61 protein-coding genes (1 of these 61 only partly in view) are annotated in these 55,433 nt (G+C 56.0%); 46 read left to right on the top strand and 15 right to left on the bottom strand.

All coding sequences use genetic code 11. The features are described from left to right. Positions 1-499, bottom strand: the 5' portion of a protein-coding gene (gene rne / locus FEZ62_RS04745) for a ribonuclease E (RefSeq protein ID WP_172926970.1). It extends 2,603 nt beyond the left edge of the window; 499 of the gene's 3,102 nt are visible here — the first part of the coding sequence; it begins with the start codon at positions 497-499; the stop codon falls past the left edge of the window. A 717-nt stretch (positions 500-1,216) separates the two neighbouring features. On the opposite strand from rne, the gene rluC reads away from it, so the two are divergent. The 3 genes from rluC to sppA are packed head-to-tail and all read left to right on the top strand — an operon-like array spanning position 1,217 to position 3,852. Continuing rightward, on the top strand, positions 1,217-2,170 hold the full coding sequence (rluC, locus tag FEZ62_RS04750; RefSeq protein WP_090511109.1) for a 23S rRNA pseudouridine(955/2504/2580) synthase RluC: 954 nt from the start codon (positions 1,217-1,219) through the stop codon (positions 2,168-2,170). Then, the gene (locus tag FEZ62_RS04755; protein ID WP_069902167.1) at positions 2,163-2,819 is read left to right on the top strand and encodes an HAD-IA family hydrolase; all 657 of its coding nucleotides are present in this window, start codon (positions 2,163-2,165) and stop codon (positions 2,817-2,819) included. The genes rluC and FEZ62_RS04755 overlap by 8 nt, the downstream gene beginning before the upstream one ends. Positions 2,820-2,868: 49 nt before the next feature. Continuing rightward, a complete protein-coding gene (gene sppA, locus FEZ62_RS04760; protein ID WP_172926971.1) occupies positions 2,869-3,852 on the top strand; it encodes a signal peptide peptidase SppA in 984 nt (327 codons plus the stop codon). Positions 3,853-3,909: 57 nt separating this feature from the next. Here sppA and FEZ62_RS04765 read toward each other — a convergent pair whose 3' ends face one another. Continuing rightward, on the bottom strand, positions 3,910-4,488 hold the full coding sequence (locus tag FEZ62_RS04765; protein WP_172926973.1) for a nucleoside triphosphate pyrophosphatase: 579 nt from the start codon (positions 4,486-4,488) through the stop codon (positions 3,910-3,912). Between the two features lie 115 nt (positions 4,489-4,603). On the opposite strand from FEZ62_RS04765, the gene FEZ62_RS04770 reads away from it, so the two are divergent. The 13 genes from FEZ62_RS04770 to FEZ62_RS04830 all read left to right on the top strand — a co-directional run bounded on the left by FEZ62_RS04770 (position 4,604) and on the right by FEZ62_RS04830 (position 14,769). Beyond that, positions 4,604-5,131, top strand: coding sequence for a YceD family protein (locus FEZ62_RS04770; RefSeq protein ID WP_069902170.1), 528 nt, complete (start codon positions 4,604-4,606; stop codon positions 5,129-5,131). Between the two features lie 12 nt (positions 5,132-5,143). After that, complete coding sequence (gene rpmF, locus FEZ62_RS04775) at positions 5,144-5,326, top strand: 50S ribosomal protein L32 (protein WP_069902171.1); 183 nt, start codon at positions 5,144-5,146, stop codon at positions 5,324-5,326. A 4-nt stretch (positions 5,327-5,330) separates the two neighbouring features. Continuing rightward, positions 5,331-6,341, top strand: a complete 1,011-nt coding sequence (gene plsX / locus FEZ62_RS04780; protein ID WP_172926974.1) for a phosphate acyltransferase PlsX — start codon at positions 5,331-5,333, stop codon at positions 6,339-6,341. Between the two features lie 105 nt (positions 6,342-6,446). After that, on the top strand, positions 6,447-7,385 hold the full coding sequence (gene fabD, locus FEZ62_RS04785) for an ACP S-malonyltransferase (protein ID WP_069902173.1): 939 nt from the start codon (positions 6,447-6,449) through the stop codon (positions 7,383-7,385). A gap of 14 nt (positions 7,386-7,399) precedes the next feature. Further along, positions 7,400-8,143 (top strand): 3-oxoacyl-ACP reductase FabG, encoded by a 744-nt coding sequence (gene fabG / locus FEZ62_RS04790; protein ID WP_069902174.1) that lies wholly within the window; start codon positions 7,400-7,402, stop codon positions 8,141-8,143. A gap of 202 nt (positions 8,144-8,345) precedes the next feature. Beyond that, a complete protein-coding gene (gene acpP / locus FEZ62_RS04795; protein ID WP_069902175.1) occupies positions 8,346-8,582 on the top strand; it encodes an acyl carrier protein in 237 nt (78 codons plus the stop codon). Between the two features lie 178 nt (positions 8,583-8,760). Next, a complete protein-coding gene (gene fabF / locus FEZ62_RS04800; protein WP_069902176.1) occupies positions 8,761-10,005 on the top strand; it encodes a beta-ketoacyl-ACP synthase II in 1,245 nt (414 codons plus the stop codon). After that, the gene (gene pabC / locus FEZ62_RS04805) at positions 10,005-10,820 is read left to right on the top strand and encodes an aminodeoxychorismate lyase (protein WP_172926976.1); all 816 of its coding nucleotides are present in this window, start codon (positions 10,005-10,007) and stop codon (positions 10,818-10,820) included. Before fabF ends, pabC begins: the two co-directional genes overlap by 1 nt. Positions 10,821-10,823: 3 nt before the next feature. Next, positions 10,824-11,888, top strand: coding sequence for an endolytic transglycosylase MltG (mltG, locus tag FEZ62_RS04810; protein ID WP_172926977.1), 1,065 nt, complete (start codon positions 10,824-10,826; stop codon positions 11,886-11,888). After that, positions 11,885-12,517, top strand: a complete 633-nt coding sequence (gene tmk / locus FEZ62_RS04815; protein WP_172926979.1) for a dTMP kinase — start codon at positions 11,885-11,887, stop codon at positions 12,515-12,517. Before mltG ends, tmk begins: the two co-directional genes overlap by 4 nt. Further along, entirely contained in the window at positions 12,510-13,496 is a 987-nt protein-coding gene (locus FEZ62_RS04820; protein ID WP_069902180.1) for a DNA polymerase III subunit delta', read from the top strand. Before tmk ends, FEZ62_RS04820 begins: the two co-directional genes overlap by 8 nt. Positions 13,497-13,533: 37 nt before the next feature. After that, positions 13,534-13,890, top strand: a complete 357-nt coding sequence (locus FEZ62_RS04825) for a PilZ domain-containing protein (protein WP_069902181.1) — start codon at positions 13,534-13,536, stop codon at positions 13,888-13,890. Positions 13,891-13,977: 87 nt separating this feature from the next. After that, complete coding sequence (locus FEZ62_RS04830) at positions 13,978-14,769, top strand: TatD family hydrolase (RefSeq protein WP_172926980.1); 792 nt, start codon at positions 13,978-13,980, stop codon at positions 14,767-14,769. 217 nt (positions 14,770-14,986) lie between these two features. Here the strand turns inward: FEZ62_RS04830 and FEZ62_RS04835 are convergent, their stop codons facing one another. Then, positions 14,987-16,120, bottom strand: coding sequence for an aminotransferase class V-fold PLP-dependent enzyme (locus FEZ62_RS04835; RefSeq protein ID WP_172926982.1), 1,134 nt, complete (start codon positions 16,118-16,120; stop codon positions 14,987-14,989). Positions 16,121-16,195: 75 nt separating this feature from the next. Between FEZ62_RS04835 and FEZ62_RS04840 the strand changes: the two genes are divergently transcribed. Together FEZ62_RS04840 and FEZ62_RS04845 are read left to right on the top strand one after the other, a co-directional pair. Beyond that, complete coding sequence (locus FEZ62_RS04840; protein ID WP_069902184.1) at positions 16,196-16,834, top strand: TetR/AcrR family transcriptional regulator; 639 nt, start codon at positions 16,196-16,198, stop codon at positions 16,832-16,834. 112 nt (positions 16,835-16,946) lie between these two features. Beyond that, complete coding sequence (locus FEZ62_RS04845) at positions 16,947-17,843, top strand: radical SAM protein (RefSeq protein ID WP_172927085.1); 897 nt, start codon at positions 16,947-16,949, stop codon at positions 17,841-17,843. A gap of 10 nt (positions 17,844-17,853) precedes the next feature. Here FEZ62_RS04845 and FEZ62_RS04850 read toward each other — a convergent pair whose 3' ends face one another. Next, a complete protein-coding gene (locus tag FEZ62_RS04850) occupies positions 17,854-18,897 on the bottom strand; it encodes a GGDEF domain-containing protein (RefSeq protein WP_172926983.1) in 1,044 nt (347 codons plus the stop codon). 278 nt (positions 18,898-19,175) lie between these two features. Here FEZ62_RS04850 and FEZ62_RS04855 point away from each other — a divergent pair, with 278 nt between their 5' ends. Continuing rightward, positions 19,176-19,994 (top strand): pyrroline-5-carboxylate reductase dimerization domain-containing protein, encoded by an 819-nt coding sequence (locus FEZ62_RS04855; RefSeq protein ID WP_172926984.1) that lies wholly within the window; start codon positions 19,176-19,178, stop codon positions 19,992-19,994. 18 nt (positions 19,995-20,012) lie between these two features. Here the strand turns inward: FEZ62_RS04855 and FEZ62_RS04860 are convergent, their stop codons facing one another. Beyond that, positions 20,013-20,396 carry a DOPA 4,5-dioxygenase family protein gene (locus tag FEZ62_RS04860; RefSeq protein ID WP_172926986.1) on the bottom strand — a complete coding sequence of 128 codons (384 nt, stop codon included), beginning with the start codon at positions 20,394-20,396 and terminating at the stop codon, positions 20,013-20,015. A 189-nt stretch (positions 20,397-20,585) separates the two neighbouring features. Here FEZ62_RS04860 and FEZ62_RS04865 point away from each other — a divergent pair, with 189 nt between their 5' ends. The 5 genes from FEZ62_RS04865 to FEZ62_RS04885 all read left to right on the top strand — a co-directional run bounded on the left by FEZ62_RS04865 (position 20,586) and on the right by FEZ62_RS04885 (position 27,012). After that, the gene (locus tag FEZ62_RS04865; RefSeq protein ID WP_172926987.1) at positions 20,586-21,173 is read left to right on the top strand and encodes an NTP transferase domain-containing protein; all 588 of its coding nucleotides are present in this window, start codon (positions 20,586-20,588) and stop codon (positions 21,171-21,173) included. A 264-nt stretch (positions 21,174-21,437) separates the two neighbouring features. Beyond that, entirely contained in the window at positions 21,438-24,269 is a 2,832-nt protein-coding gene (locus tag FEZ62_RS04870; RefSeq protein WP_172926989.1) for a xanthine dehydrogenase family protein molybdopterin-binding subunit, read from the top strand. Beyond that, positions 24,262-24,801: a (2Fe-2S)-binding protein gene (locus FEZ62_RS04875; RefSeq protein WP_069902190.1), complete on the top strand. Its 540-nt coding sequence runs from the start codon at positions 24,262-24,264 to the stop codon at positions 24,799-24,801. Before FEZ62_RS04870 ends, FEZ62_RS04875 begins: the two co-directional genes overlap by 8 nt. Before the next feature lie 2 nt (positions 24,802-24,803). Then, positions 24,804-26,039: a cytochrome c gene (locus FEZ62_RS04880; protein WP_172926991.1), complete on the top strand. Its 1,236-nt coding sequence runs from the start codon at positions 24,804-24,806 to the stop codon at positions 26,037-26,039. A 1-nt stretch (position 26,040) separates the two neighbouring features. Continuing rightward, entirely contained in the window at positions 26,041-27,012 is a 972-nt protein-coding gene (locus tag FEZ62_RS04885; protein WP_172926992.1) for an XdhC family protein, read from the top strand. 95 nt (positions 27,013-27,107) lie between these two features. On the opposite strand, the gene FEZ62_RS04890 is transcribed toward FEZ62_RS04885, so the two are convergent. Beyond that, positions 27,108-28,043, bottom strand: coding sequence for a LysR family transcriptional regulator (locus FEZ62_RS04890; protein WP_172926993.1), 936 nt, complete (start codon positions 28,041-28,043; stop codon positions 27,108-27,110). A gap of 102 nt (positions 28,044-28,145) precedes the next feature. Between FEZ62_RS04890 and FEZ62_RS04895 the strand changes: the two genes are divergently transcribed. Then, positions 28,146-29,171, top strand: a complete 1,026-nt coding sequence (locus FEZ62_RS04895; RefSeq protein WP_172926994.1) for a zinc-binding alcohol dehydrogenase family protein — start codon at positions 28,146-28,148, stop codon at positions 29,169-29,171. 75 nt (positions 29,172-29,246) lie between these two features. Continuing rightward, positions 29,247-29,537, top strand: a complete 291-nt coding sequence (locus tag FEZ62_RS04900) for a putative quinol monooxygenase (RefSeq protein ID WP_172926995.1) — start codon at positions 29,247-29,249, stop codon at positions 29,535-29,537. 53 nt (positions 29,538-29,590) lie between these two features. Here the strand turns inward: FEZ62_RS04900 and FEZ62_RS04905 are convergent, their stop codons facing one another. The 3 genes from FEZ62_RS04905 to FEZ62_RS04915 all read right to left on the bottom strand — a co-directional run bounded on the left by FEZ62_RS04905 (position 29,591) and on the right by FEZ62_RS04915 (position 32,486). Then, on the bottom strand, positions 29,591-30,973 hold the full coding sequence (locus FEZ62_RS04905; RefSeq protein WP_172926996.1) for a heavy metal sensor histidine kinase: 1,383 nt from the start codon (positions 30,971-30,973) through the stop codon (positions 29,591-29,593). Beyond that, a complete protein-coding gene (locus FEZ62_RS04910) occupies positions 30,970-31,653 on the bottom strand; it encodes a heavy metal response regulator transcription factor (protein WP_172926998.1) in 684 nt (227 codons plus the stop codon). Before FEZ62_RS04910 ends, FEZ62_RS04905 begins: the two co-directional genes overlap by 4 nt. A gap of 92 nt (positions 31,654-31,745) precedes the next feature. Continuing rightward, a complete protein-coding gene (locus tag FEZ62_RS04915) occupies positions 31,746-32,486 on the bottom strand; it encodes a MauE/DoxX family redox-associated membrane protein (protein WP_172927000.1) in 741 nt (246 codons plus the stop codon). Between the two features lie 345 nt (positions 32,487-32,831). Between FEZ62_RS04915 and FEZ62_RS04920 the strand changes: the two genes are divergently transcribed. The 7 genes from FEZ62_RS04920 to FEZ62_RS04950 all read left to right on the top strand — a co-directional run bounded on the left by FEZ62_RS04920 (position 32,832) and on the right by FEZ62_RS04950 (position 38,094). Then, a complete protein-coding gene (locus FEZ62_RS04920; protein WP_172927001.1) occupies positions 32,832-33,032 on the top strand; it encodes a heavy metal-associated domain-containing protein in 201 nt (66 codons plus the stop codon). Positions 33,033-33,400: 368 nt separating this feature from the next. Next, positions 33,401-33,640 (top strand): co-regulatory protein PtrA N-terminal domain-containing protein, encoded by a 240-nt coding sequence (locus FEZ62_RS04925; RefSeq protein WP_345940428.1) that lies wholly within the window; start codon positions 33,401-33,403, stop codon positions 33,638-33,640. A 178-nt stretch (positions 33,641-33,818) separates the two neighbouring features. Further along, on the top strand, positions 33,819-35,585 hold the full coding sequence (locus FEZ62_RS04930; RefSeq protein WP_172927002.1) for a copper resistance system multicopper oxidase: 1,767 nt from the start codon (positions 33,819-33,821) through the stop codon (positions 35,583-35,585). A gap of 14 nt (positions 35,586-35,599) precedes the next feature. Beyond that, the gene (locus FEZ62_RS04935; RefSeq protein WP_172927003.1) at positions 35,600-35,974 is read left to right on the top strand and encodes a hypothetical protein; all 375 of its coding nucleotides are present in this window, start codon (positions 35,600-35,602) and stop codon (positions 35,972-35,974) included. Further along, positions 35,964-36,920: a copper resistance protein B gene (locus FEZ62_RS04940; RefSeq protein ID WP_172927087.1), complete on the top strand. Its 957-nt coding sequence runs from the start codon at positions 35,964-35,966 to the stop codon at positions 36,918-36,920. Before FEZ62_RS04935 ends, FEZ62_RS04940 begins: the two co-directional genes overlap by 11 nt. 9 nt (positions 36,921-36,929) lie before the next feature. Next, on the top strand, positions 36,930-37,649 hold the full coding sequence (locus FEZ62_RS04945; protein ID WP_172927004.1) for a cytochrome c: 720 nt from the start codon (positions 36,930-36,932) through the stop codon (positions 37,647-37,649). Beyond that, positions 37,639-38,094 carry a DUF411 domain-containing protein gene (locus FEZ62_RS04950; protein WP_172927005.1) on the top strand — a complete coding sequence of 152 codons (456 nt, stop codon included), beginning with the start codon at positions 37,639-37,641 and terminating at the stop codon, positions 38,092-38,094. Before FEZ62_RS04945 ends, FEZ62_RS04950 begins: the two co-directional genes overlap by 11 nt. A 154-nt stretch (positions 38,095-38,248) precedes the next feature. On the opposite strand, the gene FEZ62_RS04955 is transcribed toward FEZ62_RS04950, so the two are convergent. After that, the gene (locus tag FEZ62_RS04955; protein ID WP_172927006.1) at positions 38,249-39,421 is read right to left on the bottom strand and encodes an alkane 1-monooxygenase; all 1,173 of its coding nucleotides are present in this window, start codon (positions 39,419-39,421) and stop codon (positions 38,249-38,251) included. A 184-nt stretch (positions 39,422-39,605) separates the two neighbouring features. Here FEZ62_RS04955 and FEZ62_RS04960 point away from each other — a divergent pair, with 184 nt between their 5' ends. Next, complete coding sequence (locus tag FEZ62_RS04960) at positions 39,606-40,613, top strand: AraC family transcriptional regulator (protein ID WP_172927007.1); 1,008 nt, start codon at positions 39,606-39,608, stop codon at positions 40,611-40,613. 96 nt (positions 40,614-40,709) lie between these two features. Here FEZ62_RS04960 and FEZ62_RS20705 read toward each other — a convergent pair whose 3' ends face one another. Next, positions 40,710-40,871, bottom strand: a complete 162-nt coding sequence (locus FEZ62_RS20705) for a phage integrase N-terminal SAM-like domain-containing protein (RefSeq protein WP_242454881.1) — start codon at positions 40,869-40,871, stop codon at positions 40,710-40,712. Positions 40,872-41,093: 222 nt separating this feature from the next. Here FEZ62_RS20705 and FEZ62_RS04970 point away from each other — a divergent pair, with 222 nt between their 5' ends. Beyond that, positions 41,094-41,759 carry an HNH endonuclease signature motif containing protein gene (locus FEZ62_RS04970; RefSeq protein WP_172927008.1) on the top strand — a complete coding sequence of 222 codons (666 nt, stop codon included), beginning with the start codon at positions 41,094-41,096 and terminating at the stop codon, positions 41,757-41,759. 414 nt (positions 41,760-42,173) lie between these two features. Here the strand turns inward: FEZ62_RS04970 and FEZ62_RS04975 are convergent, their stop codons facing one another. Further along, positions 42,174-42,737, bottom strand: a complete 564-nt coding sequence (locus FEZ62_RS04975) for a type 1 glutamine amidotransferase domain-containing protein (RefSeq protein WP_172927009.1) — start codon at positions 42,735-42,737, stop codon at positions 42,174-42,176. A 316-nt stretch (positions 42,738-43,053) separates the two neighbouring features. On the opposite strand from FEZ62_RS04975, the gene FEZ62_RS04980 reads away from it, so the two are divergent. Then, a complete protein-coding gene (locus tag FEZ62_RS04980) occupies positions 43,054-43,665 on the top strand; it encodes a DUF4823 domain-containing protein (protein WP_069902201.1) in 612 nt (203 codons plus the stop codon). A gap of 86 nt (positions 43,666-43,751) precedes the next feature. After that, on the top strand, positions 43,752-44,318 hold the full coding sequence (locus FEZ62_RS04985) for a DUF1285 domain-containing protein (protein ID WP_172927010.1): 567 nt from the start codon (positions 43,752-43,754) through the stop codon (positions 44,316-44,318). A 69-nt stretch (positions 44,319-44,387) separates the two neighbouring features. On the opposite strand, the gene FEZ62_RS04990 is transcribed toward FEZ62_RS04985, so the two are convergent. Then, a complete protein-coding gene (locus FEZ62_RS04990) occupies positions 44,388-46,043 on the bottom strand; it encodes a 4Fe-4S dicluster domain-containing protein (RefSeq protein WP_172927011.1) in 1,656 nt (551 codons plus the stop codon). 320 nt (positions 46,044-46,363) lie between these two features. Between FEZ62_RS04990 and FEZ62_RS04995 the strand changes: the two genes are divergently transcribed. Both FEZ62_RS04995 and FEZ62_RS05000 read left to right on the top strand, forming a co-directional pair. Beyond that, entirely contained in the window at positions 46,364-47,113 is a 750-nt protein-coding gene (locus tag FEZ62_RS04995; protein WP_172927012.1) for an electron transfer flavoprotein subunit beta/FixA family protein, read from the top strand. Further along, positions 47,114-48,043 (top strand): FAD-binding protein, encoded by a 930-nt coding sequence (locus FEZ62_RS05000; RefSeq protein ID WP_069902205.1) that lies wholly within the window; start codon positions 47,114-47,116, stop codon positions 48,041-48,043. Positions 48,044-48,107: 64 nt separating this feature from the next. Here FEZ62_RS05000 and FEZ62_RS05005 read toward each other — a convergent pair whose 3' ends face one another. Further along, complete coding sequence (locus FEZ62_RS05005) at positions 48,108-49,040, bottom strand: alpha/beta fold hydrolase (protein ID WP_172927013.1); 933 nt, start codon at positions 49,038-49,040, stop codon at positions 48,108-48,110. Positions 49,041-49,290: 250 nt separating this feature from the next. Here FEZ62_RS05005 and FEZ62_RS05010 point away from each other — a divergent pair, with 250 nt between their 5' ends. From FEZ62_RS05010 to FEZ62_RS05020, 3 genes are read left to right on the top strand one after another with little or no spacing between them, the layout of a single operon-like run. After that, positions 49,291-50,124, top strand: a complete 834-nt coding sequence (locus FEZ62_RS05010; protein WP_069902207.1) for a transporter substrate-binding domain-containing protein — start codon at positions 49,291-49,293, stop codon at positions 50,122-50,124. Positions 50,125-50,175: 51 nt separating this feature from the next. Next, positions 50,176-50,487, top strand: a complete 312-nt coding sequence (locus FEZ62_RS05015; RefSeq protein WP_090511766.1) for a DUF4398 domain-containing protein — start codon at positions 50,176-50,178, stop codon at positions 50,485-50,487. Next, a complete protein-coding gene (locus FEZ62_RS05020; protein WP_172927014.1) occupies positions 50,484-51,290 on the top strand; it encodes an OmpA family protein in 807 nt (268 codons plus the stop codon). Before FEZ62_RS05015 ends, FEZ62_RS05020 begins: the two co-directional genes overlap by 4 nt. A gap of 235 nt (positions 51,291-51,525) precedes the next feature. On the opposite strand, the gene FEZ62_RS05025 is transcribed toward FEZ62_RS05020, so the two are convergent. Next, entirely contained in the window at positions 51,526-51,846 is a 321-nt protein-coding gene (locus FEZ62_RS05025; protein WP_172927015.1) for a hypothetical protein, read from the bottom strand. A 404-nt stretch (positions 51,847-52,250) separates the two neighbouring features. Here FEZ62_RS05025 and FEZ62_RS05030 point away from each other — a divergent pair, with 404 nt between their 5' ends. From FEZ62_RS05030 to FEZ62_RS05045, 4 genes are all read left to right on the top strand, one after another. Then, positions 52,251-53,690: a PLP-dependent aminotransferase family protein gene (locus FEZ62_RS05030; RefSeq protein WP_069899877.1), complete on the top strand. Its 1,440-nt coding sequence runs from the start codon at positions 52,251-52,253 to the stop codon at positions 53,688-53,690. Positions 53,691-53,795: 105 nt separating this feature from the next. Then, positions 53,796-54,017: a YfbK domain-containing protein gene (locus FEZ62_RS05035; protein ID WP_242454882.1), complete on the top strand. Its 222-nt coding sequence runs from the start codon at positions 53,796-53,798 to the stop codon at positions 54,015-54,017. Next, a complete protein-coding gene (locus tag FEZ62_RS05040) occupies positions 54,018-54,605 on the top strand; it encodes an RNA polymerase sigma factor (RefSeq protein WP_172927017.1) in 588 nt (195 codons plus the stop codon). Next, a complete protein-coding gene (locus FEZ62_RS05045; RefSeq protein WP_172927018.1) occupies positions 54,602-55,324 on the top strand; it encodes a hypothetical protein in 723 nt (240 codons plus the stop codon). The genes FEZ62_RS05040 and FEZ62_RS05045 overlap by 4 nt, the downstream gene beginning before the upstream one ends. Positions 55,325-55,433: the final 109 nt, after the last annotated feature.

The following is a 55,433-nucleotide window of genomic DNA, read 5'->3' on the forward strand; positions in this document are numbered from 1 at the left end:
GCACGATCAGGCCCATGTCAGCAGGTGCGTTGAGGCCATTCAGGGCTTCGCGCAGTTCGTTGCGCTCTTCGCCTTCAATACGGCGCGAGATGCCACCAGCACGCGGGTTGTTCGGCATTAGCACGAGGTAACGGCCGGCCAGGCTGATGAACGTGGTCAGGGCTGCGCCCTTGTTGCCGCGTTCTTCTTTCTCGACCTGAACGATGACTTCCTGACCTTCGCTCAACACTTCTTTAATGTTGACGCGGCCTTCCGGAGCCTTCTTGAAGTATTCGCGGGAGATTTCTTTCAGCGGGAGGAAACCATGACGCTCGGAGCCGAAATCTACGAAAGCGGCTTCCAGGCTAGGTTCGACGCGGGTGATGCGGCCTTTATAGATGTTGGCCTTTTTTTGCTCACGGGCGCCAGATTCAATGTCCAGGTCGTATAGGCGTTGGCCATCGACTAGGGCAACACGCAACTCTTCGGGTTGAGTTGCGTTAATCAGCATTCTTTTCATGTAGTACCGTCGGTTTCCGGTGCTCTCGGAAACGGCGTTCGGCACACACGACTCTCAGGGTCGGTGTCAGGCGCGTCAGCAGCGGTCATAAGCCGCTGCATTGTCAAGCGACAGTCAGCCAAATAGGGCTGGGTCGCGACGGACATCTCCTGCTCGCTGAATCAACAACAAGCATTTGTTAAAGGAGGAGGAATCAATTGCAGGTAGCGGACGAGATAAGGCGTCTTGGTAAAGCTAATTGCTACGCAGACCTGCAGTTGTACATCTCCACCCTACACGTAACGCTGAAAATCGGGTGCCGCTCGCAGAATCCGTAGCGGGTTAGCATTTATCGCAGTCTTCCAAAGGGGAAGGGTGCGCATGATGTCTTAGATGCCTCCAAGTCAGCGTTGCGCCAGGTTGTTGCTGCATTAGAAGTGGCCCAATTGCACGTTTACGCTGGGTAAACCGCTGTTGCGCAACTTCTTGCCTTGCATTCCCGTCGCTGGCTGCCTTTTATTGAGGCTTCCTTAGGCTTTATTTCCGAATTCTTCGAGAGCCGTTCTGGCTTAAAACCTCTGAAGAACCCGTCGGACGGCCTCTCGTCCAAAATGGGTTGCCTTGGTTGGGATGGCAGTTCTAGCGATCATTCCCAAACCAGTCCGCTTTTGGCGGCGTCGGGACTATAGCAGTAATGATTAAGTGCTTCAAATCCATAAAAATTGTTATGATTGCGCGATGACTACATCTCAATCTCCAACCTCCGGCGTTCAGCTGCTTGAGGTTGCGCCGGAACTTGCCGGCCAGCGCATCGACAACTTTCTTCGCACCCAGCTGAAGGGTGTTCCCAAGACTTTGATTTACCGCATTTTGCGCAAAGGCGAAGTGCGCGTGAATAAAGGTCGGATCAAACCTGAGTACAAGCTGCAGGTCGGCGATATAGTGCGCGTGCCGCCGCTTCGCCTGCCTGAGCGTGATGAGGTCGAGCCGCTGGCGCAAGGGCTGCTCAAGCGTCTGGAAGCGGCGATTGTCTACGAAGACAAAGCCCTCATTGTACTGAACAAGCCTGCTGGGATCGCCGTGCACGGCGGCAGTGGCCTGAATTACGGGGTGATCGAGGCCTTCCGTCAGTTGCGTCCCGACGCCAAAGAGCTGGAGCTGGTACATCGCCTCGACCGTGACACCTCCGGCCTGCTGATGATCGCCAAAAAACGCAGCATGCTGCGTCACCTGCATGAAGCGTTGCGCGGCGATGGCGTCGATAAGCGTTACATGGCGCTGGTGCGCGGTAATTGGGCAGCGTCGAAGAAAATGGTCAATGCACCGCTGCTCAAGAGCAATCTGCGTTCGGGTGAGCGCATGGTCGAAGTCAATGATGAAGGCAAAGAAGCGCTGACGCGTTTCCGTGTGCTGCGCCGTTTTGGCGAGTTCGCAACCCTGGTCGAGGCCAAGCCTGTAACCGGGCGTACCCACCAGATTCGTGTGCACACACAGTTTGCTGGCCATTGCATTGCCGGTGACAGTAAATATGGCGATGACGACTTTACCCGCGAAATTCGCGATCTTGGCGGTAAGCGCTTGTTTCTGCATGCGTACGAGTTGGTTGTGCCAATGCTTGATGGCACGCAACTTAAGCTCGAAGCGCCGGTCGATGAGATGTGGGCAAAAACCGTGGAGCGCTTGAGTGTCTGATTACCGTGTGCTGATTTTTGATTGGGATGGCACGCTGGCAGACTCAATCGACCGAATCGTTGTCTCGATCCATCAGGCCTCCCGCGAATGCGGATTGCCGCAAAGAGATGATGTGCGGGTCAAGGGTATTATTGGCCTGAGCTTGCCTGAGGCGGCTGTATCCTTATACCCGGACATGACGGACCCGTTGCATGTTCAGCGCTTTCGCAGTGCCTACAGCGAGCATTATCTAAAGCTTGAAGCCACGCCTTCGCCTTTGTTTGCAGGTGTGGCGGAATCGCTGGAGAGTTTTCGCGCACAGGGCTACCAGTTGGCAGTCGCCACCGGTAAAGGGCGGGCTGGGCTTGAGCGTGTTTTGCAGGGCAATGGCTGGGAAAACTTTTTCGATGTCACCCGTTGCGGCGATGAAGGTTCAAGTAAACCGCATCCGCTAATGATCGAAGAGATTCTTGCGCATTGCGCTGCCAAACCGAGTGAGGCGCTGATGGTCGGTGACTCGTCGTTCGATTTGTTAATGGCGCGTAACGCAGGCGTAGACTCGGTAGCTGTGGGTTATGGTGCGCAGCCGCTGGAAACTCTGCGTGAATTCGGGCCGGTGTTGGCGGTGGAGCAGTTCTGCGAGTTACATGACTGGCTGGGTCGCGGCTGAAAGGATCGCAGGCCGGGCGCAGATCAATAATCGATTGAGGTGGGTGTGTATGTCGGATGAGTGGAAAGCGCCGGTTGAAGGCGATTCTGATGGTAAGAGTTGGAAGTTGCTGGAAAAAACGCTGCTCGCCGGTGTCATTGAGCAGCGCCGTTCCCGGCGTTGGGGGATCTTCTTCAAGACCCTGACCTTCATCTATCTGTTTGTTGCGCTGGCCATGTTCTCGCCCATGTTGCAGGTGGGCAAGTCGGGCGGTGACAGCAGTGCCAGTCATACGGCGGTAATTGATGTTAACGGCATGATTGCTGATAAAGAGGCAGCCAGCGCCGACAATATTGTCAGCAGCCTGCGCGCCGCTTTTGAGGACGAAAACACCAAGGGTGTGATCCTGCGTATTAACAGCCCGGGCGGAAGCCCGGTGCAGTCTGGCTATATATATGACGAAATCGGCCGACTGCGCGCTGAATATCCGAAAATCAAGGTCTACGCGGTGATCAGTGATCTGGGCGCCTCGGGTGCTTATTACATCGCCAGTGCCGCCGATGAGATCTATGCCGACAAAGCCAGTCTGGTCGGCTCGATTGGTGTGACGGCGGCAAGTTTCGGTTTTGTCGGCCTGATGGATAAGCTCGGTGTTGATCGTCGGGTATACACCTCGGGCGAACACAAGGCATTCCTGGATCCATTCCAGCCGCCAAAGGAAGAAGAAGCCAAGTTCTGGCAGGGCGTGCTCGATACAACGCATCAGCAGTTCATCAATAGCGTCAAGAAAGGCCGTGGTGATCGCCTGAAGGTCGCGGAGAATCCTGAGCTGTTCTCTGGTCTGGTCTGGTCTGGCGAGCAAGCCCTGCAGTTGGGGCTGGTTGATGCGCTGGGCAGCACCAGTTATGTGGCGCGTGAGGTGATTGGCGAGAAGAATCTAGTTGACTTCACAGTGCAGGATTCACCGCTGGATCGCTTTGCCAAGAAGATTGGCGCCAGCGTCGCTCAGAACCTTGCGGTATGGATGGGTTTTGAAGGTCCAAGCCTGCGCTAAGGTTTGCATTCGGCTTCATCAAAGCCCTGCACGGTCGTGCTGTGCAGGGCTTTTGCGTCAGGGCAGTTCAATCCCTTCATTACTGAGCATGTCTACCAGGCGAATCAGGGGTAGACCGATCAGGCTATTGACGTCGCTGCCTTCGGTGCTTTTAAACAAACTAATGCCCAGGCCTTCGGCCTTGAAGCTGCCGGCGCAATCGAGCGGTTGCTCGGCTTCGAGGTAGCGCTTTATCTGGGCGTCGCTGAGTGTGCGAAAATGCACGGTAAATGGCACGCAGTCGGTTTGGTAGGTGCTGTTGGTGCTATTGAATAACGTCAGGCCGGTAAGGAAGCTCACGCTGTTGCCGCTGGCGGCGCGCAATTGTTGCTCGGCGCGCTCAAAGGTGTGCGGTTTGCCGAGTATCTGGCCGTTCAGCACGGCAACTTGATCCGAGCCTATAATAAGGTGCTGCGGATAGTGGTCGCGCAGGGCCTGAGCTTTTTCGAGAGACAGACGGCTGACCAGGCTGGTGGCGTCCTCGTTAGGGCGCGGCGACTCATCTATGTCGGGTGAGCTGCAGTCGAACGGCACGCACAAACGGGCCAGTAATTGGCGGCGGTAGGGTGAGCTTGAGGCCAGTACCAGGGGGTGCATTGCGTTACTCTCGGGCGGCAAATTGGGTGTATGTGATTCTAATCGTCGCCTAACATGCTGCACAGGCTGAATTTCCTTTGACAGAGGCGGGTCGCATCCCTAGAATGCGGCGCCTATGTTAAATGGCCCGATTCCACCTCACGTTGATCCGCGCAAGCTTGCAGATCGCACTACCACCCTCGACGGTGTGGTGCCTCTTGCCGACTTGAAAAGGCTCTGCGGCGCGCTTGCCGATAACCAAGGCACTGTGCACGTCAAGTTCATGTTTGAACGCGACGAGCGTAACGCTGTGGTTTTCCACAGTGAGCTCGAGGTTGACGTCAAAATGGTTTGCCAGCGTTGTCTGGAGCAGGTAACTCTTCCGATCTACAGTGAGTGTGATTACGCTGTGGTGAAGGAGGGCGCAAATACCCAGTCTGTGCCGCAAGGCTATGACGTGCTTGAATTGGGTGAAGACCCATTGGATCTGTTGGCACTGGTTGAGGAGGAGCTTTTGCTCGCCTTGCCGATCGTGCCGATGCATGATCCGAAAGATTGCCAGCAGCCGGCCGGACATATAGAGCCTGAGTCGAGCGAGGACGAGGTAACGCGGTCCAACCCGTTCAGTGTATTGGCACAGTTAAAGCGTGACCCAAACGTTTAGGAGTTTATTAGTATGGCTGTTCAGCAGAACAAAAAATCCCGTTCCGCCCGTGACATGCGCCGTTCGCACGACGCCCTCACTGGTAACGCTCTGTCCGTTGAGAAGAGCACTGGTGAAGTTCACCTGCGTCACCACGTATCGCCAGAAGGCGTATACAAGGGCCGCAAAGTGATTGATAAGGGCGCTGACGAGTAATAACTTGTCCGCCTCAATCATCGCGATTGATGCAATGGGCGGGGACTTCGGTCCCCGCTGCATTGTTCCAGCCAGTCTCGACTGTCTGGAAGAAATCCCCTCGTTACATCTGGTCCTTGTCGGCCAAGCCTCCCTTATTGAAGAACTGATCGCCCAACGCCCAGGTGTTGATCGCGCGCGTCTGCATGTTCAGCATGCCAGCGAAGTGATTGCCATGGACGATGCGCCTGCTCAGGTCTTGCGCAGAAAGACCGACTCATCCATGCGTGTGGCGCTGGATATGGTGCAGCAAGGCCGGGCGAATGCCTGCGTCAGTGCCGGCAATACCGGCGCGTTGATGGCGCTGTCGCGGTTTGTTCTGAAAACCCTGCCGGGCATAGACCGTCCGGCCATTGTCAGTGCGATTCCGACGAATAATGGTTTCTGCCATTTGCTCGATTTGGGCGCCAATGTCGATTGCAGCCCCGAGCAGCTCTATCAGTTTGCGGTAATGGGTTCGGTGGCCGCCGAGGTCCTCGGTACGCCCGCGCCAAGAGTTGCGCTGCTGAATGTCGGCACCGAGATGATCAAGGGCAATCAGCAGGTCAAACTGGCCGCGCAGTTGCTGCAAGAGGCGGGCAGCGTCAACTACACCGGTTTCATTGAAGGTGACGGCCTGTATCGCGGCGAGGCAGATGTTGTGGTGTGCGACGGTTTTGTCGGCAACATCGTGCTCAAATCAAGCGAAGGGCTGGTCAAAATGATTGCCCTGCGTATTGAGGCTATTTTCAAACGTCACTGGGCGGGGCGGCTGGTCGGTCTGGTTGCGCTGCCGCTGCTGGCGCGGGTGAAAAATGAGTTGGCGCCTGCGCAATACAATGGTGCGAGCCTGCTGGGCTTGCAGGGCATCGTGGTAAAGAGCCATGGTTCTGCCGGTCGCGCCGGCTTCAAATCTGCAATTCGCCGAGCTTTAAAGGAGATCGAAGAGGATTTACCACAGCGTTTGAGTGGTAAGCTCGAGGATCTATTGCTCTGAGATGTGACCGCAGGCGCTGGGTTGTCATCCAACTGAGAGTTTTCTGTGCTCTGATCCATTCAGATCACGCTTTTTTACCGATAAGATTATTTGGGGCTCGTTATCATGACTGCATCCCTTGCATTCGTTTTCCCAGGTCAGGGTTCGCAATCTCTGACCATGCTGGCAGAGCAGGGTGCCCAGCAGCCGCTGGTACTCGATACGTTCGCCGAGGCCTCCGCGGCGTTGGGTTACGACCTCTGGGCATTGACTCAGCAGGGCCCGGAAGAGCAACTCAATCAAACTGATAAAACCCAACCGGCAATCCTCACGGCATCCGTTGCGCTGTGGCGTTTGTGGTTGGCTGAAGGCGGCGCAACCCCGGCTTTCGTTGCGGGCCATAGCCTTGGCGAATACTCGGCGCTGGTCGCCGCTGGCAGCCTGGAATTGGCTGATGCGGTCAAGTTGGTCGAGCATCGCGGTCAGCTGATGCAGCAGGCTGTACCTGCTGGCCAGGGCGGCATGGCGGCGATTCTGGGTCTGGAAGACGCGGACGTGCTGGCAGCTTGCGCTGAAGCGGCGCAGGGTGAAGTGGTTAGCGCAGTAAACTTCAACGCGCCTGGCCAAGTGGTTATCGCTGGCAGTGCGGCGGCCGTTGCCCGCGCCATTGAGGCGTGTAAGGCGCGTGGCGCCAAGCGCGCCATGGCGTTGCCAGTCAGCGTGCCTTCGCATTGCGAGTTGATGCGCCCGGCTGCTGAGCGTTTTGCCGAAGCCGTGCAGGCGATCAACTGGCAGGCGCCGAAGATCGCACTGGTGCAGAACGTTAGTGCGGCTGTGGTCGCCGACCTGGATGTTTTGAAGAACGATTTGCTGGCACAGCTGTACAGCCCGGTTCGCTGGGTTGAATCCATGGTGTGCCTGGCGGATCAGGGCGTAACCGACTTGGTTGAGTGCGGCCCTGGAAAAGTTTTGTCCGGATTGAACAAACGCTGCGTCAAAGGCGTCAATACCCACAATCTGGAGACCCCAGAAGCCTTTGCCGCCACGCGTGCGGCCTTGGCCTGATTGAGGAGAGTGATATGAGCTTGCAAGGTAAAGTTGCCCTGGTAACAGGTGCGAGTCGGGGTATCGGTCAGGCCATCGCGCTGGAACTGGGTCGTCAGGGCGCGACTGTTATTGGTACTGCAACATCGGCTGCAGGCGCTGAGCGCATCAGCGAAACGCTCAAGGCCAACGGCGTCGAGGGCGCTGGCATGGAGCTGGACGTGAGCAACGACGAGTCGGTTGCCACGGTACTTGCCAATATCTCGCAACAATTCGGTCAGCCGCTGATTCTGGTCAATAACGCCGGCATTACGCGCGACAATTTGATGATGCGGATGAAAGATGACGAGTGGTTTGACGTCATTGATACCAACCTCAACAGCCTCTATCGCCTGAGCAAAGGTGTATTGCGTGGTATGACTAAGGCGCGTTTTGGTCGTATCATCAACATCGGCTCGGTTGTAGGCTCGATGGGCAACGGCGGTCAGGTAAACTATGCTGCTGCCAAAGCCGGTCTTGAGGGCTTTGGTCGTGCATTGGCCCGTGAAGTGGGTTCGCGCTCGATCACGGTAAACGCAGTGGCACCGGGCTTTATCGACACCGATATGACCCGTGAATTGCCGGAAGCACAGCGTGAAGCTTTGCTGACACAGATTCCGCTGGGTCGTTTGGGGCAGGCTGAAGAGATCGCGAAAGTGGTCGGATTCCTCGCTTCTGATGGCGCAGCTTATGTCACAGGGGCTACTATTCCTGTGAATGGCGGTATGTATATGAGCTAAATGTGACGATTGCCTTAAAAAAACTGTCATAGCTGCTATCTAAAATCCGTTATAAAGCTGCAACAGGTTTATAGATGGGCATTTGATGTGATTTTGGGGCGTTTGAGCGTTTAGCTTGAAATGCTAAAAAACCTTTCTATACACTTAGCTGTCTTAATTAAAACAGCTGCCTAGATTTATCCAATAGGAGTGAAAACACGGTATGAGCACCATCGAAGAACGCGTCAAGAAAATCGTTGCCGAGCAGCTTGGCGTAAAAGAAGAGGAAGTAACCAACAGCGCTTCCTTCGTCGAAGACCTGGGTGCTGACTCTCTTGACACCGTTGAGCTGGTAATGGCCCTCGAAGAAGAGTTCGAGACCGAAATCCCGGACGAGCAAGCTGAGAAGATCACTAGCGTTCAGGAAGCTATCGACTACGTTACTGCTCACGCATCGTAAGTAGATCGTCAGTTCCTGACATGGATAAGCCGCACTGTCTTAGGGCTGTGCGGCTTTTCTTTATCAGGCTGTAATTCATCGTCAGGTTACGCAGCGCTGCGGTTTTCGGGCGTTATGTCTGTTGTTAACTGGCTTTACGCAATCCTTGCGTTGTAATCAGAATTAAAAGGAGATTGCTGTGTCGCGTAGACGCGTCGTGGTTACCGGTATGGGCATGGTCTCACCACTGGGTAACGATGTGCCGAGCAGCTGGCAGGGCATTTTGGCCGGGCGCAGTGGCATAGGCTCGATCGAGCATATGGACCTTTCTGCCTATTCCACCCGTTTTGGTGGTTCGGTAAAGAATTTTGATGTTGAGCAGTACCTCTCTGCAAAAGAGGCGCGCAAGCTCGACTTGTTTATCCAGTACGGTATGGCCGCCAGTTTTCAGGCGATGACCAACTCCGGGCTGGAAGTCACCGACGCCAATCGCGAGCGTATCGGTGTTGCGCTGGGTTCGGGTATTGGCGGTTTGACCAATATTGAAAACAGCTGCAAAGCGTTGATCGAGCAGGGCCCACGGCGCATTTCGCCGTTCTTTGTTCCGGGTTCGATCATCAACATGATTTCCGGTTTCCTGTCGATTCACCTGGGTCTGCAAGGCCCGAACTACGCCATTGCCACCGCCTGCACTACCGGCACGCATTGCATCGGTATGGCGGCGCGCAACATTGCCTACGGTGAAGCCGACGCGATGGTTGCCGGTGGCGCCGAGATGGCCGCCTGTGGCCTGGGTATTGGCGGTTTCGCTGCTGCCCGTGCGTTGTCTACACGCAACGATGATCCGGCGCGGGCCAGTCGTCCGTGGGATGTTGATCGTGATGGCTTCGTCTTGTCTGACGGCGCTGGCACCATGGTTCTCGAAGAACTTGAACATGCCAAGGCGCGTGGCGCGACCATTTATGCCGAACTCACAGGTTTTGGCATGAGCGGCGATGCGTTCCACATGACCTCGCCACCCGAAGATGGCGCCGGTGCTGCCCGCTGCATGACCAATGCGCTGCGTGATGCGGGTTTGAACCCGGATCAGGTGCAGTACATCAATGCCCACGGCACGTCGACCAATGCTGGCGACAAGGCCGAGATTGCCGCGATCAAGTCGGTATTCGGTGAGCACGCCTACAATCTGTCGGTCAGCTCGACCAAGTCCATGACCGGTCACCTGCTGGGTGCGGCGGGAGCGGTCGAGGCAATCTTCAGCGTTCTGGCGCTGCAAGATCAGGTTGCACCGCCGACCATAAACCTCGATCAGCCTGATGAAGGCTGCGATCTGGATCTGGTGCCGCATCACGCCAAGCCAATGGCGATTGATGCCGTTCTGTCCAACTCGTTCGGGTTTGGTGGCACCAACGGTTCCCTGGTATTCCGTCGGTTTAACGGTTGATGCTCAGCTGGATCGACGGTGTTGCGGCGGATTCACTGCCTGCAAGTGATCGTGGTCTGGCTTACGGAGATGGTCTGTTCGAGACCATCTCCGTATCTCATGGCAAGCCTTCTCTTTTAGAGCGACACATGTCGCGTCTGGCGCTGAGTTGCGAGCGCTTACTGATCCCTTTTGATGCCTTCATCGTGCGCAGTGAAATACTCGCGTTCAGCGCGTTGCTGGGGGATGGCGTCGCCAAGCTGATTCTCACCCGCGGCCAGGGCATGCGCGGCTATGCGTTACCTGAGCCGTGCGCCCCGCGCAGGGTTTTAACGGGTTCACCACGGCCAAACTATCCAGCCGCTAATGCGCAGCATGGCGTAAGCCTGTTCGCGTGCCAGACACGACTGGCCGAGCAGCCGTTGTTGGCGGGCATGAAGCACCTCAATCGCCTTGAACAGGTTTTGGCGCGCAGCGAGTGGCAAGACCCGGCTTATGCTGAAGGCTTGATGCTGGATTATTCCGGGCGCTTGATTGAGGGCGTTTTCAGCAACCTCATATTGATTCAAAAAGGCCAATTGCATACGCCAGACTTGAGCCGCTGCGGGGTTGCCGGGGTTATGCGCAGTGAGTTATTGGCGCAGGCAGAGGCGTTGGGTATCGACTGCTTCGTGCGCGACATTCCCCGCCTCGAATTGCTCGGCACCGATGAGGTTTTTCTGTGCAATAGCCTGTATGGCGTGTGGCCCGTCACGCGTATTGCCGAGCATAGCTGGCCCGTGGGGCCGCTCACCCGTAAACTACAGTCCATCGCCTGTGATTTATTGGACAACTGATTCGTGATACGAAAATTTCTGCTGTTGCTTGAATGCGCCGTGTTAGTGGCTGGCTTGCTCGTGGCCTTCGCCGCATGGCAGCAGCACAGCGCGTTGCAACAACCTCTGGCGCTGCCAGCCGAACGCTTGGTGGATGTGCCCAAAGGGTCTACGCCTGGCGGTATGCTCAATCAGCTTGAGGCTGAAGGCGTGCTCGACAAGGCCTTTTGGTTGCGGCTTTACTGGCGCTTCAACCTCAAAGACGAGTCGCTGCATTCCGGTGAGTATCGCTTGCAACCGGGAATGACGGTGCGCGACATGCTGCAGTTGTGGCGTAACGGCGAGGTGGTGCAATACAGCCTGACGCTGGTAGAAGGCTGGAACTTCCGTCAGGTGCGCAGCGCGTTCGCCAAACAAACCGAACTCAAGGCGACACTGGGCGAGCTCAGCGACGCCGAGTTGATGGAGCGTTTGGGTGAGCCCGGCGTCAATCCGGAAGGGCGCTTCTTCCCCGATACTTATCAGTTTGTGCGCGGCATGAGCGATTTCGAATTGCTCAAACAAGCGCATACGCGTTTGCAGAAAGTGCTTGATGAAGAGTGGCAGCAACGCGCCGCTGATCTGCCGTACAAGAAGCCTTACGAGGCGTTGATCATGGCCTCGATGATCGAGAAGGAAACCGGTGTTCCCCACGAGCGTGAACAGATCGCCGGGGTTTTCATCCGCCGTCTGGCCATTGGCATGCGCCTGCAAACCGACCCGACGGTTATCTATGGCATGGGCGAGCGCTACAAAGGCCGCATCACCCGCGCCGATCTGCGCGAGCCGACGCCGTACAACACTTACCAGATAGATGGCATGCCGCCGACTCCGATTGCCCTGGTTGGCCGTGAAGCTATTCACGCCGCCCTGCATCCGGCGGAAGGCAAAAGCCTGTACTTTGTCGCACGCGGCGACGGCAGCCATGTATTCTCCAACTCTTTGAGTGCCCACAATAAAGCGGTGCGCGAGTATCAACTCAAGCGTCGGGCCGATTACCGGTCCAGCCCAGCACCGAGTGAGCCAGAACCACAAAAGGACAGCCAGTGAGCGGTTTGTTTATCACCCTTGAAGGCCCGGAAGGCGCAGGCAAGAGCACCAATCGGGAATACCTGGCTGAGCGCTTGCGCGAACACGCTATCGACGTCGTGATGACCCGCGAGCCGGGCGGCACGCCGTTGGCCGAGAAGATCCGCGAAATCCTCCTGTCGCCCACCGACGAGGCCATGGCCGCCGACACCGAACTGTTATTGGTGTTTGCCGCGCGTGCCCAGCATCTTGCGCAGGTTATCCGGCCCGCGCTTGAACGCGGCGCAGTGGTGTTGTGTGATCGCTTTACCGATGCGACATACGCCTATCAAGGCGGTGGTCGCGGCTTGTCCGAGGCGCGCATTAGCGTGCTGGAGAATTTCGTACAGGGCGATTTGCGTCCGGACCTGACCCTGGTTTTCGATTTGCCAATCGAGGTCGGTCTGGCGCGAGCTGCCGAGCGCGGCCGCCTGGATCGCTTCGAGCAAGAAGGTCATGACTTCTTCAATGCCGTTCGCCAGACGTACCTGCGCCATGCCGCGCAGGCGCCCGAGCGCTATCGGATTGTCGACGCTGCGCAAAGTCTCGAAGAGGTGCAGGCATCCATCGACGCATTGCTGCCGCAGATTGTGGAGTTGTGCCGTGGCTGAAGCCTACCCGTGGCAGGACGATCTCTGGAGGCAACTGGCGGGACGCGCGCAACACGCTCACGCCTATCTGCTGCACGGGCCTGCCGGCATCGGTAAGCGCGCGCTGGCGGAGCGTCTGATGCACAGCCTGTTGTGTCAGAACCGGCAAGGGCTTGAGGCCTGCGGCGAATGCAAGTCGTGTCATTTACTGGCCGCCGGCACGCATCCGGATAATTACGTGCTGGAGCCGGAAGAGGCCGACAAGCCGATCAAGGTCGATCAGGTCCGCGATCTGGTCAGTTTTGTGGTGCAAACTGCGCAGCTGGCCGGGCGCAAGGTGGTGCTGGTCGAGCCGGGTGAGGCAATGAACCTGAACGCGGCCAATGCGCTGCTGAAGAGTCTCGAAGAGCCTTCGGGCGATACCGTGATTCTGCTGATCAGCCATCAGCCGAGTCGCTTGTTGCCGACCATCAAAAGTCGCTGTGTGCAACAGGCCTGTCCGCTGCCCAGCGAAGCCATGAGCCTCGACTGGCTGGCTAAAGCGTTGCCCGAGTCATCAGCTGAACAGCGTCAGCAACTGCTGTATCTCGCGGCTGGCTCGCCATTGTTGGCGGTGAACATGCATGCTGCGGGTGTGCCGGCGCAACGTGAGCTAGTCGTTGAGGGTGTGAAAAAGCTGCTCAAACAGCAGGTTGCCCCGAGTCAATTGACTGAAACCTTGAACCCTGTGGCATTAACGCTGCTTTTTGACTGGTTTTGTGACTGGGCACAGTTGATTTTGCGTTACCAGATGACTCAGGATGAAGAAGGCTTGGGTCAGCAGGATATGCGCGCTGTCGTGCAGTATCTGGCTGGCAAGACGCCACAATCGAGGATTCTGAATATTCAGGACTGGTTGCTCGAACAACGGCAAAAAGTCATGAGTAAAGCCAACCTTAACCGTGCCTTGCTTCTCGAAGCGCTGCTTGTGCAGTGGGCAAGCTTGGCAGTACCGCGCTAGAATCGGCCACTAAGACATCGCAAATCAGGAATGCAGCATGAGCTTGCCACCTAATCTGGGTCCGCGTAACGGAATCTTGTCACTGACCATCAAAGACAAATCCGTGCTCTATGCCGCTTACATGCCGTTCATCAAAAATGGTGGGTTGTTTATCCCCACCAACAAGACTTACCGCCTTGGCGATGAAGTGTTTATGTTGCTCAACCTCATGGACGAGCCGGAAAAAATCCCGGTCGCCGGCAAAGTGGTATGGATCACGCCCAAGGGCGCACAAGGTAATCGCGCCGCTGGCGTAGGTGTTCAGTTCAATGACGGCGACGACAACGCCCGCAACAAGATAGAAACCTATCTGGCTGGCGCATTGAAATCGGACCGCCCAACGCACACCATGTAACCCTGACCAATAGCGTTACGCTCCACCGCAGGCCGCATTGATTGCGGCCTTTTGCATTGACCCAATTGTTGAAGATTAAGAATTGTTATGTTGATTGACTCGCACTGCCACCTCGACCGCCTGGACCTTGGCGCCCACAACGGCTCGCTGGACGCCGCTCTGGATGCCGCGCGTGCACGTGGCGTCGGCCACTTCTTGTGCATTGGCGTCAGCGCGGAAAACGCCGGCGCGGTCAAACAAATGGCCGAGCGCTACAGCGACGTCGATTGCTCGGTTGGCGTGCATCCGCTCGACCTTGAGCCGGGTGCAGCGCCGGCGATGGACTGGCTTCTGAGTGAGCTTGAGCATCCCAATGTGGTCGCGATTGGTGAAACCGGCCTCGATTATCACTACGAGCCGGAAGCCGCTGAGTTGCAGCAGGCCTCATTCCGTTTGCACCTGCAGGCGGCGCAAACCACAGGCAAGCCTGTGATCGTGCATACCCGTGGTGCGCGTGCCGATACCCTGACGCTGTTGCGTGAAGCGGCCTTGCCGCAAGCCGGCGTGCTGCATTGCTTCACCGAAGACTGGGACATGGCCAAGGCCGCGCTGGATCTGGGCTTCTACATCTCGCTGTCGGGCATTGTCACCTTCCGCAATGCCGAGGCGCTGCGTGAAGTGGCCCGTCAGGTGCCGGCCGATCGCTTGTTGGTCGAGACCGACTCACCGTATCTGGCGCCTGTGCCGCATCGCGGCAAACCCAACCTGCCGGAATACGTGCGTGATGTAGCCGAGTATCTGGCCGTGTTGCGCGGCGTTAGCTACGAGACGCTGACCGAGCAGACGGGCGCGAACTTCAAGCGCCTGTTCCCGCTGGCCCGGGTCAACCTGCAAGGCTGAATCGCAGGCAAAAAAAACCCGGGTTCTGGGGGATGAATCCGGGTTAAGACCATTAGGAGTAAATCAAGATGCGCGGTCCACGGCACCTTGGCTGACAGCACACTTGGGGGGAGATGCGCCGTCAGTACTCATCAGTATTGGCTATGTTGGGCAATCTTCCAGCCCAATAACCCCGGTTTTTAAACGGATTTGGAATACCGGTGCAGCGCTTGAGTTCTCATATTCCGCTCAGCTTGCGCAAAACCCTCAAAGTGTCCTCGATAACTTTTGGCTCGGTGTAGAAGTGCGGGGAGAAGCGAATGCCTTTACCACGCGGGATACACACCACTTGCTCGGCCATGAGCTGCTTGTGCAGGGCATGATTGTCGTGCCCGTCAACAGTGAAGTTGATGATCCCGGCGCGTCGTTCAGGCGCCAGCGCGCTGTGCAGTTGCACGCCGGGTATCTCGTTCAGTCCGTCGATAAGCCACTGCACGCGCTGCTCAAGGGCGTTGCCGACCTCAGCCATCGTCACTTCTTCAAGTAGCGACAAACTGGCTTCCAGCGCCATTGTGCCGAGCATATTCGGGCTGCCGCATTCAAAGCGCCGTGCGCTGTTAGCGGGTTGCCATTCGGTGCGCTGGTAATCGCCCATGTGTTCGAGCATGTGCCAGCCAAACTCGTGAAGCGTGAGTTGGTCACGTAAATCACTGCGGCAATAAAACACCCCGAGCCCTTCAGGGCCGAGCATCCACTTGTGGCCGTCGGCCATGGCGAAGGCGCATTGGCAAGCCTGCACATCAAAGGGCAGGGCGCCGATCTGTTGAATCGCGTCTACGCAGAACAGCACGCCGCGTTCTTTGCAGCCCTGGCCGAGGCGGGGCAGATCCAGACGCAAACCGCTGGCAAACTGCACGGCACTCACTGACATCAGGCGGGTGCGCGGCCCGCAAGCCTCCAGCAGGTTGGTTTCAGGGTCACCTTGTTGCAGGTTGACCTGAATGATTTCGACGCCTTGCGGGCGCAGCGCTTCCCAGACGATGCGATTGGAGGGGAATTCTTCATCGCTGATGATGATTTGGTCGCCGGCCTTCCAGTCGAGGCCGAAAGCGACGAAAGACAGCGCCTCGGAGGTATTCTTCACCAATGCGATGTCGTCGGTCGAGGGAGCATTGAGCAACCGGCTCAGGCGCTGGCGCAGTTTATCTTCTACCTGTATCCAGCTTGGATAATCACGTGCGCCGCGTTGCGCATTCTCCTCGGCGAAGCGTGCAACGGCGCTTACAGCGCGTTTTGGCCAGGGTGCAACAGCCGCGTGATTGAGGTAGCGAAGGTCAAGAAGTTGCGAAAATTCGTCATGAAGTGCGTACATGGTCGGATGATCCGTGCATTTTTGCGTTAGTTAGGCATAATAGCCGGCTTCGATTTTTGACCACTTAGTCCTTTTATGCAGAAAGAACCCCGTAAGGTCCGCGAGTTTCGCCGCCGTGAGCAAGAGATACTCGACACCTCGCTGAAGCTGTTCCTTGAGCAAGGCGAAGACAGTGTAACTGTCGAAATGATCGCCGACGCAGTTGGTATCGGTAAAGGCACGATTTACAAACACTTCAAATCCAAGGCGGAGATCTATCTGCGCCTGATGCTCGACTACGAGCGTGATTTGAATGAGTTGCTGCATTCGGCTGATGTTGACCGCGACAAAGAGGCATTGTCACGTGCCTATTTCGAATTCCGCATGCGCGATCCGCAGCGCTACCGTTTGTTCGACCGCCTCGAAGAGAAGGTGGTGAAGGGCAATCAGGTCCCGGAAATGGTCGAACAGCTGCATAAGATTCGTGCGTCCAACTTCGAGCGCTTAACGCTGCTGATCAAGGGCCGTATCGCTGAAGGCAAGCTGGAAGACGTGCCGCCATACTTCCATTACTGTGCTGCCTGGGCACTGGTACACGGCGCGGTTGCGCTGTACCACTCGCCATTCTGGAGCAACGTGCTGGAAGATCAGGAAGGTTTCTTCCAGTTCCTGATGGACATCGGCGTGCGCATGGGCAACAAGCGCAAGCGTGACGGTGACAGCGGCCCGGTCTGACCGCCAGACCTGAACCGCCGCAATCAAGTCGCGCAGCCCTGCGCGACTGAGCCGCTGGCCCGACCATTCAACTGCCGGGCGCAGCTTGAATATCACCGCTACGGCCATCGGATTGCTTATGTCTGAATTCCCGATTTCCTACATCGAACCGGTATTTCGCCCACCCAGCGAGGCGCACTCGCTGATCTTGCCGGTCACCAATGGCTGCTCCTGGAACAACTGCACCTTCTGCGAAATGTACACGCAGGCGCAGAAGAAGTTTCGTGCCCGCGATGAGGCACAAGTTCTCGACGAAATCCGCAAGTCTGGCGAGCAACTGATTGTGCAGCGCGTATTTCTCGCGGACGGCGATGCGTTGGTACTGCCGACACGCCGATTGCTGAATATCCTTAACGCCATTCGCGAACACATGCCCGAGGTCAATCGGGTGTCGAGTTATTGTTTGCCGCGCAATTTGCGCAAAAAGTCGGTCAGCGAACTCAAGGAACTGGCAGATGCCGGATTGGGCATGGCGTATATCGGCTGTGAGTCTGGCGACGATGAAGTGCTGGCGCGCATCAACAAGGGCGAGACGTATGAGTCGAGCCTGAGTGCGCTTGAGAAGTTGGGCGAGGCGGGCATTACCCGGTCGGTGATGATCCTCAACGGTTTGGGCGGCAGCGTGCTCAGCGAGCAGCACGCGGACAATTCAGCACGTTTGATGAACGCCGCTCAACCCGAGTTTCTTTCGACCTTGGTGGTCAGTTTCCCGCAGGGCGATGCGCGTCTGCGTCGCGGCTTTGAAGACTTCAAGCAATTGGATCAAGCGCAATTGTTTGTTGAAATCGAACGCTTGCTGCAAGGGCTGGAACTTAACAATACGGTGTTTCGCAGCGACCATGCCTCGAACTACCTGGTGCTGAAAGGCAACTTAGGCGCCGACAAGCAGCGCCTTCTGGCTCAGGTTCGTGAGGCCATCGAGCGACCGCAGCAAGCGCATCTGCGCAAAGAGTGGCAGCGCGGTTTGTAATTCAGCCCAATCAGGCGAGCGCCGTATCGACGCGATTACGCCCGGCTGACTTGCTTGCGTAAAGAGCATGGTCGGCGCGGGCTATGGCGTCGCTGAGCATCTCCTCCGGCTGGTACTGAGTAATGCCGATCGAGAGTGTCACGCGTACCTGCTGCTGATCGCTGTCGATCACCAGCTCCTGAATTGCCTGACGTATTCGCTCAGCGCTGGCGTTTGCCTGGGCCAGATCGGTTTCCGGCATCACCACTAGAAATTCCTCACCGCCCCAGCGGCCAATGAAATCCTGCTCACGAATCGTGCATTTGAGTCGCTCGCTGACGGCTGCAAGTACACGGTCACCCATGTCGTGCCCGTGCTGATCGTTGACCTGCTTGAAGTGATCGATGTCCATCAGCATCAAGGTCAGATTGCTCGGCCGGCGATGCTGGCGTGCCAACTCTTTCTCGGTCAGGGCAATAACATGGCGGCGATTGAGCAGGCCTGTCAGGGAGTCAGTCGTCGCCATCCGCGCCAGATTCTTGTGCGCGTGGGTCACCGTAATGACGTAAAACAGCGCCAGATAGCTGAACATTAAGAACACTACGGTGAGGTTGAATACATGCACGCCAAGCAGGGCGTTGGTGGAAATCGGTTGCAGCGGCTCGACGTACCACATGATTACGTCCAGCGCGACGTAGTAAGCCCACAGGCAGGCTGCAAGTATCCAGGCGCTACGTGCACGCATCGACACGAACAACGCTGGAATGAACATCAGCAAGTAGTAGTGAAAGCCGCTTTCCCAGCCGACCAGCAAAGTGCCCAGGCAGGCATGAACCAGCACCTCGGTGCGAATCAACATGATCGCCAGGCGATTGCGGCGTTGCTTGAAGGCGCGATAAGCGTAGACATACATCGCCACGCTGATGACGTTTACCCAGGCCAGAATGGGCGAGCCCAGCGCCAGAAAAATAAAGAAGAAGGCCACGTCCACACTGCCGGCCAGTTGGCAGCAACGTATGCAAAGCGCCCAGAACTCGGGGCGGGCGTCTCGTGTATGCGGCTTTTGTGTGTGCATCCCTGGCAGCTGAGCTGCTCCCCAAGTGCCGGTTATGGATTCCGGTGTGGTATTAGATTTGGTGGCTAATAGCCATTTTCGCAGCGCACCCGAAATGTAGCCAATCGTCAGCGGATTAGCCAACGGTTTGCATTGTTTACGCCTGATAAGTTAATTCGCGGTCACGCCGATGAGGCATCTGCTCAGGCGTGTGATGCGCCAGTTCATCGCGTGTGCTGTTACCCTGAATCGGGCAAGGGTTTGACCTGAACCCATCAGCTGCGAAAGGACTGTGTTAAATGACCGGACAGACAATAGGCATCATTGGCGGAGCGGGGTGGTTGGGCCGCTCGATTGCGGCGGCATTGGTTGGCAGCGGCTTTGTACAGCCGCAGTCGATGATTCTATCGAGCCGCTCCGGCAAGCTCAGAGAGCCGGTTGATGGCCTTGGCGATGTGCGCATGACTGATAACAACCGGTTTCTGGTCGCGCACAGCGATGTGGTCATCCTGTCGGTCCGGCCAGAAGATTTGGCTTCTGTACACGTTAACGTGCAGGACAAATTGCTTATCTCGTTGGTCGCCGGTGTACCGCTTGCGGACATCCAATTACTCACCGGCGGCGCACGTGTGGTGCGAGCAATGCCCAACGCGGCGCTGGAAATCGGCAAGTCTTACACGCCTTGGTTGGCCAATGAGCAAGTGGATGCCGTGAGCCGATCCTATGTTCAGCAACTGTTCGCCACCTGCGGCTCTGCAGATGAAGTGGCCGACGAGGCGCAGCTTGATTACCTCACCGCGTTGTCTGGGACTGGGCCAGCGTATCCGGCACTGCTCGCTCAGGCGCTGTATCACGATGCGCTGGCCCATGGCGTGCCTGAGCACGTTGCACGGCGGGCGGTTAATGGCGTCGTGGTGCATGCCAGTCAGCTGATCAATCAGGGGCGCAGCTTCGAAGAGCTGCTGGAGACACTGAAGAATTATCGTGGCGTCAGCGCGGCTGGCATCGAGGGAATGCTGGCTGATGGCTTTGAACGCAGTGTGAGTGGCGGCGTCAACCGCGCATTCGGGGTCGCCCAATCGAAGTTGTTCGACGTTCACAAACCCCGGCAGGACTGACTCTGAGCGAACCCTGTATCAGAAGCTGTAATGCGGCGTCTCTTCTGGCAGCACTGAAAGTTCGAGCGGGCGGACTGCGCCCATCCACATGGCGCGATCCCGGTGATCGACAAGGTCGTTGCCGGTAATCGGGTGAATGAATACCACCAGACCCTTACGATTAAGGGCAAGCCAGGGAATGAGCTGACCGAACAACTCGGGTTTGAATGCCAGCTGACAGCTCCAGTCGGGATGCGGCCCTACAGGTTTTTGATGAATGCGGCCCATCTTTAAGGGGAACAGGGACGCGGCCTGCTCGCAGAGTTGCCGGGCCAATTCCAGTGTCTCTGCATTGAAGTAGACGTGGGCATGAAAGCCGATGATGCGCGGCGTGTCAGTTGGGCTTTCTGCTGCTGTTGTCACGAAAGCAAAGCTCCTCAAATACAGGTTAGTCGGGCGGTGTTAATACGTTTTTAAGGCCTGCGGCGTGGCGCATCGTTAGTATAGAGTCGCACGCAGCTTTAATTGTGCCTGCAAATATCGGGTGTTTGCTTGCAAGCCTGAGCATCCATTTCACGCAAATCAAGTGTCGGTATAGGAGGCGTGAGTAACGTGCAGCATTCACAGGTTGAAAAAAGCCGAACAGTAGCAGGGCTGGTTCTCGCCGCTGGTTTTTCGCGCCGTTATGGCGCTGATAAACGCATTGCTGAATTGAACGATGGCCAAAAGCTACTGTCAGCAAGTTTGCGCCTGCCGTGTTCACTGCTGCAGGACGTATGGGTGGTTGTGCGTCCGGACGATGATCTTGAGCCGTTGCAAATACCTCAGTCCAGTCACGTTGTGCGCAGCGAAAGAACTCATGACGGGATGGGGCACAGCATTGCCAGCGCGATGCGCGCAGTTGAAGAGCAGTCGAGCGCGGCTGCTGTGGCTATTTTTCTTGGCGATATGCCGTGGATTAATCCAGAGACGTTGCGCGCGCTGATTGAGCGGGCAGCTGCAGATCAGATAGTGGTACCGACCTACCGAGGTCAGCCCGGCCACCCGGTTTTATTTGGCCGCCAATTCTGGGCAGAGATGCAGGGGCTAACGGGAGACACCGGCGCCAAAGCGGTAATCCAGGCGAATCCACAGGCGGTACAACGGGTTGAGGTGGATGATCACGGAATTCTTGCAGACATCGATTTGCCTCAGGGCTAACGCTCGCATCACGCCCGTCAATCTCCCGCCTGCAGCGGTTTTCACACGTCTTGAGCCCTCAAAACCGGGCTGTCAGTTGCCGCTCAGGCGGGATTACATGTAACAAAATGTTTGCGATTAATGCAAAAATCTATAACTTAACCCCTAAGTCAGCTTTGTTGAGTCGATAAGCTTGCCGGCCTGCTCGCAAATGCCCAGGCAAACTTCGAGGCTGAAAAGTACATACTCAAAACGGCGGAAAGATAACCGCCCAGAGGATAATCAATGTCCAACCGTGATATATCCCGACGCTCTTTTTTGCAGGGCGGGTTGGTGGCTGGCGTGAGCGTTACGCTTATGCCGCTAAGCAATCCGGCCCTTGCTGCCTTGAGAGAGAACAGTGTCACCGTGCCGCCCGAACAATGGCTCGGCAATAATGGCAAAGCCCGCGCGCGCAGTGATGCGATGTCAAAGGTCTGTGGCAGCAAAGTTTTCGCGCGCGACATTCGCGCCAAGGATATGCCCGGCTGGCCCGAACAGCAGGGTCATGCCATGTTGTTGAAAACCACTAAAGCCGACCACCTTTTTGCAGGCATCGACCTGACATTCCTCGGCGCTGAGTTGCAGCCTGACCGCACCGTTACCGCCGAAGACTTGAGCAAAGATGGCATCGTCTTTCCTGAAGACCATGCCCCCGATCCGCTGCTTCCCGTCGGCCAGGTGCCGATGTTTATTGGTCATCCGGTGGCGATTCTGATCTGGCATGACTTCGAGCGATTCCGCCAGGCCAAAGCCAAGCTCAAGTTCAATGACAAGGCTATTCGCTATGGCGAAAAAGCAGCGCTTTACACCACCGATCCTTACGGCAGCTTTCGCTATGTTCGCGTAGGTGGTAAGACGTCTGCTGATGAAGATGAGTTTGCCAGCCTCAAGGATTCGATTCTGTTTCCAATGCTGCGCAACCGGCGTCCGGTGTGGAACTCCCAACCTGATCTACACGGCAACCTGACTGAGCGTGGGCTGTTTTATGCCGAGCGCATGAAGCAGCAGATTGATAGCCCGCCGGATAACTGGTTGGTGTTCGATGAGCGCTACAAGACACCTTCGATTGAGCCAGCGGCCCTGGAGCCAGACAACGGCAATGGTTGGTACGACCCCGCCAGCAAAACCTTGCACTTTGTGGTGGCGACCCAATGCCCGCATGAGGCGGCTACCGAAACCGCGAAGATGATCGCGCCGTCGCGATTTGGTCTGGCGCAACTCAATGTTCATCCCGGTTACACCGTGGGTTATGGCTCTAAAGACCACAATATTTTCGTTTATTACGCGGCGCTCGCGGCATTGTACGGCAATGGTGTGCCGGTGCGGCTGGCGAATGACCGTTACGAGCAGTTCCAAAGCGGAATCAAGCGTCATCCGTTCGATATCCATTACCAACTGGCCGTGGACAAGAACGATCACAGTTTCAAGATTTTCCTTTCCGAGATGACCGTCGATGGCGGCGGGCGGGCCAATTACAGCTCGTCGGTGGCGGCGGTTGGCGCCACGGCTGCGCAGTCGATTTATTACATGCCGCAGAACGATTTGCAGGTCACAGCCTTCCATTCGCGCGGCGTTGAGGCCGGCTCGATGCGTGGCTACGGCACGCTGCAGAGCATGGCCGCGACTGAAATGATGGTCGATGAAATTGCCGGGCGGCTGAATATTGATGCCATCAAGTTGCGCCAGAAAAATGCCATGGTTTCCGGCATGAAGAATACCCAGGGCGCGGTGCCGGCCGGGGCGTTGCGCTTGCATGAAATTCTCGACAAGGCGGCAGTCCATCCGCTCTGGAAAAACCGTGATGTGATCAAGCAAGAACGTGAGGCCGCCGATCCGGACAACTGGTACGGCGTCGGCTTTGCAATCTGCCAGAAGGATTTCGGCACCGGTGCCGAAGCACCCATGGCGAGTATCGAGTTCACCGCAGACGGCAGCGTCAGCCTGCGTCATATCGGCATCGAAATTGGTACGGGCATGGCCACTTCGCAAGCGCTGGTCGTGGCGGATTTCCTTGGTGTTCCGGCGGCGCATGTGAAAACTGGTGAAACCGAATGGGGCGAGCTGCAGCTCACCTCCGGCGGTAATCCCTACACCATGAGCCAAGCTGAGCAGAATGAGTTTTTGCGTAACCCGCGTTGGGTCGGCAAGCTGGCTTCTGCATCCTCGGCGACCAACTCCGCGTATTACTTTAGCCACGCCACCCGCGAAGCCGCGCGGGTCCTGTTCAATCACGGCCTTTGGCCTGCGGCGTTGCAGATCTGGCGGCAAGGTCCTTATGGCGGTCAGGCCAATCCTTACGTGGTGCGCCGCGAAGATGCGCATTGGGTCGACGGCAAGCTGACGGCTAACGGCATGCAGCCGTTGAGCTTTGAGATGCTGGCCAAGCATGCCCACGAGCAAGGTTTGGTGACGGGCGCCACCGTGCATGGTTTCAACCGTTGGAGCTGGGCCGAGGCTGAGTTCAGCATCGACGGCGTGCGCGAACGCTTGCCGCTCGACAGCCTGGCAGTGAAATACGGCGATGGCGCTGTCAGCGTTAAAAAAGCCCAAATGAACAGCGCTGGCTTCCACTTGCTGGACCGGCAGAACGTGCATTACCCAGATGTTCAGCTAAACAACGCGGCGGTGACTTACTACAGCCCGGTCGCGACGCTGGTTGAGTTGAAGGTCAACAAAGGCTCTGCCGAGGTGCAGGTGCTCAATCATCACTCATGGGTTGAGTGCGGCCGGGTATTGGTGGAAGAGTTGGTCCGAGGCCAGCTTGAAGGCGGCATCGCCATGGGCATCGGCCATGCGTTGTTAGAGGAAATGCCTTTGTATGAAGGCGGGCCGGGTGAGGGCGACTGGAACTTCAACCGTTACCGCCTGCCGCTGGCCAAGCATGTGGCGGTGTGGAAGCAGACGGCCGACATTCTGCCGCCGTTGTCGGCGAGCGATCCGTCCAAGGGCATTGCGGAAGTGGTGATGATCCCGGTGGTCGGCGCAATCGGTAACGCTGTTGCCCATGCAATCGGCAAGCGCGTACGCGATTTGCCAATCTCGCCAGCTCGCATCAAGGAGGCCCTCAATGGCTAAGCATCCGCTGCAAATGACAATCAACGGCAAGCCCGTCGACGCGGTGGACATCCCTGATGACCTGCCGATGATTGATTACCTTCACGAATACAACAACCTTACCGGCTCGCGCCTCGGCTGTGGTCAGGGCATCTGCCATGCGTGCGTGGTGATCGTTGATAATCCGGACGGTACCAGCGAAGAAGTGCGCACCTGTATCACCGGCGCGCATTATTTTGCGGGTAAACAAATTCGCACGATTGAGGGCCACGCGAAGCGCGATGAACAAGGTGTGGTCACCGAGTTGAATCCCATCCAGCAACGTTTTGTTGATGAGTTTGCCTTCCAGTGCAGTTACTGCGCGCCGGGCTTTGTTAACGCGGCAACCGTGCTGGTCGAAAAACTTCAACGCCAACCCGTTGCCAAGAGTCAGTTGGAGCAGGTGATTGAAGACAGCCTGGGCCATCACATTTGCCGTTGCACCGGCTACGTGCGCTATTACAGCGCCACTCGCAATGTGTTGTCCGATCTCGGCCTGGTCAAGGAGGGTTAAGCATGAAGCATTTACTGACCCGCATCACCCTGGCGGTTGGCTTGGCTGCGCCGTTGTTGCAGGCGCAGGCGGATGATCAGGTCGAGCGCGGTGAGTACCTGACCCGGGCGGCTGACTGCATGGCGTGTCACACCGCACCGGGCGGCGCGCCATTCGCGGGTGGGCTGGCGATTGAGTCGCCATTCGGCATCATTTATGGCACCAACATCACCCAAAGCAAAGAACATGGAATCGGGCTGTATACCGATGATGAGTTCTTTGCCGCGCTCAGCGAAGGCAAGCGGCGTGACGGCGCCAATCTTTATCCGGCAATGCCGTACACCTCGTATCACCTGATGCCGCGTGAAGACTCCGACGCGATTCACGCCTACCTTAAAACTGTCGCGCCGATCGAGCGTGACGCTCCCGAAACCAGCCTGAGCTTTCCGTTTAATGTGCGCTTGGGGTTAACCGCCTGGAACCTGATGTACGCCGATGATTTACAGCTAAAGCCCGCCGAGGATAAAAGTGAGGCCTGGCAACGTGGGCAATACATGGTTGAGGTGATGGGGCATTGCGGCGAATGCCATACCCCGCGCAGTGCAACCGGCGCCATGGAAGTCGATAAGCACTTAAGCGGCGGCCTGCTCAATGGTTATCTGTCACCCAGCTTGCTGGCTGATGATCTGGCGAACCGTGGCTGGAATCATCAGGATTTGAGCACGTTCCTCAAGCACGGCATGAGCGCTCAGGGCACGATGTTCAATGAGATGTATCCGGTGTTCCACAACAGCACTCAGTTCCTTGACGATAAAGACCTGGCGGCAATGGCGACTTATCTGCTGGGCGACACACCGCCAGCGGCTAAAGTCGTCGAAACACGGGCTCTGGATGATTTGAATGACAGTGCCAAACGCGGCCATCAGCAATACCTCAATGTATGCGCCGGTTGTCACGCGCCTGAAGGTGAAGGCAAGCCGCACATCGCCGTCGCCATGCGCGGCAACACCACCGTGCGCTTGGATGATCCGCGCAACTTGCTGCGGGTGATTGAAGACGGTATTGATGAGCAGCAGTTCTCCGGGTTTGAGCGTATGCAGCCGATGCCGGGTTTCGCCGATAAGCTCGACCAGACGCAGCTGACGGACCTGCTCAATTACCTGCGCCAACGCTGGGGCGGGCAGACCGGCGAGTTGGCGGTCAGCGATGTGCAAAAGCTGCAAGCTGATAAGTCTGATACGCACAGCAAGGCTGACTGACGTGCAGCATCTGGACTTACAAGTTGTGCGCCGAGCGCTGGAATGGTCACAGGCCGGCCAGCCAATCTGGTTGTGCACGGTACTCGCCACATACGGTTCGGCGCCCCGTGCGCCGGGCTCGTTGTTGGTGGTAAACGCGCAAGGCCAATGGCTGGGCTCTTTGTCGGGCGGCTGCGTTGAAGAGGCATTTCTTGAGCAAGTGGCGCAGGGCGAGTTTGCGCGCGCAGTGACTGTCGTCCGTTATGGCGAAGGCGACGATGCACAGGCGCGGGTAAGCCTGCCGTGTGGCGGCGTGCTTGATGTGCTGGTCGAGCATATGCAGCCCGGTTGCGAGGTGCAGGCGCATTTGCAGCAGATGGTGTCTGCTTTGCGCGGGCAGCAGCGGCTCATTCGTGAGGTTGATCTGAGCAGTGGTGCGCGCAGCCTGTTTGCCGACCGCGAACAAGGTTTGCGCATTGAGCGTGAAATCGACCGGGTACGTGTGCGGGTGGGAGCGGCGCAACGCTTGCTATTGGCGGGTTACTCCAGTGTTTCTCAGGTGTGCGCCGAGTTTGCGGTAGGCCTTGGATTCGAGGTGATCTTGTGTGACCCACGTGAGGAAGTAATCGCGGACGTGGTGTTGGACAACGTAGAGATACGCCGGCAACTGCCTTCGCAGTTTATCGCCGAGGGAGGGTGTCATTGTGACACCGCCGTCGTGGCGTTAACCCATGACCCGCGCATCGACGATTTAGCGATGATCGAAGCCGTACGCACCGATGCATTTTATATCGGCGTGATGGGCTCACTGCAGACTTCGCAAAAGCGCCTTGAGCGATTGAGCCGAGTAGGCGGTTTGAACGATGCCGAGCTTGCCCGTATTCATGCGCCGATCGGATTGAATATCGGCAGCAGAACACCGGCTGAAATAGCCTTGGCGGTACTCGCCGATATTGTTCGGGTTCGCAGCGGCGTCAGCCGCGACCAACTGTAATTCACATTGCAATTGCCGCTGTCGCAAAGCGCTGGCCGGGTTGGCGCTTTTGAAGGCAATCGTTCGCAGCGCCCAGTTAATCGGCCGCTGCCACCTCAGTCGAGGGCGCTGGGCGCGAGGATGCCGCGTTTGACTAACTGGCCCAATACCTCCGCTGTTTTCTCCTTGAGCAGGTCGCGCAACAGGCGTGCGGCCGGCGTGATGGACTGACGGCTGGGGAAAATCAGCCACAACTCAGTGGGCGCGCATTGGTACTCATCCAGCACACTGACGACATTGCCGGCGAGCAAGTCGCGTGACATGTCCAAACTTGATTTGGCGGCGATGCCTTTCCCCGCGACGCACCAGCGCCTGACCAAGTCGGCGTCATTCGAGGCATGGCGCCCGCTCATCTTGACCTTGAAACTGCCAGCGCCCCGGGAAAAATTCCAGACGTTATGCAGGGTGTCCTGCAGTTGGTAAAACAGGCCTTGATGCGCCGCTAAATCATGCGGGTGCTCAGGTGTGCCGTGTTGCTCCAGATAGCTCGGCGCGGCGCAGACAACACGCGGCACATTACAGATCTTGAAGCCATAAACATTGGCGTCTTTAGGCGAGCCATAACGCAGGGCCAGGTCTATCGGATCGCGATAGAAATCCAGATTTCGATCACTGATATTCAGGCTGAGGCTGACGTTGGGGTGCGCCTGCATAAACTCATCCAGCCAGGGCACCACAATATTACGGCCCAGATCGGAAGGCAGGGCGATGCGCAGCTCGCCGTCGACCACATCCAGATCGCTCTTCAGGTTCTGCTTGGCGTGCTCAAGCATGAGCAACGCTTGTTCGCATTGCGGAATATAACGTTCCCCCGCGCTCGATAACCTCAGCTTGCGCGTCGTGCGAATAAACAACTCGGTGCCCAGCGCGGCCTCAACGCGTTTTATCGCGACACTGGCGGTGGCCGTGCTCATATCCAGGTGTGCAGCGGCCGCAGTGATGTTGCGAAACTCGGCGACTTTGAGGATGACGTGCAGGTCTTCAATGAGCATATAGTCAAAAATCTATTGATAATTAATCAATTATTACTCCGTATATCTCAGGTAAATCAAGGCCTATTCTAGATGCCATCAACTGAATGACTGGAGTCACCCATGAAAGCTATTGGTTACAGCAATTCACTGCCTATTACCGATTCTGCCTCACTGATCGATATTGAACTGCCACAACCTGTGGCCAGCGGCCGCGATCTGCTGGTGAAGATCAAGGCGATAGCGGTAAACCCGGTGGACACTAAAGTGCGCTTGCGAGCTGCACCCAAGGACGGCGAGTACAAAGTGTTGGGCTGGGATGCGGTCGGCGAAGTCGTGGCGGTCGGCGAAGCGGTCACGTTGTTCAAGCCGGGTGATGCGGTGTACTACGCAGGCGACCTGACGCGTCCGGGCAGCAATGCTGAATATCAATTGGTGGATGAACGCATCGTCGGCCATAAGCCCAAGCGTCTGAGTGACAGCGAAGCGGCGGCATTGCCGCTGACGACGATCACCGCGTGGGAGTTGTTGTTCGAACACCTGCAAATCAAACAAATATCTGACAATGCAGCCGCGCCGTCGGATGAGGTGATTCTGGTGGTCGGCGCAGCCGGCGGGGTCGGTTCAATCCTGCTGCAATTGGCACGCACCTTAACGGGCGCAACGATTATCGCCACAGCTTCTCGGGAGAGCTCGCAAGCCTGGGTTAAAAAGCTCGGTGCGCATCATGTGGTCGATCACACGCAGCCGCTGGCTCCGCAAGTTGAGGCGCTGGGTATAGGCCAGGTAACCCATGTTGCCAGCCTGAATGATTCGGCGGCGTACTTGGACAGCTACATCGAAATGCTCAAGCCTTTTGGCCGGATCGCTTTGATTGATGATCCCGAAGGTTTGGACGCAACCAAAATCAAGCCGAAAAGCCTGTCTCTGCACTTCGAGTTCATGTTCGCCCGCTCCATGCATAACGCCAACGATATGCACGAGCAGGGTCGGCTGCTTGATCGGGTGGCTGAGTTGATTGATCAAGAACGCATTGCCACCACGGTCGGCAAGCATTTAGGGCCAATCAATGCCGCGAACTTGCGCGCCGCCCATGCCGAACTGGAAGCGGGCCGCTCGATTGGCAAGATTGTATTGGAAGGTTTCTAGCGCCCCGACTGGGTCGCTGTATCACACGCGCTGTTTAACCGCAGCGCATCACTCAATGTTCAAAGGGATTTGAAAATGACTGTACTCACCCTTGTTGCCAACATCAAAGCCAACCCTGGCCATGCAGACCTGGTTAAAGCCGAACTGTTGAAGCTGATTGACAGTACCCGAGCGGAAGAGGGCTGCATCAATTACGACTTGCACGTGAATAATGAAAACCCCAACCACTTTGTTTTCCATGAAACGTGGGAAACGCGTGAGTTATGGCAAAACCACATGAATGCACCGCATATCGTTGCCTATGGGGCTGCGGTTGCGGGTGCAGTTGAGTCATGGACACTCGATGAGCTGACGCTCATCAGTTGAGCCAGAATGTGCTTGCAGGCAGTGTTTGTTTTGCAGTGAGTGCTCGTTTCAAATCAAGGCACGCTGCAAACAGGGAAGCTCATCTGGAAAGTCGTCGTACCGTTCGCTGAACTGCAGACGATTTCACCCTTGTGAGCCTCAACGATGGATTGAGTAATCGCCAAGCCCAAGCCGGCATTACTGGGGCCTCCTTCCCGTCGTGCGGGGTCTGCACGATAAAAGCGGTCAAACAGTTTACCCACGTATTCTGGGTTGATGGTTTCCCCCGGATTCTTCACCGAAAGGCTCACACAGTTGGCTACGGTTTCTATGGCTATCGCTATCGTGTTGCCGGGCGCTGTGTAGCGCAGCGCGTTCGATAACAGATTGGAAATCGCGCGATCCAGCATCAGTTGGTCGCCCAGTACGCGCCCTTCACCCGAGACGCTAAAGGTGATGCTCATTTCATCAGCCAACAAGCCATAATATTCAATGAGTTTACTGACCAATGAACTCAGCTCGATCGGCTCCTGCTTGGGGGTGATCAAGCCGTTGTCGGACTTGGCCAGGAACAACATATCGTCAATCATCCGAGACATTTTGTTGAGGTCTTCCAAGTTCGAGTACAGGTTTTCCTGATACGACTCGATGTCCCGCTTTTGACTGAGCACGACCTCGGTATGGGTCACAAGGTTGCTGACCGGCGTTCTCAACTCATGGGCAATGTCGGCAGAAAAGTTCGACAACCGAGCAAAGGCATCATCGAGACGCGCGAGCATTTCATTGAACGAGATAACCAGTTCCTGCAACTCTCTGGGAACCGGCTCCAGGGGGATTCTGTCGTCTAGCGATCTGGCCGACATGGAACGGGCGACCTGCGTAACCTGCCGCAGCGGCTGCAGCCCGCTGCGGGCTACAACATAGCCGAGTGCTGCGCTGACCAACGCACTGATTACGAGGCCAAGACCGAACCAGCGCCGCAGTTGTTCGAAGAAATGTTCGTGGGTGGTAACATCAATTACGAGCAAAACGCTAGCCGCAACGGACTGGCTCTGCGTGGGTATTTCAATACGTATGCCTTTGTATTGTCTGCCGTCTTCAGTCCATTGCCATATCTCTCGCGGCGTTTGCTCCCGGTAGTCAGCGGGGAATTTGAATGCTGTTGGCTCAGAGAAAATCACCTTGCCCTTTGAGTCGAAGATAACGGCGGCAAGGTCTTCGTGAGCACCGAGCAGGGCATTTAACTGGGGGCGTGCGCTGTTGAAGCGCTGGCGATCTTGTGTGTTGTTTAGAATATGTTGAGTACTGGCAAGTTTGTCTTCCAGTGTTTGCCGGTCGAGCATATTGAAGTGGTGCTTGGCCAAAGCATGGAAACTCAAGCCTGCCACCACCAATACGAAGATCACGCCCAGCATGAACATCAAACTCATGCGCGTGGTTAGTGAAGGTTGCCTCATAGTGCGTCTGGCGCATCAAGCATGTAACCCATGCCGCGCGCTGTATGGATAAGTTTAGGCTCAAAATCGTCATCAATCTTGGCGCGTAAACGGCGAATGGCGACCTCGATTACGTTGGTGTCGCTGTCAAAATTCATGTCCCAAACCTGAGAGGCAATCAATGCTTTGGATAACACCTCTCCGCGGCGGCGCATCAACAGTTCAAGTAAGGCAAATTCTTTAGCGGTAAGGTCTATTCGGATGCCGTTGCGCAGGGCCCGACGCTTCATGAGGTCGACTTGTAAATCGGCGATTTTCAGGTGGGTAATGATCGGGGTTGCGTTGCCGCGGCGCAGCAGTGTTCTGACCCGGGCCAGCAACTCAGTGAACGCGAACGGTTTAATCAGGTAATCGTCAGCCCCTAGCTCTAAGCCTTTTACACGGTCTTCGACGCCATCGCGCGCGGTGAGAAATAACACCGGCGCGGCATTGCCCGCAGCCCGTAACTTACGCAACACTTCCCAGCCGCTCAATCCGGGCATCATCACATCGAGGATCAGCAGGTCAAAGGGCTCAGCCAGCGCAGATTGCAGCGCATCAGTGCCGGTCACGACACGGGTGACGTTAAACCCAGCCTCGCTAAGACCCTGTTGAAGGTACATACCGACTTTGGGTTCGTCTTCGGCGACAAGCAGCTTCATAGGGACTTCCAGTGATTGGGTTTACACAGTGTGCAAGCAAATCCACCGAGTCGCCAGAAGCTGACAGAAATGTAATGTCTGACGCTCAGGGTCTAAGCGATCAGCATCCAAATCGCCATAGCAACCATCATTAAGTTCTCAGTCAAGGAAATAAATCCCAGCGGCACGTTACTGTCGCCACCCACGCAAGCACATTTGAGCTCACGCTTTTCAACGTAGACCGCGTTGTAAACCGAATATGCGCCGATGCTGCCTATAACCAATGCCAAGGGCGCGGCGAACCAAATCAGCGACCCTGAGATCATCAAAACGCCGGCGATCAACTCGGCAAAAGGGTAGGCGTAAGCGTAACGAACCACTTTGCGCGCGAGTAGGTCGTAGCCCAGAAACATGTTGGAGAAGCTTTCGAGGTCGCGCAATTTCAGTGATGCCAGCATGCACATGCTGAAGGCGATAAACCATTCAACTGTTCGACCAGTCAACAGGCTGTCCAGGGTGGCCGAACTCGCAGCCATCGCCATCAGGATAGCGGTTGCAAATACTGCGATGACTGGTTGATAGGTCACTGCGTCCGGGTCTTTTACAGGTTTACCCAAGTGGCGCTTCAAGTCATCGAATCCACCGATACGCTCACCAGCTATAAATATCTGTGGGGTCGTTTCAACTGAGTGTTTCTGCATGAACTCGTCGGTTTCTTCGCGCGTGCGCAGCCAATTATCGTCAACGTCATAGCCCTCGCGCTTGAGCAGATCCAGCGCTTTTAAACCAAATGGGCAGATGTGCTTGGGCATGACCATTCGATAAATAGTCGCCTGTTTTTTATTGTCACTCATCGCTAACTCCTCACTTTTGCAAATGATGTATCTGATGCAATAGATGCTTGCGCGGGTGGGGCAAATTGCAGTGTCTGTGATGCCAAAATGCCAACCCCAATACAAAGTTCTGAGGGCCTGTATGGGTGCAAAGTTCAGTGAGTCGCTGCCCGGAGCCATCTCGGCTTGGTTATTTAAAGCGTTAAAGCCTTGGGCTTGTAAGCGGATGACTGAAGGGTTACGGAAACTTTTGGCGCTTCGCTAAAGCGCATTCAGGCTCATCAATTTCAGGCTTGACCTTGCCCTTATGGCAAGGTTGAAACTGTTGATGCGGCATTGATCGCCGCACAACAAGTGAGGTGCTAAATGGTTACTTTGCAGGTAGCGGGTATGGGTTGTAACAGCTGCGTCAACAAAATTACTCGCGCAGTTTTAGCGTTGGATCAACATGCCAAAGTCATCATCGAACGCGCGGCGGGTCGTGTTGAAGTCGAGAGCGATCTACAGCCAGAGAGCGTACGCGAGACCATTGAGCGTTTGGGATTCTCGGCAGAGTTAATCGCCTAGCAATAGCGTCCAACTCGTTCAGGCGTGCAGTGCCTGTTGCACTTTTATAGTGAGTTGATCGCCGGTTTTCTGAGTGTGGCTCGCGCCATAATCTCAAACCCCCAAGGCCGCTTCATATGGATAGGCCCTCAGCCATGTATGCACGCACTGCTGCACCAGTCGTGCACACACAAAACAACTCTCGGTTTTTAACGCTGCACGTTTTGGCCATGCCCATGATTAGCGCGCAGTGGTTTTTCTCATCGTTTGAAAGCGCATCTAAGCCCCTGAGCTCAACCTGTCAGAAGTGTAATTTTGAGCTCAGTTTTCTGACAGGGCGCAGGCGTTAAGGTGATTTCGAGCTAAGCGCTCGGATCAGGATCACCCATGTGCGTGATCATCAAACCTCAGAGGAAATTCAAATGAATGTATTCAAAGCAGTGTTATTCGGCGCAGTCGTCAGTGTCTCTTCACTGGCCATGGCTGAGGGCGGGGGCGATCGTAATTTTGCCAGGATGCAAGCGGCGAGTGATAACGCCCAGCAGGTTAATCAACTAGCTCAGCAGAAGTCGCATTCCGCAGAAGTCGCCACCCAGACTGACGCGGATCATGCGCATTCACACTGTTGAGTGGCAGCCAACCTGACACAAATGTAATCAAGTGCCGTTTTGAAATGTGGCAATTTAATCACAGCCGCTGCGTAACTCTTGCGTGTCAGTCGCAACGTTTCACCGTGTGATGAGTGACCTTAAACGCGACTGACAAGTTTTCATAATCGGCACTATTTGGCTTAACGGACTTATCAGCATGCAGTCTAAAACTTCAAGACGAACCTTTGTTAAAGGCCTGGCCTCTGCCGGTATTGTCGGTGGCCTTGGCTTATGGCGCACACCTGTCTGGGCGCTCAGCAGCCCTGGCCAGCCTACTGTATTGACCGGTACTCAGTTCGATTTGTCGATTGGTGAAACGCCGGTGAATATCACGGGCAAACCACGTCTGGCCAAGACCATCAACGGCACAATGCCGGGTCCGATTTTACGTTGGCGTGAAGGCGATACTGTTACTCTGCGAGTGCGAAACCGCCTCAAAGAAGACACCTCGATTCACTGGCACGGCATTATCCTGCCAGCCAATATGGACGGAGTGCCAGGGTTCAGCTTTGCCGGCATCGCCCCGGACGGCATGTACGAGTACAAATTCAAGCTCAATCAAAATGGCACCTATTGGTATCACAGCCACTCTGGCCTGCAAGAGCAGGTGGGTGTTTACGGGCCGCTGGTGATCGATGCCAAAGAGCCAGAGCCATTCACCTATGACCGCGACTATGTGGTGATGCTCAGTGACTGGACCGATGAAGATCCGCACACGGTTCTGAATAAGCTGAAAAAGCAATCCGACTATTACAACTACCATAAACGCACAGTCGGTGACTTCATTGATGACGTCAGCGACAAGGGCTGGTCGGCAACAGTTGCAGACCGAACCATGTGGGCTGAAATGAAAATGAGCCCTACCGACCTGGCCGACGTCAGCGCCTTCACTTACACCTACCTGATGAATGGTCATGCGCCTGACGGCAATTGGACGGGTCTGTTCAAGCCCGGTGAGAAAATTCGCCTGCGATTGATCAATGGCTCTGCAATGAGCTACTTCGATGTGCGTATTCCGGGTTTGAAGATGACCGTGGTTGCGGCTGATGGCCAGCATGTGAAGCCTGTGACTGTTGATGAGCTGCGCATTGCCGTCGCCGAAACCTATGACGTGATTGTCGAGGTGGCCGACCAGCAGGCGTACACCATTTTTGCCCAGTCCATGGACCGCACCGGCTATGCGCGTGGCACTTTGGCTCAGCGTGAAGGTTTGAGTGCACCTGTTCCTGAGACAGATCCACGGCCGTTGATTTCCATGCGTGACATGGGCATGGACCACAGCAGTATGCAGGGTGACATGTCTTCCATGGATCACAGTCAAATGGCTGGGATGGATCATTCTGCTATGAGCGCGATGGACCACTCAGCGATGTCGGGCATGGCCGCAACAATGCAGACACACCCCGAATCGGAGAAGGACAATCCGCTGGTGGACATGCAAACCATGATGCCGACGCATAAGTTTGATGATCCAGGCATTGGCTTGCGTGATAACGGCCGGCGCGTTCTGACTTATGCCGATCTGCAAAGCACATTTGCAGACCCTGATGGCCGGGCGCCGAGTCGCACCATCGAGATCCATCTGACCGGGCACATGGAAAAGTTCTCCTGGTCCTTCGATGGCATTCCCTATACGGATGCCGAGCCGGTGCGCCTGCAGTACGGCGAGCGGTTACGCATCACGTTGGTCAACGACACCATGATGACGCACCCGATTCACCTGCATGGTATGTGGAGTGATCTCGAAGATGAAAATGGCAATTTCAAGGTTCGTAAACACACGATTGATATGCCGCCAGGCACCAAGCGCAGTTACCGGGTTACAGCGGATGCATTGGGACGCTGGGCCTATCACTGCCACCTGTTGATGCATATGGACACTGGCATGTTTCGCGAAGTACGTGTGGACGAGCAGAGGACTTAACAATGAGCCTATTTATGCAACGTAAAGCCCTGATAAGCGCAGCTCTCTGTCTTGCGATGAGCGCGAGCTTTGCAGCGCCTTTGGCCCTTGCCGATGAATCGGGACACATCGGCCAATCCAATCCCAAGCCCACAGCCGAGGGATCGGGTTCGATCAACTCCAATGAGCCGCATGGCATGGGTACGAACGCTCAGCCGATGGACCACGGCGCCATGGACCCGGACATGATGAATCATGGCTCTATGGATCACAGCTCAATGGGCAATGGTTCCATGGGTAAAGGCATGATGAATCACGGCGAGATGGATCACAGTTCTATGGGCCAAGGCATGATGAATGGCCACTCAACTGCTAATGGCAATGAGGCGGACCCTAAACATGCTCACTAAATGCGCCTCCGTCACTGCAGTTTCGCTTCTGGTAACGATGAGTGGGTTGCATGCCACTCAAGCCGTCGGCGCTGAAACGATGGATCACTCAACGATGGATCATGCCGCAATGGGCCATGAGTCGATGCCAGGCATGGATCATAGCAAGATGTCATCTATGGCCAATCAGCCAGCAATGGGTGGTATGGATCACAGTAAAATGAACCACGCCCAAATTGATTCGCCATCGGCAACCAGCAGAACGCCCATACCGACGTTAACTGACGCGGACCGAAAAGCTGCGTTTCCCGACATCCCCGACAAATCCATGCATGCCGGTGGCATCAACAGCTTTTTCTTGCTCGATCAGCTCGAGTATCAGGATGCGGATGAAGGCAGTGCGCTGAAGTGGGATGCCAGTGGCTGGATTGGGGGTGATGTTAATCGTCTTTGGCTTCGTTCAGAGGGCGAGCGTACTGATGGTGTGACTGAAGAAGCAGAGGTTCAGGCCCTTTACGGTCACGCGATTGGCCCGTGGTGGGATGTTGTTGCCGGTGTACGCCAAGATTTCAAACCCGGCTCACCGCAAACCTGGGGCGCACTGGGTATCCAGGGCATGGCGCTTTATGCCTTTGAAGTTGAAGCCACCGCGTTTATTGGCGAGGGCGGGCAGTCAGCGGCAAGGCTTGAGGGCGATTACGACATTCTGTTAACCAATCGTTTGATTCTTCAGCCCACTGCGGAAATCAATTTCTACGGCAAAAATGATCCTGAGCGCGGCGTTGGCTCCGGGCTCTCCAATACCGAAATCGGGCTGCGCCTGCGTTACGAGATCGTGCGCCAGTTTGCGCCCTACATCGGTGTTTCCTGGAATCGTACCTACGGCGACACGTCTGACTATGTCCGCGATGAAGGCGGGGATGTAGATGAGGCCCGGTTTGTTGCGGGTGTGCGGGTGTGGTTCTAAGGAATAATGATGAAAAGAACAATAAAGACACTCGCTCTCGCCGGGGTTTTTAGCGGTGTCGCGGTTGCTGCCGTGGCATATTTTGGCGTGATCAATGTAGGCGCCGATGATCCACACGTCAAAGTGGTTCATTCATTTTTAGGTATGGTGCGTGAACGTTCAGTGGCGGTTCGTTCTAACGATATCGAAGTCCCTGACTTAAACGACCAGGCCATGATTCAAGCCGGTGCAGGCAACTACAACTCCATGTGCGTTGGCTGCCATTTGGCGCCCGGTGTAGCGGAAACTGAGCTTAGTCAGGCGTTGTACCCGGCGCCGCCGAATCTGGCCAAAAAGGGAATCGGCGAAAACCCTGCTGCGGCCTTCTGGGTAATTAAACACGGCATCAAAGCCTCTGGGATGCCTGCTTGGGGCAAGAGCATGCAGGACCCCTATATTTGGGGCATGGTCGCGTTCATAAAGCAGCTTCCGCAGTTGGATAAAACCGAGTATCAACGCTTGGTTGCATCGAGCAGTGGCCACCAACATGGCGGCGGCGAGACTCAAATGCATGATCACGAGGGCCAGCACGGGGCAGACAGGAATCCAGCTCAACATGCGCCGCACGCAGCTCAATCTCCAGGCGAAGTGCATCACGCGGTGGATTCAAATGGCCAAATCAATACCCCGGAGCCGGCCTCGAATTCACACACACATGCCGACGACAAGGTACATAAGCATGAAGATTAATCGCAACGCTTCTCGCGCATTGCTACTGGCTGCGATGCTGGTTTCCTCCATCGCTCATGCCAGTGACGCGTTAACCATCGATGTTCACCGTGATGCCAATTGCGGGTGCTGTAAAAAATGGATATCGCACCTTGAATCGAATGGATTTACCGTGATTGATCATGTCGAACCTGACATGAGCGCAGTCAAACAAAAACTGGGTGTGCCACCGCGCTTATCGGCCTGCCACACGGGCGTTATAAACGGCAAATTCGTCGAAGGTCATGTGCCCGCCGAGCAGGTGCTAAAACTCGCTGACCGTGAGGATCTGGTCGGCATAGCCGTGCCGGGCATGCCCGCAGGCTCACCGGGAATGGAGATGGGCGGCAAGCAACAAGCGTATGAGGTTATAGGCCTGACACCAACTGGAACCGAACAAGTGATTGGCCACTATCCTCAACGCTGAGCAATCGCGCTGCATCAGAAAGGTGAGCTGGCAGCGGACGCTGAGTGCAGCTTGTCGCCATCATGAGTGCAACGCTATCGCCTGTGCGCAAAAAGGGTCATAGGCATGATCCTTTTTGCGTCGCGCGGCATGCTTCTTCACATTTGTACGTTTATTACGCCATTCTGGTGTCGGCTTGCAGCGCCGCGAGCGAGCTGTTGGCATTCGCAATATTTGCCAACTCGCGCTCCTCGGCGCTTGCATAGTCGCGGTCCCAGGCCAGTAATTTTGGCGCCATCAGCTTGTGCCACAGCGGTGGGCACATGGCGATGACAATGGTGGTCAGGTAGCCACCGAGCATCATCGGCGCATCCGGAAATGGCCGCAGATCCTGATACGGGGTAATGGCTTTGGCGTGATGGTGCGAGTGGCGGGTCAGGTTGAACAAGGTCCATGAACTGAGCCGTTTATTGGTGTTCCATGAGTGATGCGGCTGCACCTGCGTGGCGGGGTTACGGACGATGCCGTAATGCTCCATGTAGTTAACAATCTCCAGCAGCGCTTTACCCCACAAAGCGCAGGCGATGAAGAACAACATGCCCGCAATGCCGCCGATGGCAAAAGCCAGAATCACCAGCAACACGCTCATCAGGTGCCCGCGGATAACCCGGTTGTGCCAGCTGAATACAGGCTTTCCCTTTCGAGCGAGTTGCTTCTTCTCAATTTCCCAGGCGCTGAGGTTGCCATCAATCGTTGATTTAACGATGTGCGTGTACACGTTGCGCCCGCGCGGGGCAGTGGCCGGGTCTTTCGGCGTGGCCACGTAACGGTGATGACCGTAGACATGCTCGATTGAAAACACCGTGTCGAAACTGAAAGCCAATAGGCAGCGCCCGATAAACAGAGAGATCGGGTCCCATGTCCGGTGAATCAGCTCATGGGCGGTTATGGTGCCGAGCATGCCAATCATCAGGCCAGTGAGTATCCAGGCGGAAAAGTGATGGCCAATGGACGTGCTTTCGCGGGCTGCCAACAGGTCAACTCCGCTGAGCTGGCTGAGGGCGGCGCCGAAGCCTGCAAAGTCAGTCGTGCTGACGCTCCACACCGCAGCAAACACCAACAGCACCAATAACGGTAATGCCAGCCATAAATGGGTGGTGAGTATCCACGGATGGTTGAGCGTTGGTGTGCTGGTGTCGTCACCGCCCACGGCGTCGCCAATCAGATAAACGCTGACAATCGTGATCAACGCCAGCGTTATCCAGGCGCCGCCCGCGAGGATGGCGGCAATGGCGAATAAACCAACGAGGTGGAACAGGAAAAACTTGAGGTAGTGCAGAGCGTTCATGGTCGTCTCTTTATCATTATGGGCACGGATTGTTTATGGGCGTTTGTAGCGTTCGCGCACGAGCGCGAGAGGCAGGCCCATGGTCGATAGGCTAGGCCGTGTGCGTGATTGGCGTGAGGTTAAGGATTGACATTCATAGGGTCATTAATTGACATTGTGGCTTCGTGCCAGCCAGTGAAATGCTATGTCCGACTTCATGCTTCCTGCGCTTTACCTGCGTCAGATCGGCGAAATACTCGACGCGAAGGGCAAGTCCTCAGATGTCTGGCTGCAGCGCTGTGGCGTCGACGCGCAGCAGCTTGATGCGGCTGATTTTCACCCGAGTTATGAGTTGTTCTGCCGGTTGGTTGAAGAGGCCCTGCAGGTGTCTGCAGAACCAGCCTTGGGCTTGCTGCTCGGCGAGCGTCTGCTGGTTAACAGTCATGGCATCCTCGGTTTCGCCGCACTGCAAAGTGCCACGTTGCGCCAGGCCATTGAGTTGCTTGAGCGCTATCTTGGGTTGCGCACCAGCCTTGTCCGGCTTGAGCACGTAAACGATGCAGCGCTGCAGCAAGAGCAGATACAACTGGTTCCTTGTTACCCGTTGGGGTCGATTCAGACCAGTGTGTTTGAGGCGGTGATGCTGTCGATCAAAAACGTGCTCGATGCGGCGACTCAAGGCGCTGTCCGTGCAGGGCGAGTCAGCTTTACTTGCGCTGCACCGCGCTACGCGCCACTGGCTGCTGAAATATTCGGCTGCCCGGTGGCTTACGCTCAGCCTTGGGCCGGGTTTACCTTCAGCTCTGCTCAGTTGGATCAGCCCTTGCGCATGGCCGACCCCGAAGCGCTCAAGCAAGCAGAGCTGATTTGTCAGCGTGAGTTGCGTAAGCATCGAGAAACTGCGGCAGTGAGTTCACGTGTCCGGCGGCTCTTGCTCGAACGGCAGCAGAACTTTCCCAGCCTCAATGCCATCGCCCGATTGCTCTTGCTCACCCCGCGCACATTACATCGGCATTTACGCGAGGAAGGCACCTCGTACAAGCAAATCCTTCAGGAAGTACGCCACACACTGGCTCTGGAACAACTCAAGGCGGGGCGCCTTAGCGTTGAACAGATTGCCTATTCCCTTGGCTATAACGACGTCGCCAATTTCAGACGCGCCTTCAAACGATGGGAAGGCGTGCCGCCGTCGTGTTTTAAAGGTGATGTTTGAACTGGTAGATGCGTGCTGGGCAAGTGCACGGGCTTGATTCTGCGTGGCAGTGGCCACATATCGACTGCCGGCTAGCTAGATAAGAAACTCGCTAACTTATGCTGGCCCCATTTCCAGAGGGTGACGCATCCGGTAGTAGCACAGGAAGTAGCTTATCCGGTACCAGTAGTTTTTCTCGGTGCGAATGCTGTAGTGATTCACCCTAATAGCCTTAGGAAACTGTTCTCGCAGGCCTAGCTTGTCTGGTGTGGTACCCATATCCCACCCATGCAGTGTATTTGTACAGGTTTATTGTTTGGGCACGAAGAGGAGGTCCAGCGAATACAGGTCGCATGCAACAGTAAGAAGATAACTAATCGTTTTATATGAAGAGTTTACGTATTTAATCGACTGAGCAGGTGATGTTATGAAGAAGTCACTAATATGCAATCATAAAGCCGTCGGTCCACTCAACTGTTATATTTTTAAAGAGAATATTCGATGATCCCAGAGAGGCATGAAATAAAAGAAGCTTTAATCAATCTTTTAGATCGAAAAGGATCTCAGTCGCCATCGACAGTATATAAAGCTCTGTCTGAGCAGCTTGGTCTGAATGCTGACGATCTTGCAAAAAAAACAAATACCAACGAAAGCTTTTTTGAGAAAGAGGTTCGCTGGGCTAAGAAAGATTTAGTAGACAGCGGTGTTATCAAAAATCCGCATCAAAGTGGTCGCGGCATTTGGGAGTTGTCGGTTAAACCTGAAGATAAGTTAACTCCTATACTTGCTCATTCCTTTGAAGAAATTGAGCTGGAACTGTCTAGAGTTACTACGACGCAGACACCTCCGATCGGACAGAAAAAACCAGAACGTGTTTCATCTTCCACGGAAATGTATGCAAGGGACGTTCGCGTAGTTGCTTATGTACTCAAAGAAGCCGAAGGGCATTGCGAGGCGTGTTTAAAATCTAGCCCATTCATCAAGGCTGATGGTGCGCCATACCTAGAGGTTCATCACTTGCGTCATTTGGCGGACGGTGGTAGTGATACAGTGCAAAATGCTATTGCTGTGTGTCCAAACTGTCATCGGGAACTTCACCACGGTAGGAACAAAATAGCTTTAAGAGATCTTGTTTATTCTAGGGTGTCTCGCATTGTCAGGGAATAAATAGTATAAAAATCTTCATCGGACAGATTTCCGCTTTAAGTTTTTTGCTAAAGTATGCACAAAAAATGACATCGGAAATTTGCTCGGTGAGTTGAGCGTTATACATCAAACTAAATCAACTCTTGCCTTGTATGAAGTCATTCATTTACTCGGATTCGCTATAACCAAAGCGCCGATGGAAAAGCTTCTGGAAAAGAGGCTTGCTCCATGACGATCAAGGGTGTCTTTGACCAGCAAGCACGGTAGGTTATCTATTGCCGAGCCGCTGATGCCTATCCCGAAGACAGTTGCGGATTTGTTTTCGCCGATGCATGAGTGAGTGCACTGCGGTGAAAACCTCCGGATCTAACCCATTGAACGCAGCCGTCTGTTGCGCAGTGTCACCAACGGCTACGCCTTTGAGCTAGCAACACATCACGCCGCTTTAAGCGCGGCGATGATCGTTTCGGTGAACGCTGGGATGTCTTTCGGGGTGCGCGAAGTAATCAACGTCCAGCCATTAGCTGGGCACTGTTTAACCTCTGTGTCGACCCAACCGGCAGCGCCGGCATTTTCCAGGTCGAGTTTGACGCTGGTGTATGAGGTGAGGGTTTTGCCGGTGACAATGCCAGCGTTAATCAGCAGCCATGGCCCGTGGCAAATCGCTGCGATTACTTTGCCGGCATCGGCAAACTCCTTGGCCAAACGCTGGGCGTTTTCATCCAGTCGCAGCGTATCCGCGTTGACTGTGCCGCCCGGAATCACCAGCGCATCGAAGTCCGAGGCTTTAAGCCCGGCCAGCGAGGTTTGTGACTCAACAGTGCGGTCTTTGTCTGTGTCATTAACGAATGTCTGGGTCGTTCCACCGTCACTTGAGGCATGAGTGACCAAGGCTCCCTGCGCCTTGAGTGACTCCAGCGGTTTAACCAACTCATCGCGTTCGATCCCCGTATTCGAGGTGATGAACAATACTTTCTTGCCTGCTAGTAGATTACTCATGGCGGTCATTTAGTCCTCTGATCAAGATAAAAAAAAGGAAAGCATGCAGCTTATGATTCATCTGACGTCTGAAGATGTGAGGGCAGGGCGGATCAGAAAGTTCATCCGGATTTCCTCCGAGCAGGGCAGCGCAGAGTGACGTTCGGGGTATGGAGAGTCCTATATTCAAGCCTGCAACAGTGAGCCGTTATAGCTCGTTAACCGGCAAGTCTGGGGCGATTGCTAGCATGTTGAACTCAGTTTCGCACAGGCTGGCGTGGATTCTGCATTACAGGGAAATTCGCCGGATTTTTGTCGCCGGTATTGGAGATTTCAAATGCGTAGCCTGATTTCACTGCTGGCCTTGCTGGCGCTTTCGATGACGAGCGGATGCATGAAGGTCAGTGACTTGGCAGATGGCGCCGAGTACCAATTGCGTGACGTTGGCGTGCTGGATCACGCACAAACGCAGCGCGCCAATTCGCGGCGGATACAGCAAGACTCTTTCATTTACATCGCGCAAGGCTATTTCAAGCCGCGCGGCGAGGCTAACCCCACCGCCAATGTGGTTGCCGAAGAGGCGTTTAAAGGTTTCATCGAATACTTCCCGCTGGTGCGCAAGTCCCGCACCCCGCTTGGGCTTGAGCAGGCGATGAGCCAGGCGCGGGCGGATGGTGCGCATTACTTGCTGTATTGCCGTTTCGCTACGGCTGACGACCGAATCGGTACGGTTGAGGAGTGGGAAGATCAGGAGGCGCTTGATCGCTTGGGGCCAGACAGCGGGGTGATCCAGTTGATGGTGATCGAAACCAGTACCCGCTATCTGGTCGATACCGCGCGCATTCGCTTGCGCGGCGGTTTGCTGACAACCTACGACACGAAACCCGAGGATTTGATTGGCCCGCCGCTGGAACAGTATGCACGCAGCTTGATAGGCTTGAGCGACTAGACTGCTCTGAGAAATAGGCTGGCGATTAATTTTGTTGCCTCTTCTCAGCTATTTTTACAGCTCGACTGAATGGACCGGAGGTCAAGATGACAGATACAGCCAATGTCAGTGATTTGCTTGCGCAGATCCCCAGCAGCGCAAAAGGACTGCCGCCGGTGCATCTGTGGAATCCTGATTTCTGCGGCGATATCGACATGCGCATCGCGCGCGACGGCACCTGGTTTTATATGGGCACGCCGATTGGACGCAAGCCGATGGTTAAGCTGTTTTCGACGATTATCCGTCGCGATGGCGATGATTACTTCCTGATTACACCGGTCGAAAAGGTCGGCATCAGCGTTGATGATGCGCCTTTCGTGGCAACATTGCTGACGGTGGAAGGCGAAGGTGAGACGCAGGTTTTGCGCTTTACCAATAACGTTGAAGATCAGTTCATCGCCGATAAAGAGCACCCGATTCGGGTGACGTTCGATGAGCAAACCCAGGAGCCTGCGCCTTATGTGCTGGTGCGCAGCAACCTCGAAGCGCTGATTCATCGCAACGTGTTTTATCAGTTGGTTGAGTTAGCCGTAGAGCGCGTGATTGAGGGCAAAGCTTGGCTGGGTGTCTGGAGCAGTGGTGAGTTTTTCCCGATAGCGCCGCAGCCAGAATAAATCGCCGGTTATTAATCGCTAAAAAAACAAAAGGCTCCCGAGGGAGCCTTTTGTTTGTGTGCAGCCAAATTACATGTTCGGGTAATTCGGGCCGCCTGCGCCTTCTGGGGCAACCCAGGTGATGTTCTGTGCAGGGTCCTTGATGTCACAGGTCTTACAGTGAACACAGTTCTGGGCGTTGATCTGGAACTTCTGCTCACCGCTTTCCTGGGTGACGATCTCGTACACACCAGCCGGGCAATAACGCTGCGCAGGCTCGTCATACATAGGCAGGTTTTTGTCCAGCGGGATGCTCGCGTCAGCCAGTTTCAGGTGGCAAGGCTGCTCTTCTTCGTGGTTGGTGCTCGACAGGAACACCGACGACAGCTTGTCGAAGCTGAGCTTGCCGTCCGGCTTCGGATAGCTGATTTTTTTCGACTCTGCGGCCGGCTTCAAGCAGGCGTAATCCGGCTTGGTGTCGTGCAGGGTGAATGGAATCTTGCCGCCAAAAATGTTCTGGTCGATGAAGTTGAACGCACCGCCGCCCAGAGCGCCGAACTTGTGCATGGCCGGGCCGAAGTTACGGCTGCGGAACAGCTCGTCGTACAGCCAGCTGGCTTTGAAGCCATCTACGTAGCTGGTCAGTTCGTCGCCACCTTCGCCGCCTGCCAGCAGCGCATCGGCTACGGCTTCGGCTGCGAGCATGCCGGACTTCATGGCCGTGTGGCTGCCTTTGATTTTGGCGAAGTTGAGGGTGCCGAGGTCGCAACCGATCAGCGCGCCGCCTTTGAAGACCATTTTCGGCAGCGAGTTCAAACCGCCTTTGCAGATGGCACGTGCGCCGTAAGCAACGCGCTTGCCGCCTTCCAGATACTGAGCAATCACCGGGTGATGCTTGTAACGCTGGAATTCATCGAACGGTGACAGGTAAGGGTTGCTGTAGGACAGATCAACGATCAGGCCAACGACTACCTGGTTGTTTTCCAGGTGATAGAGGAACGAGCCGCCCATGTTTTCGTCATCCAGCGGCCAGCCGGCAGTGTGAACCACCAGACCTTGCTCATGCTTGGATGGATCGACGTCCCAGATTTCCTTGATGCCGATGCCGTAATGCTGAGCATCAGCTTCGGAGTCGAGGTTGTACTTTTTGATCAGTTGCTTGCCGATGTGGCCACGGCAGCCTTCAGCGAACAGGGTGTACTTGGCGCGCAGTTCGATACCGGGCGTGAACACGCCTTCTTTCGGATTGCCTTCGCGGTCTACGCCGAGATCACCGGTCAAAATGCCGGTAACTGCGCCGTTTTCGTCGATAAGTGCTTCCTGAGCAGCAAAGCCTGGATAGACCTCAACACCTAGATTCTCGGCTTGCTGAGCCAGCCAGCGGCACAGGTTGCCCAGTGAAATAATGTAGTTGCCTTCGTTGTGCATGGTTTTAGGCACAAAGAAGTCTGGAATCTTGCTGGCGCTTTCCGCGTTCTTCAGCATGTAGATGTCGTCGCGCTTCACCGGCGTGTTCAGCGGTGCTTCGAGTTCTTTCCAGTTAGGGAACAACTCGTTCAGTGCGCGTGGCTCAAATACAGCGCCCGATAAAATATGTGCGCCGACTTCGGAGCCTTTTTCGACCACGCAGACGCTCAATTCTTTACCCGCGTCAGCAGCTTTCTGCTTCAGGCGGCAGGCGGCGGACAAGCCAGCAGGGCCAGCTCCGACGATGACGACGTCGAACTCCATAAATTCGCGTTCCACAGGCTATCTCCTAGTCAGGCTCTTACTTGATATTTTATTGGAAAGGCAGGTTCAGTCCGTGAACAGTGCGCGCGCATTATATCGTCAGGCGCGCTTGGGTCCAATACAAACGTTTGTTTGAATTTTCTGTAGGACTGGTAGAATCTTACTACATCACGGATGACTGGGCAGTTCGCTGTATTGACCCATCGGGTCTGTGCGGTCAAGATACGGTCGGTTTTACATTCGTCGTCAGGGGCGCAGGTTAGTACTGCCGATCTGCACACATGCCCATCAGGTGTCGGCGATAATCCTATTCACAAGAGAGTAACGAGGAATCCATGAAGGTTCTTGTAGCTGTCAAACGAGTGGTTGACTACAACGTCAAGGTTCGTGTCAAAGCGGACAACAGCGGCGTTGATCTTGCCAACGTCAAGATGTCGATGAACCCTTTCTGCGAAATCGCTGTTGAAGAAGCAGTTCGCCTGAAAGAAAAAGGCGTTGCGAGCGAAATCGTCGTCGTTGCCATCGGCCCAACTGCTGCGCAGGAACAACTGCGTACCGCACTGGCTCTGGGTGCTGATCGCGCGATTCTGGTTGAGTCCGGCGACGAACTGAATTCTCTGGCTGTGGCCAAACTGCTGAAAGCGGTTGTTGAGAAAGAGCAGCCACAGCTGGTTATCCTGGGTAAGCAGGCGATCGACAGCGACAACAATCAGACTGGCCAAATGCTGGGCGCTCTGACTGGTTTCGCTCAAGGCACCTTCGCCTCCAAGGTTGAAGTAGCTGGCGACAAAGTAAACGTAACCCGTGAAATCGATGGCGGCCTGCAGACTGTTGCACTGAACCTGCCAGCTATCGTGACCACCGACCTGCGCCTCAATGAGCCGCGTTACGCGTCGCTGCCGAACATCATGAAAGCCAAGAAGAAGCCGCTTGAAGTGGTAACTCCTGACGCACTCGGTGTCTCCACTGCTTCCAGCGTCAAGACCCTGAAAGTCGAAGCGCCTGCTGCACGCAGCGCGGGTATCAAGGTCAAGTCGGTTGCTGAACTGGTCGAGAAACTGAAGAACGAAGCGAAGGTAATCTAAATGGCTATCTTAGTAGTTGCAGAACACACGAACGCTGCTCTGGCTCCTGCCACGCTGAACACCGTTGCTGCTGCGCAGGCAATTGGTGGCGATATCCACGTTCTGGTTGCAGGTGCTGCTTGCGGCGCTGCTGCTGAAGCGGCTGGCAAAATCGCTGGCGTTAGCAAGGTACTGGTTGCTGATAACGCAGCCTTTGCTCATCAGCTGCCAGAAAACGTTGCTCCGCTGATCGCAGAACTGGGTGCTGGCTACAGCCACATCCTGGCTGCTGCAACCAGCAACGGTAAGAACATCCTGCCGCGCGTTGCCGCTCAGCTGGACGTTGATCAGATCTCCGAGATCGTTGCCGTTGAAAGCGCAGACACCTTCAAGCGCCCAATCTATGCCGGTAACGCTATCGCGACCGTGCAGTCTTCGGCTGCCGTGAAAGTGATCACTGTGCGTGCTACCGGTTTCGATCCGGTTGCTGCTGAAGGCGGTTCCGCTGCTGTTGAAGCTGTTTCTGCCGGTGCAGACGCAGGCACTTCGGCATTCGTTGGCGAAGAGCTGGCGAAGTCTGATCGTCCTGAGCTGACCGCTGCCAAAATCGTCGTATCTGGCGGTCGTGGCATGCAGAACGGTGACAACTTCAAGCACCTGTACGCACTGGCCGACAAGCTGGGCGCTGCTGTTGGCGCTTCGCGCGCTGCAGTTGACGCAGGTTTCGTACCGAACGACATGCAGGTCGGTCAGACCGGTAAGATCGTTGCACCGCAGTTGTACATCGCCGTGGGTATCTCGGGTGCCATTCAGCACCTGGCTGGTATGAAAGACTCGAAAGTCATTGTTGCGATCAACAAGGACGAAGAGGCGCCGATCTTCCAGGTTGCAGACTACGGTCTGGTTGCTGACCTGTTTGAAGCGGTACCAGAGCTGGAAAAACTGGTTTAACTTCCAGCCTTTTCAGGCAACAAAAAACCCGCCTTGTGCGGGTTTTTTGTTGCCTGCGATTTGCTCAGCCTTTGCCGTTGGCGGTGAGAAATTGCTGGTATTGCTGGGCTGTCTCGTCCGGGCATTCAAGCATGGGCACATGGCCGCAGTTGTTGATCACGGCGGTGCTGGGCTTTGCCAGTAACGGCTGCATGACCGCCATGCTGGAAATGTCGAGTATCTGATCCTGATCACCCCAGAGCAGCAAGGTAGGCACCTGGATCTTGCCAAGCTCGGGTTCGAGGGCAATGTAGCGGGTTTGCAGTTGCTCGAAGATTTTGCTGTTGCGCGGATAACTGGCGATTGCCCGATCCGCCAGATAGTTCTTCAGGCGCTCAGGCATGGGCGGCACGTTGACGAACACCAGGTCGAGCATCTGCTTGAAGTCGCTGCGGCTTTGAATCAGCAGAGGGTTGGACTGGCCGCTTTTCAGGCGCTTGAACAGCACACTGTCGACCGGCGCCGTGATCCCGGCGTTATCGAACAATGCCAGGCTTTTGACCCGCTGCGGATAGCGTGCGGCATAGAGTGCGCTGATGTGGCCGCCCATCGAGTTGCCAACCAGATTGACTGGCGGCAGGTTCAGGGCGTCGGTAAAGGCCAGTAAACGTTCGGCTTGAGTGCCAACATCAAAGCTCAGCTGCGGCTTACTGCTGTCACCAAAGCCGGACAGGTCGAGGGCGATTACGTGGTATTTGCCGGTGAAGTGGCCGACGAATTTCAACCAGTTGCTCTTATCGCCGCCAAAACCATGCACCAGAAGCAAGGTTTCAGCGCCCGCAGGCCCGCCTTCGTAGTAATGAATGCTAAGATCGGCGACCTCGATTTGCCGGCTCGAAACACCGGCTACGCGTTCACCGATCCACTGCACACTCCACAGCATTGTGGCGGGGAATGCGTAGAGAACACCGGCCGTTGCGGCGACCAAAAGGAGGAGGGCGGCCACTAGTTTTTTCATTGCGAATCCTTGTCGCTGGGTTTTTTAGCGGCTCATACGCTAGCATGAAGCCATCTTTGCGATCTGTTAAAAATCCTGACACTGTTCTGCAAGTAGGCGAAAAATTGCGATTAGGGACGTTATTAAGTGTTTTCCCCAGTGCAATGCCTTTAGCCTAGCAACACCTCGCGCAGCACAAGCGGTGTGTGGCGCGCAGGCTTAAACGGCCTCATTTGCTTGCCAGTCTCCTGACCCAAGGTTGAATTTTTTAATGCTTTATCGATTGCTCGCAAGACCCCTCGTCGCGTTGATCTGTGTGTTGAGCATGCCGGCGGCCATGGCCGAGATGGCGTGCGAGCGCATGGTTGCAACGGGCCAGCCGGATTATCCGCCGTTTCTCTGGCGCGACCCGCAAAACCCCAAGCGCTTGATTGGCGCGCAAGCCGATCTCCTTGCGCATCTGGGCAAGGAGCTGGGCATCCGCATTGATGTGGTTTACAGCAGCTCCAAAGCCAAGGCTGAGTCCGAGGTGAGCAGTGGCCGGGTTGATCTGTTGGCGGGCGCGAGCATAACCCCGCAGGATCTTGAACATCTGGATATCGTCTATCCGGCTTTGTTCCAGCAAGCGGACGTGGTGTGGGTGCGCAACATCCTGAGTTTTCCCTATATCGAATGGGCTGATTTGCGCGAGCGCCGTGGCGCCAGTGTTGGCATGGATTTCAGCCCGGCGTTCAAAGCCTACGCCAGCGAAAATCTGTCGCTTGAGCAGGGCGCCAACCTGGCCCAGCTGTTCGACAAGCTCATGGCCGGTGAGTTGGATTACGTAGTGGCTGAGCGCGAGCCGGGCCAGTTGCTGGCGAACAGCAAAGGTTTGGCCAAGGATTTGCTGGCACTGTCGCCACCGATTGAAAGCACTGGCCTGCATTTGGCTATTTCGCACAACTCGGCGTGCAACACGCCATGGCTGCGCGGACAGCTGGCCAAAAAAATGACAGAATTGGCAGCAACCGAGCTTCCGCAAGCCTGGCTTGAACAGAACTACATCCTTTGGCAGCAGCATGTGTTGCAAGCCGCCAGCACCACGGATAGCCCTTCGAATCAGTAGGAACCCTTTGTGATCAATAAACTGTCATGCAGCGCCGTGCTGCTATTGGCGATGGCCGGCTGTGCCAGCGACCCGCAACCGACCGAGCAGTTGCAGTTGACCGCGCAGAGCATTGCGCAAGCGAAAGCTGTCGGCGCCACAACCGACATAGAATCGCTCAAGCAAGCCGAAGCCAAGTTACAGCGCGCCGATCAGGCTGTCGCGCAGCAGCAATTCAAAGAGGCGCGCATGCTCGCTGAACAGGCTGAACTGGATGCCCGCGAAGCCGAGGCCGACTATCTGGTGGGCCAGAGTGAGGTACGTCTGCAAGAGTTGAACAAGCAGATCAATCGCCTGCGTACGCAGTTGAGGGCGCAGCAATGAACGATTTGCAGGGAATGTGTGCGGCCGTAATCGTTGCTGCGTTGAGTGGTTGTGCGGCCTCGCAGGACGCCGCCCAGCAATTGCAGAATGCGCAGGCGAGGTTTGAAGGTATTCGCGACAACACCGAGGTGTTGCGCAGCGCACCCAAAGACGTAATTCGCTCGGGCGAGACGTTGGTCCGTGCCGAACGTTTTTCCAGTTATCTGGGCAGCAGCGAAGATGTAATGCATTACGCCTACCTGAGCCAGCGCTACAGCGACATCGCCAAGCAGAAGAGCCTGCTCACCGCCAATAACGAACGTGCCGCCAAGCTCGAATTGGAGCGCCAGCGCCTGCAACTGACCTTGCGCGAGGCCAAGCTGCTGACGCTGCAGGAGCAAAACGGCTTGCTCGGTGAGCAGATGGTCAATCTGGTCACCACCGACACCGAGCGCGGCCTGGTCATTACCATCGGCGATGTGTTGTTTGATGCCGGCCATGCGGACCTCAAGGCCTCTGCCAATCGCACCGTGCTCAAACTTGTGCAGTTCCTCCAATTGCACCCGCTGCGGGTTGTGCGTATCGAAGGCTATACCGACAGCAGCGGCGACACCCAGCAAAACATCGAATTGTCGCAGGCGCGCGCGCAGACCGTGGCGGATGCGTTGGTTGACCTTGGTATCGACAGCAAGCGTATTTCCGTACAAGGCCTCGGAGAGAGCTTCCCGGTGGCAGAAAACGCATCGGCCAAAGGCCGGGCGCAAAACCGTCGCGTCGAAGTGGTCTTCTCCGACGAACAAGGCCGCATGGGCGCCGCACGATAAGCCCGCTGGAGGATGGAATCCGCATCGCGGCTTCCATCATGACGGTGGGGCTGAGTTGCGCGGCTTGGCTTTGGGTTTTTTGCAATGCGGGATTTGCGTTGGTCTGTGGATCGGGCGATTGCATCGCCTTGACGGATTGCGGTGCGGTGCACGCTATCCATCCTCCGGTTTTTCGGCGTTCCGCTTTTAGGTTCCGGTTTGAATGTGGAGGATGGAATCCGCGTCGCGGCTTCCGTCATGGCGGCGGGACTGTGTTGCGCGGATGGCTTTGGGCTTTGAGCGGTTCGGGATTTTGCGTTGGTCTGTTGATGGGCGATTGCATCGCCTTGACGGATTGCGCTGCTGCGCACGCTATCCATCCTCCGGTTTTTCGGTGTTCCGGTTTTGGTTCCGGTTTGAATGCGGAGGATGGAATCCGCATCGCGGCTTCCGTCATGACGGCGGGGATGTGTTGCGCGGTTTGGCTTTGGGTTTTGCGGTGCGGGATTTTGCGTTGGTCTGTTGATTGGGCGATTGCATCGCCTTGACGGATTGCGGTGCTGCGCACGCTATCCATCCTCCCATCCTCCCATCCTCCGGTTTTCCGGTTTTCCGGTTGTCCGGATTTGGGTTTCGGTTTGAACGTGGAGGATGGAATCCGCGTCGCGGCTTCCGTCATGACGGTGGGACTGTGTTGCGCGCATTGGCTTTGGGTTTTTGCGGTGCTGGGATTTGCGTTGGTCTGTTGATTGGGCGATTGCATCGCCTTGACGGATTGCGGTGCGGTGCACGCTATCCATCCTCCGCGCACCTATCATCAACCGTGTGTTATTCGCCCTCCGGAACAGTTGCGCCATAGGCAAACTAAACCGTAACAGTCCCTTGAATTTGCCACTGTATCGTCCACAATTATTGAAGCTGTACCGGTGCAATTTCAGTGTGACCGGTTACTGTAACGGTTCAGTTCGGTGAGAAGTGGCCATGACCAATCTTTTGCTCTATCAACGTATTGCCCAACAGCTGGCAGAGGACATCCGTCGCGGGGTGTATCAGCCGGGTGAGCGGGTGCCGTCGGTGCGCAAGATGAGTTCGCAGCTCAATGTCAGCCACGCAACTGTACTGCAGGCCTACGCCAATCTTGAGGATCAGGGGCTGATCCGTGCGCGGCCGCAATCCGGCTTCTATGTGCACCAAACCCCGGCTCTGACTGCGCAAACACCTGATCTGGCGCGGGTCGAGCGGCCCAGCCTGGTTACCCGCAGCAGCATTATCAATCAGGTGCTCACCGAGTCGCGCCGCGAAGGTGTTTTCCCGCTGGGGGCGGCTGTGCCCCATGTTGATTACTTACCGGCGCGGGCGCTGCATCAGCAGTTGTCCAAGGTTACTCGTTTCCAAAGTGCCCGCGCTTTTAGCTACATGTTCAGCCCGGGCTTTGAGCCGTTGCGCCGTCAGGTTGCGATCCGCATGCGTGATGCGGGCGTGGTTGTTGGCCCGGCTGAGGTGGTTATCACTCATGGCTGCGTCGATGCACTGCAAATGTCGCTGCGCGTGCTGACCAAACCCGGCGACCTGATCGCCACTGAGTCGCCGACCTATTACGGCCTGCTGCAATTGGCGGACTTACTGGGACTCAAGGTAATCGAGATCCCCAGTGATCCAACCACCGGCATCAGCCTTGAAGCGCTGCAACTGGCAGCCAGCCAGTGGTCGATCAAGGCTTTGGTTCTGACTGCGCGCCTGAGCAATCCTCTTGGCGGAACCATTCCCGAAGACCGCCAGAAGCAATTGCTGCGCATGGCCGAGAATTTCGACATTCAGATTGTTGAAGACGATATCTACGGCGAGTTGATGTTTGAGCAAGGGCCGAGCAAGGCGCTTAAAGCCAGCGATAAAGAGGGGCGCGTAGTGTATTGCTCAAGCTTCTCGAAAACCCTGTCGCCCGGTGTGCGGATCGGCTGGATCATTGCGGGCAAGTATCAGGAAGAAATTCAGCGATTGCAGACATTCAGCACGCACTCGGCTTGCAGCGTGACGCAAATGGCGGTGGCCGCCTACTTGGAAAATGGTGGTTATGACCGCCATCTGCGCTACATCCGTCAGGAATACCGCAAGAATCTCAGCGTGTTCCAGTTGGCGGTGCAGCGCTATTTCCCGGAAGGCACGCAAATGACCCGGCCCAATGGCGGCTTCATTTTGTGGGTGAGTTTGCCGGCACGGGTGAACACCAAAGACCTTCACGTCAGCGCGTTGCAGCAGGGCATCAGCATCGCACCGGGACTAATTTTCAGTAATACCGAGCAGTTTAATCACTGCGTTCGGCTGAACTGCGGCATCCCGTTAACCCGCGAAACAGAGCGGGCGCTGATGACGCTGGGCATGTTGGCCAATCAACTTTGCCAGGAAGTCAGCCCGGGCTATTAACCCGGATCAGCATCGGGCTTCGTCTACCTTGGCATCGAGACTGATCGCCAAGGAGATGCGCCATGATGATTGCCTGCCACGCATTGCCGCCAGTCTGATTACCGATTGCGCATACCATCAGTCACAGTCGGCGCATTCGCCCAACAGCTAAAAGGCGGTAAGTTCACCGGCGCGTTCGATATGGCTGCCACTGCGCGATTGGCGTGCATGAGCAAGGTCCGCGATGGACTGGGGTTGCGCGCAGAGTTTGTGCAACGGGTCGAGCTGGCGCACAGTCTGCAAGCCTCGACTCAGGCAACTATTTCACCAACAGCAAGGATTGATTGAGTGACGCAACCTGGCGATGCCCAAATTGACGACAGCGAACTGTTGCGCCGTTATCGTCAGGGCGATGAGGACGCTTTCGGCCAACTGTACCAGCGCCATCGCCTCGGGCTTTTGCGATTTTTGCATGGCCTGTGCAATGACCCGGTTGTGGCTGAAGAGGTGTTTCAGGAAACCTGGTTGAGCCTGATCCGCAGCCAGTCGTTGCAGCGCGAAACGGTGCAGTTTAAAACCTGGCTGTACCAGATCGGCCGCAACCGGCTGATCGACTATTGGCGCAAACACGGCACGCGTGCGAGTCGCGAAGATCAGTACGATGATCAGCTGCACGCGCAACCGGCCGGCGAGGCGACGCCGGAACAGCAATTGAGCCTGAGTCAGGACCGGCAGCGTCTGGACGCCGCACTGGCGGATTTGCCGCTGGATCAACGCGAAGTGTTTTTATTGCGCACGCACGCTGACCTTGAGTTGCACGAAATTGCAGACATCACCCAAACACCAGCCGAAACAGTTAAGAGTCGCCTGCGTTACGCATTGCAAAAGTTACGTCGGCTGCTGGCCGATCCGGCAACTGAAGAGGTCAACGTATGAGTAAGCAACCCAACCCGCTGGATGCCAGTGAGCAGCAACTGATCGAGCACTACCGAACCCATCATGATCTGCAACCATCGGCTGTCACCGATGCCAGCATTATGCAGGCGGCGAGTGCGGCGGCGAGTGCGGCGGCCAGAGCGGCGAAAAAGCCGGCGGCGAGTTCATCGGCATTGTCACGTTTGCATGCCTGGCTGTTTGCCGGTGAGCGCGGGGGGCGTTGGCCTGTGGCGCTGGCCAGCGTAATGGTGATCGGCGTCGCCGTGGGCCTGGTGTTCAATACAGTCGAGCCAGAGCCAACGGTCTACGATAGCCCGGCCGCCCGGCAGTACGCGGCGCCAGCGATGCACGAACAACAGGCCAGCAAGAAAGTACTGGAGCGCAGTCAGGCTCAGCAGAGTCCGCAGCTCAGCGCCCCATCTGCCAAACCTGAAATGGAAGCCGCAGCGCCAGCGCCGATGGCTCCAGCTTCGGTCGCCTCCATGGCGTCGAGCGCCGCCGATAAGACAATGGCCGAGAGCGTCGAGGGAAAAACAAACAGGGCAGACAATCTGCAGCTTGCAGTTGATGAGCAGACGCGTGCGCAGTTGCTCGAAATTCTCGACTTGCGCAAGGCGGGTGACACTGCTGAGGCCAATGCGCGTATTCAACGCTTGCAGCAGCGTTTACCCGCGCTGGATGTTGAGCAACAGCTGACGCGGCTCGCCAAGGAGCGCTAAAGCCGGCGCCTGCGACAAAATCCAGCTTGTCAGTTAGCGGGCAGTACGCGAGCATAGTGCTATTGAATGACATCCTCGCAGCAGCAATGCTGGGCGAGGGTGCAGGTTA

Origin of the sequence: Pseudomonas sp. MS19 (assembly GCF_013277615.1) — a bacterium.
Taxonomy (GTDB): Bacteria; Pseudomonadota; Gammaproteobacteria; order Pseudomonadales; family Pseudomonadaceae; genus Aquipseudomonas; species Aquipseudomonas marincola.

Bases quoted from the DNA above. Each gene is read 5' to 3' on its own strand.
- rluC (WP_090511109.1), top strand. From the start codon at position 1,217: ATGACTACATCTCAATCTCCAACCTCCGGCGTTCAGCTGCTTGAGGTT.
- sppA (WP_172926971.1), top strand. From the start codon at position 2,869: ATGTCGGATGAGTGGAAAGCGCCGGTTGAAGGCGATTCTGATGGTAAG.
- FEZ62_RS04765 (WP_172926973.1), bottom strand. From the start codon at position 4,488: ATGCACCCCCTGGTACTGGCCTCAAGCTCACCCTACCGCCGCCAATTA.
- FEZ62_RS04770 (WP_069902170.1), top strand. From the start codon at position 4,604: ATGTTAAATGGCCCGATTCCACCTCACGTTGATCCGCGCAAGCTTGCA.
- rpmF (WP_069902171.1), top strand. From the start codon at position 5,144: ATGGCTGTTCAGCAGAACAAAAAATCCCGTTCCGCCCGTGACATGCGC.
- fabD (WP_069902173.1), top strand. From the start codon at position 6,447: ATGACTGCATCCCTTGCATTCGTTTTCCCAGGTCAGGGTTCGCAATCT.
- fabG (WP_069902174.1), top strand. From the start codon at position 7,400: ATGAGCTTGCAAGGTAAAGTTGCCCTGGTAACAGGTGCGAGTCGGGGT.
- acpP (WP_069902175.1), top strand. From the start codon at position 8,346: ATGAGCACCATCGAAGAACGCGTCAAGAAAATCGTTGCCGAGCAGCTT.
- pabC (WP_172926976.1), top strand. From the start codon at position 10,005: ATGCTCAGCTGGATCGACGGTGTTGCGGCGGATTCACTGCCTGCAAGT.
- FEZ62_RS04825 (WP_069902181.1), top strand. From the start codon at position 13,534: ATGAGCTTGCCACCTAATCTGGGTCCGCGTAACGGAATCTTGTCACTG.
- FEZ62_RS04830 (WP_172926980.1), top strand. From the start codon at position 13,978: ATGTTGATTGACTCGCACTGCCACCTCGACCGCCTGGACCTTGGCGCC.
- FEZ62_RS04835 (WP_172926982.1), bottom strand. From the start codon at position 16,120: ATGTACGCACTTCATGACGAATTTTCGCAACTTCTTGACCTTCGCTAC.
- FEZ62_RS04840 (WP_069902184.1), top strand. From the start codon at position 16,196: ATGCAGAAAGAACCCCGTAAGGTCCGCGAGTTTCGCCGCCGTGAGCAA.
- FEZ62_RS04850 (WP_172926983.1), bottom strand. From the start codon at position 18,897: ATGCACACACAAAAGCCGCATACACGAGACGCCCGCCCCGAGTTCTGG.
- FEZ62_RS04855 (WP_172926984.1), top strand. From the start codon at position 19,176: ATGACCGGACAGACAATAGGCATCATTGGCGGAGCGGGGTGGTTGGGC.
- FEZ62_RS04870 (WP_172926989.1), top strand. From the start codon at position 21,438: ATGTCCAACCGTGATATATCCCGACGCTCTTTTTTGCAGGGCGGGTTG.
- FEZ62_RS04875 (WP_069902190.1), top strand. From the start codon at position 24,262: ATGGCTAAGCATCCGCTGCAAATGACAATCAACGGCAAGCCCGTCGAC.
- FEZ62_RS04880 (WP_172926991.1), top strand. From the start codon at position 24,804: ATGAAGCATTTACTGACCCGCATCACCCTGGCGGTTGGCTTGGCTGCG.
- FEZ62_RS04890 (WP_172926993.1), bottom strand. From the start codon at position 28,043: ATGCTCATTGAAGACCTGCACGTCATCCTCAAAGTCGCCGAGTTTCGC.
- FEZ62_RS04895 (WP_172926994.1), top strand. From the start codon at position 28,146: ATGAAAGCTATTGGTTACAGCAATTCACTGCCTATTACCGATTCTGCC.
- FEZ62_RS04900 (WP_172926995.1), top strand. From the start codon at position 29,247: ATGACTGTACTCACCCTTGTTGCCAACATCAAAGCCAACCCTGGCCAT.
- FEZ62_RS04905 (WP_172926996.1), bottom strand. From the start codon at position 30,973: ATGAGGCAACCTTCACTAACCACGCGCATGAGTTTGATGTTCATGCTG.
- FEZ62_RS04910 (WP_172926998.1), bottom strand. From the start codon at position 31,653: ATGAAGCTGCTTGTCGCCGAAGACGAACCCAAAGTCGGTATGTACCTT.
- FEZ62_RS04915 (WP_172927000.1), bottom strand. From the start codon at position 32,486: ATGAGTGACAATAAAAAACAGGCGACTATTTATCGAATGGTCATGCCC.
- FEZ62_RS04920 (WP_172927001.1), top strand. From the start codon at position 32,832: ATGGTTACTTTGCAGGTAGCGGGTATGGGTTGTAACAGCTGCGTCAAC.
- FEZ62_RS04930 (WP_172927002.1), top strand. From the start codon at position 33,819: ATGCAGTCTAAAACTTCAAGACGAACCTTTGTTAAAGGCCTGGCCTCT.
- FEZ62_RS04935 (WP_172927003.1), top strand. From the start codon at position 35,600: ATGCAACGTAAAGCCCTGATAAGCGCAGCTCTCTGTCTTGCGATGAGC.
- FEZ62_RS04940 (WP_172927087.1), top strand. From the start codon at position 35,964: ATGCTCACTAAATGCGCCTCCGTCACTGCAGTTTCGCTTCTGGTAACG.
- FEZ62_RS04945 (WP_172927004.1), top strand. From the start codon at position 36,930: ATGAAAAGAACAATAAAGACACTCGCTCTCGCCGGGGTTTTTAGCGGT.
- FEZ62_RS04950 (WP_172927005.1), top strand. From the start codon at position 37,639: ATGAAGATTAATCGCAACGCTTCTCGCGCATTGCTACTGGCTGCGATG.
- FEZ62_RS04955 (WP_172927006.1), bottom strand. From the start codon at position 39,421: ATGAACGCTCTGCACTACCTCAAGTTTTTCCTGTTCCACCTCGTTGGT.
- FEZ62_RS04960 (WP_172927007.1), top strand. From the start codon at position 39,606: ATGTCCGACTTCATGCTTCCTGCGCTTTACCTGCGTCAGATCGGCGAA.
- FEZ62_RS20705 (WP_242454881.1), bottom strand. From the start codon at position 40,871: ATGGGTACCACACCAGACAAGCTAGGCCTGCGAGAACAGTTTCCTAAG.
- FEZ62_RS04970 (WP_172927008.1), top strand. From the start codon at position 41,094: ATGATCCCAGAGAGGCATGAAATAAAAGAAGCTTTAATCAATCTTTTA.
- FEZ62_RS04975 (WP_172927009.1), bottom strand. From the start codon at position 42,737: ATGAGTAATCTACTAGCAGGCAAGAAAGTATTGTTCATCACCTCGAAT.
- FEZ62_RS04980 (WP_069902201.1), top strand. From the start codon at position 43,054: ATGCGTAGCCTGATTTCACTGCTGGCCTTGCTGGCGCTTTCGATGACG.
- FEZ62_RS04985 (WP_172927010.1), top strand. From the start codon at position 43,752: ATGACAGATACAGCCAATGTCAGTGATTTGCTTGCGCAGATCCCCAGC.
- FEZ62_RS04995 (WP_172927012.1), top strand. From the start codon at position 46,364: ATGAAGGTTCTTGTAGCTGTCAAACGAGTGGTTGACTACAACGTCAAG.
- FEZ62_RS05000 (WP_069902205.1), top strand. From the start codon at position 47,114: ATGGCTATCTTAGTAGTTGCAGAACACACGAACGCTGCTCTGGCTCCT.
- FEZ62_RS05005 (WP_172927013.1), bottom strand. From the start codon at position 49,040: ATGAAAAAACTAGTGGCCGCCCTCCTCCTTTTGGTCGCCGCAACGGCC.
- FEZ62_RS05010 (WP_069902207.1), top strand. From the start codon at position 49,291: ATGCTTTATCGATTGCTCGCAAGACCCCTCGTCGCGTTGATCTGTGTG.
- FEZ62_RS05015 (WP_090511766.1), top strand. From the start codon at position 50,176: ATGGCCGGCTGTGCCAGCGACCCGCAACCGACCGAGCAGTTGCAGTTG.
- FEZ62_RS05020 (WP_172927014.1), top strand. From the start codon at position 50,484: ATGAACGATTTGCAGGGAATGTGTGCGGCCGTAATCGTTGCTGCGTTG.
- FEZ62_RS05025 (WP_172927015.1), bottom strand. From the start codon at position 51,846: ATGGATAGCGTGCGCAGCACCGCAATCCGTCAAGGCGATGCAATCGCC.
- FEZ62_RS05030 (WP_069899877.1), top strand. From the start codon at position 52,251: ATGACCAATCTTTTGCTCTATCAACGTATTGCCCAACAGCTGGCAGAG.
- FEZ62_RS05045 (WP_172927018.1), top strand. From the start codon at position 54,602: ATGAGTAAGCAACCCAACCCGCTGGATGCCAGTGAGCAGCAACTGATC.